Source organism: Bacillus salipaludis (genome assembly GCF_030938565.1).
Taxonomy (GTDB): domain Bacteria; phylum Bacillota; class Bacilli; order Bacillales; family Cytobacillaceae; genus Neobacillus; species Neobacillus salipaludis_A.
Genome location: NZ_JAVGVR010000001.1, coordinates 1,667,844 through 1,725,514, shown reverse-complemented (window position 1 = coordinate 1,725,514; position 57,671 = coordinate 1,667,844). Strand labels below are relative to the sequence as shown.

Below are 57,671 nucleotides of genomic sequence, written 5' to 3'. Positions count from 1 at the left end.
CCTGTCTTATTTAATTTTACAAGTGGAAAGTCATAATAATAATATATAATTGTACTTTCTGAAGTTACATTTAAAGCATAACAATCGTCTATGAAAGGAACCTTTCTCCCTGTTTGTATCACAAAATCATGATAATTAAATGTTTGTAATCCTTCTTTATCAAAACATCTTAAACCTGAATCCATATTTTCATCGAAATAACTTACCCATATATCTGAATTTTTTGTGGTTTGTACATCTTGAATTGCATCATCAAACGAAAAGGTCTTCAATACATTTCCTTGAATGTCAAACAAAGTGGCGTTCCTCAAATACCCTTCTTCTTCGTCGGTTCTTGCACTAACCATTAACCAATTCTCTTCAAGAGGTTGAGCAAAATCAAATGCTTCCTTTACCAAAGGAACATTGATTTCATTTATTTCTTGATTTAAAAAATGATATATCTTATGCAAATACTTACCTTTTGCATCTTTTTCTGTTAATAAAATAAGATTTCCATCGAAATCGACACTAATTCTAAAATCGTCAAATCCACTAGCTATATGTTCTATGTTAATATAATGGCTAGCTTTTATATTATTCATTTTTGTCCCCCCCTAAAAATCATAATCAACACTTGATAACATAAGCACCCGTTCGTATTATAAGGTCAGCCAGATATTTCTGGTTGACCAATTTTTATTTGGTTTTATTATAACGGTAGCCGGGGTAGAACGTAAGCACCCGTGGGACTTAGAACCCGTCAAGTAAACCGTTCGCCCCCTACTTGCTTAAACATGATTTGGCTGGTTGGGACATAGATCTCGTATAACAAGCGAAGCTATGATACTGCAAGAAGGAATTAGGGGTACCGGTGATTTAATTATTGGAGGAGGAGATTTATCGATGAATCCAGTCGTTGGTCTGGATATAGCAAAAGGTGAAAGTCAGGTTCAAGCTTTCTTGGATAAGAAAAAACCATACAAAAGTAGTTTTAAAGTTTCACATAAACTTGAGGGATTAGATACTTTACATCAATTTCTTAGAGAAATTGAGAACTCAACAGGGGTTAAACCTCCAATTGTTCTTGAAGCTACAGGGCATTATCATACACCCGTTGTTCAGTATTTTGAGGACAGAGATTACTTATTAATAATTATAAATCCTCTTGTCTCCTATCGAGCCAAGAGCTCAAGTTTACGAAAAGTAAAGACAGATAAAATCGATGCTAATCATCTCTGTGAGTTGTACTATAAAGAGGATTTAGAGCCCTATAAAAAACGTGGAATACATGTCTTAAACCTTCGTAATCTTACAAGACAACACGAAAACATAACAGGAATATATGTACAAGCCAAACTACAATTTCAAGCAGTTCTTGATCAGGTTTTCCCTGAATATGTAGGTGTTTTTGGGGATTTATATTCTGGTGTTTCTTTACTAACTTTATTAGATTATCCTACATCTAACGATGTCTTAGAAGCAGGAGAAGAAACGATAACAGTTAGAATCAAAGAGCACTGTAAAAGTCGCTCTCGCAAATGGGCAAATACCAAGGCAAAGGAACTTATAGATGCGGCAGCTAGGAATCCTTTTCAGAGGACTTTATATCAAAGCCATATTTTAACCCTAAAAATGTATATCAATATGCTTTTAGAATACCAAAGACACCTATCTTCGTTTCAAGCTGAGATAGATGCTTTAGCAAAAGAACTTATAGAATATAAGATTATCCAATCAATCCCTGGTATCGGAGAAAAAATCGCGGCAATGATTATTTCCGAAATCGGTGAGATTGATCGGTTTAATCACCCTAAAAAACTTGTAGCCTTTGCCGGAATTGACCCTAGTATCTTTGAGTCTGGAAGGTTCAAGGGAACCGTAAACAGAATAACAAAAAGAGGGTCAAGTAGGCTAAGGCGTGCCTTATATTTGGCTGTAAAATGCGCTATTCGTGATTGTCGTAAAAAGAAAACAACCAAAGAAATCATTCCACGCAACAAGAGGTTAAGAGAGTTCTATGATAAGAAACGCGAAGAAGGAAAACTTTATAAAGTAGCTGTAATCGCTTGTGCAAATAAGCTCTTACACTGGATTTACGCACTATTAAAAACCAACACTACTTTCCAAGATATCGCTTAATTTATAAATAAAACCAAACAATACAAAACCCTCCAAAAGTCAAATCTAGGAGGGTTGTTTGTCATGCGCATTTTAGTATAACATAAAAAGTTTTATGTTTTTATTGAAAAATGTTGACAAACTATTAGCTGGTTTACTTTAAGTGAAACACTTCACAAATATGATAAAACACCTACATTCTTCAACAAATTATCGTTATAAAAAGATGAAAAATACAAACTATAATATTAAAGGAGAATGTTCTTAATGACAGACCGAAAAATACTAAAATTCCTATGGTTGTTAGGATTGGTACTTCTTTTCCCTACATTATTAAAAAAACCAATAAAAGAACAGTTAATCATTTTCTTATTAAGTTCTTTTTTCAATACACCTTTAGATAACTACCTTGTTTCAAAAGACCGTTTAGAGTATCCAGTTAGGCTGAAAAATGAACGTAAATTTACGAAAGGGAGCTTTTTATACGATAGTATTTTGTGTCCGTTAATTACTGTTTGGTACTATCAGTCCACTCAAAAAACAAAAAAGTTAAGTGAAATAATATTGAAAACATTTTTATTTACTACACCACAAGTTATTTTGGAAGCTTTAATGGAACGTTTTACAAGAACCATTAATTACAAAAAAGGATGGAAATGGTACCATTCCTTTATTGGAATTTTTTTATTAAAATTATACATTAGAGGGTTTGTTGGTTTAATTAATCTAATTTCATATGCCCAACATTCTTCAGAAAAAGCAAAGGGGACTCATTAACTTCCTTTGTTTTTTTATTTTAGTTGATCTGTAACTAAACTGCCCCCGTTTGTTCAATAAGGAGTTCAATAAAAAGTGCGTTAATCCTAATTGGATTAACGCACCCGTTATATACGTTTAGCGTGACGCTTTTAGCGGTTGGCACACGTCACATTTACGTTGGTTATTATTTTTAAATTTCGTAAATGTTTTTTCAAAGTTGCTACCACACGCACATTTAAACAGTAACTTTTGAGAAAAACCGTGGTATTCCGTCGTTAGCAACTTACTTTCCGAATTGTTCTCAACAAATTCTTTAATTTTACCAATTGTCCATCGTTTATTCATTCTCTTACACCCCCATTTTTTATCGCTAGTCGGAGGCTTTTCTTGGCATCCGTTCAATTATGAGTAAAAGTCGTAATTATCCTAAGTTCCTCATTATAACATGAGCAGGTACACAATTAAACAAATGGAAGGTATCTTATTAACCTGCCCCTTTAGTTGAACAACAAAAAAGCCGCCAATTATGGCAGCCCAATCTTCAAGTAACGCACCCGTTTGTTCAAGAGGGACTTTTATATTATTTAATTATTTTTCTTTAATAATAAGATTTTTTTCTGCTTTACATACCAATTTGTAATACCCTAATAAGATAAACAAAAGTATCGGATCGATTATAGCTGCGTGCCATAATTTCCACCAGCCATAATGGAAGTACCCCCAAGGTTCGGGAAGTAAAGTTACTGATTCATAAATTAAAATACTTATTACAAAAACAAAAATATACATAATTTTTTTCACAATTGAGGAATTAAAAGGAAACCAATTTAAAAACATCATGTTAACAGGAGGAATTAAAACGGTATGAGCAGGCAATGCGTTCCAATCAACATTTTTGGTGAAATACCAGTAACCATGATATTTCATATCTATATACAAATCGAAGATTTGTTGGAAAGCAATAGTAAATGCCTAAATGTGAAAGATTTGATTATTCGTTAGTCGTTTATTTGTCTTGAATGTGATAAAATTAAACGCAATTATTGCAATAGTAAGTCCTATCATATTAAAGTCCTTTTTATTATTTAACATAACCAACAAAAGGGAAGTTATTCCATTAACCTTCCATTTATTGGAACAAGGAAAGGGCTGCCGAAGCAGCCCCCTATTCTTCAACAATAGCACCCGTTACTTTAATAAACCTTTAGTTTCTTCCCCATTTATTTTCAAAAATAAGATGTTCTAAAGAACGTCTTTTTTCCCATTTAGCTAATTCCAAAATAGGTTTTTCTGGGTAGTCATTAGTATAACCAATAGATATAAGAGCAATAGGGTCAATATGTGGTGGTATTTCTAAAATATCTCGAATATCATTCTTTTTATAAAAACTTACCCATCCCATCGCCAATCCTTCAGCACAAGATGCTAACCACATATTTTGAATAGCGCAGGCTGTTGATAAAATATCTGTTTCAGGAATTGAATTTCGTCCTAATACATGGGAGCCTCCTCTTGTAGGGTCGCATGTTACACAAATAGTTATAGGAGCTTCTTTTAAACCCTCAATTTTTAAATCAAGAAATTTCATTTCTTTTTCCCCATCATAATGGATAGCTAATGCCTGTCTTTCTTTTTCTGCAGCCCAAGCTAATTTTTCTTTAACTTCGTCAGAGGAAATTAAAATAAAGTTCCAAGGTTGCATAAATCCCACTGAAGGTGCATGATGGGCTGCGTTTAATATTTTATGTAGCGTGTTTTCGGGGATAGGAGTTGACAAAAAACTTCGAATATCTCTCCTGTTATAAATAACTTTATAAATAGAATCTCTTTCTTCATTAGAAAACATAAAAGTTCTCTCCCTCTACTTTTATTAAAAATATCTATTTTAATATAAATCATTTTTCTCTATCCTGCCCCGTTATTAGCTCAACAAGAAAAAAGATGCTGCCGCTGCAACCCTTTCTTAAACTCTAGCACCCGATAGTTTAAGTACAATTTTTCACAAATAATGGTTAATTAAATTAAATACACTGTATTTTAAACACATCAATTTTTTCGTATTTATCATCAGAAACAGTTTCAAGATAAGTCCATCCTCTACTTCTATAATAGTTTGATGCATCTTCTGTTCTTAAATAAAGTTCATTAAATCCTAATTCTTTGACTACATCTATGGTTTTGGCTACTAACTTTTCCCCTACACCTCTACCACGATGTTCAGGCTTGGTATATAAAGATGCAAGCCAAGGTTTATACATATCTCTTATCGCTAAATCGTTATCAAAAATAGATACTGTTCCTAAACATTTCCCGTTCTCTAATGCAATAAGAGTTATTGGAAACGTATTGTTCTTTGTATTTGAAAAGTGATTAACAACATCTTCAAATTTCTTACGGCTACCAGTTTTTACTACAAACTCCTTAAAAACCATTTCAGAAACTTCATTGATTTTATCGGGATGGTTTGTTAAAAAGTCAATATTAATACTAATCACCCTCTGAATTTATAAGTATATTTTTTATTATAACGAATTGACCTTCTTAAAGTAACCTGCCCCATTAGTGGAATAAGAAAAAATGGGATCGCCACAGCAATCCCAATCTTTAACTCTTGCAACCATTAGCTGAAGAATCATTTTTGAATACCAGAATGTATTTTTCTTTTCCGATAACATGTAACTATTGTTTCAATTTTGACATATTTGTAACAATAATGACATATGATTTATTAATCACATAGGAAGGAGGAGGAAGTAATGGATAATCGGATTTTATTATTCCTTGCTACAATTTTATCTGGTTTTGCACTTATAAAAGTTCCGTTAGCTGATTCATTTCTTGAAAGTGTTTCACCAGTTACAAATATCCTTGGCATTCTAACAGTTCTAGTATTCTCGCTAGTCTTAATTTATAAGGGTGTAAAAGGCTTGTTCAGTAAGTAAATAGGATTAATATGGAAAGCACTCAAATGGGTGCTTTTCTCCTTTTCATTTTTACAACAATTCCACGATAAAAAGGCATATTTTATGAGGAATTTTTTTGTCTTTTTTTCATTTTTGTTCAACTTACCTGCCAGTTAGCGGAACAAGAAAAGCGACTGCCCTTTTTGAACAATCGCACCGTTAGCTAAAGAAGAAATTTAGAATCGGAGGTAACAACATTAATATTATTGAAATGGAAATAAGCACTTTTGATACTTTTGCGGAGAGTTTAACTCGTCCTTTACCTGTATACCATCCACTAAATTGATATTTATTCCTATACAGTACAAAAAATAAAATAAGAATCGCCATTAGCCCCATCCAGCCATAGGTGTCTATGTTCGTTCCAAATTTTGAGTACACAAAATTTATAAAGGCACCTATAATTCCTCCGAAAAATACAAATAAAAACACTATTCGTATTAACTCCAACAGTACCTTCATTAATACCACTCTCCACATTTATCATTCACCATATATTTTACCATACATTTCCAAAGTCTTGTTCAACTATCCTGCCCCGTTAGGACAAAAAGAAAAGCTGTCAAAATGACAGCTCAGATCTTCAACTCTTGCACCCGTTAGTTCAATATCTACCCCAATACTTTTCAATTTCATCTGAAGCCTTCCTTGTTTCGTCACCCATATACTTATATGCAGCTTGTAGCAATTTCTTGGAGTCGCCAAGTCGTGCAAGAATAGCAACACTTAATAATTCTTTAACATCATCATCTCCCTGAGTTGCCATTTGTTCAAAAAAAGCAAACAACTCTTTAATTTTCTGTATTTCCTTCTCTTTACCTATGAGTTCAATAAAATAATCGTTGCATTCACCAAAGAATACGTGATTTAAGATTTCATCGTTGAATTCAATATGTTCCTGTAATATCGTCTTATACTCTTCAAAGTTTTCAGTAAAATGCTTTGCTAAGTCCTTGTATTTCATCTTATTTCTCCCTGTTCTAAAAAGTATTTAACACTTTTCATTCTATAAAGTGGATAGGTTCCCCTTCTTCAACTATCCTGCCACTTTATTTCAATAAAAAAGAAGGCTGCCGCGCAACCCTTTGTTTCACTAAAGAATTACTAACCATTAAAAACCTGTATTGATTTATAAATCGATACAGGTTTTTAATAATGTTTATTGTCAATTTGATTTCCTATTATTTTTTTCTTCCGTTCGAATATATTTTATAAATGGCTTTTTTAAAATATTTCAAAAAATGTAAAAATATTTAACTCGGACGAAAGGTGATGAAATGTTTTCCATTCTTACATTTCCAAACCCAATTTTGTTTCAAAAAGCAATTGATGTTGAACACATTTATAGTGTAACTCCACTTTTGAATGAAATGAAAACGTTCGTGGAAAATTCGCCACATGTATTAGGAATTTCCTTACCGCAAGTCGGCGTATCAAAACGGGCTTTTGTTGCTCGATTTACAACAGGAACAGAAATTTTAATCAATCCAAATTTTTATATACTTGATCCAACACCCAACTCATTACCATCTGGCGAAGGATGTATCTCTCTCCCAGGGATTATAGGGATAGTTCCGCGCTACCTCATAATAAGGATTTCCTATTTATCAATCTTTGGTGAAAGGATATTCCGTGAGATGGGAGGTATGGATTCGATTATATTCCAGCATGAATTTGATCATTTGGAAGGAATTCTTTTTACAAGCAAAACTTTGCAGGCATTTTAAAAAGGCAACGGATTTTGGAGTTGTTGACAAAAATATGGATTTTCTAAAATTCTGGATTTTTCCTCCCAAATTCTTAACACCCTCCATTTTGTTTGGTAAATATTTCTACATTAATGCGTCGATTTCCTTCATCCAATAACCTACCCCGTAGTACAACAAAAAAAGGATCGCCGCAGCAATCCATCCTACTCAAGCACCCGTTAGTTGAAGTGCAACAGTTCACAAGTCTTATTTTTGTTGAAAACACTGTGCAAAATGTTCATAACTAACTAGATTCAAAAAATATTAGACACTTTTTTTTCGCCTGATATTTGGGTCACAGTCTACTTATCAATTTAACTATTTTCTCAAGGTTTTTAAAGCACCACTCCAGGCTAAAACTTGATCAAGCATTAAATTGACATTTTTAAGATGTATTGCGGCTGGTTTAAAGGTCTTAAAGTTTTCAAAATCAGTAAATAAAGATAAAGTTGGGTGAACTTTCACATCCGCTATAAGTAATTCTGCACAGATTCCACGTAAATGTTCAGCTGCACGAGCTCCACCAGTTCCCCCGTAGCTTACGATACCTGCCGCCTTGTTATTCCAAGCTTCACGAGCATAATCAAGTGCATTTTTTAGTGCTCCTGTAATACTGTGATTGTATTCTTGAACAATGAATACGAATCCATCCAAGCTGAAAAGCTTTTTATTCCAAGCAGCAATTCCAGGTTCAGTCCCATCGGTTGTTCCTAAAAACGGTAATTGGAAATCAGAAATATCCACGATTTCATAATTTGCATCTCCACGTTGGTCAGCAATTCCTTTTAGCCATTCTCCTACTTGAGGACTAACTCGACCTTGACGAGTGCTTCCTAAGATAATTCCGATATTTAATTTTTCATTTGTCAATATTTCTTCCTCCTTAATAGATGTCCATTTAATTTGTATGAAAAGGTTTATATACACATTCCACCTAAGGTTAAATATTCAATAACTAAATACGGGAAGGCTTAAGGTCGGTATTTTATTTCCTTCAACTTGTAACGGATTTATTAGTTGTTGAGAAAAACTGTTACAGGTTCAATGTAAGCATTTTAAAAATCAACTGCTTATGAATCTTATTACTAAAGTTTATTGCAATATTTGTTCAGTTTTTATACACCCCCCATATACTAAGGTAACAATATCGAAAGGAAATAAAAGGAAAAATGCTCCTTCAGATTGCACTTCATTGTAATTAATTTACAAAAGAAAGGGGTTTCCAAAATGGACAAAAATTCACCTAAATATGTTGCCTTGACCTTTGATGATGGACCTTCACCTTATACATTTTATATTTTGGATATTCTAAAACGAAATCACATTCTTGCCACATTCTTTGTCGTCGGTTCTGAAGCGAAAAAATTCCCAAACATAATAAACCGCATTCACTCGGAAGGACATGTAATTGGAAATCATACTTGGAGTCATCCTGATATATCGACTCTTTCTGAAAGTCAATTACGGAGTGAAATTCATTCAACAAATGATCAGATAAAAAAGTTAATAGGAATTTCCCCAAATCTGTTTCGTGCTCCCTATGGCGCAATTGATAATGATACCGAGGCTATTATAAAAAAATGGGGAATGACTTCTGTATTATGGAATGTAGATAGTCAGGATTGGTGTGAGGACTCACCTTTTGCCGTACAGTTGCATGTCATTGCTGGATTACAAAAAAATAGTCTTATTGTGATGCATGATGGTGATCTATACGGTTGTGGTCCTCGGGATCATACTGTGGCATCTTTGAATAAACTCATTCAATATCTTCAGAAAAATGATTATCAGTTCATAACAGTTCCTGAGTTTCATAAAATAGCATTTAAAATTTAAAAAAGATTACCACTGGTGTCTTAAGGCGTTTACAAAAACAGGTACGAAAGAACTTCATCGGATATTTCTCTACAAACTAACAGTCTCTTTCCAATATCGGTTTCTTTCGTACTCCCTATCATTAAAAAACAGACCCTAAAAATAGAGCCTGTTAAATGTTTCTAAATTAAGCTTTACGCACGTTAGTTGCTTGTGCTCCACGTTGTCCTTGCTCAACGTCGAAAGTAACTGCTTGACCTGGTATCATTGCTTAAGACTTTTAAAATATCTACGATTGCCGCTGAATTTTCCTTCTGCATTATAAACCCTCCTTATTAAATTATTTGGAATCCCCAAACTAACAAAATGAGTGATTCTATGTGGAATAGTATCATTGAATTAAATAAAACACCGACATCTAAAATTTAGTCGGTGTTTTAAATTAATTATTTGGTTTTTTCCTTTAATTCTTTCAAGGCATCAGTTAATTGATCATTCAAAGTGCCCAACGCCTCTTTATCAAGAGTTTTTGCTTCTGAACCAGCAATCGTCGGATCTAGATATTTTTCTACTTTTGCATAAAGGTCTTTATTATCCTTTTTCACATCGTCTTCAAACGAAGACCACTGATCTTCTAATTTTGGTCCAACTTCTTTTACTTTTGCTTGGTCCCCACTATCGATTGCTTTTGATAACTGTCCTGTTGTATCCAACATTTTATTTACACCATCAGAAACTTTATTATCAGTTGAACTACAACCAGATAATACTAGTGCACTCCCTAGACCAACTGCTAAAACCATTGATGTTAATTTTTTCATGATAGTTTCCTACTTTCATTGTGATTATTGTTCACAGCATTATGTTTTTGATTTTTAAATTTTTTTGATAAAAGTATAATTACTGCACCTAGTACTAGAATTACTTGTGGTATTGTACTTTCCCAAGATGGGTATAGTGCAAAAAAGTCAATACTTGGGATGCTTTGAGAATTCGTTGTTGGGATTAAGCCAGATAATTGTAGGCTGTGAATCCCCATACCTGTAAACTTAATACACAGGTAAAATACAATTAGACTTGATACCATAAAGAATGGACGAAGTGGCAATTTTAATCCGACAAATATCATTAGATAAGCTAAGATTCCCAAAATTGCAGCTCCAATAAGAAAACCCAACAGTAATGCCTGAAGTTTTATCTGGCTCGCCATTCCGATATAAAACAATACTGTTTCTGTTCCTTCTCGGAATACCGCAAGAAAGGCAAGAACCCCTAAAGAAACAAGTTTACCTGTGGTTAATGCTGTTTGGCTTTTTTCACGAATATACCGATTCCAATCAGCGATGTTAGATTGACTATGAAGCCAATAACTCATATACAATAGCATGACTGCTGCAAAAACCCCTGTCCAACCAGCGATTAGAGCATTATTGTTACCAAACGCTCCAGAAGAAATGACGAATTTAACAATGACTGCAAGAATCACACTAACGCCAAGACCCGATAAAACCCCAGTCCAAATCCAGCCTTTTCCCTTTCCCTCACCTGATTTTTTTACAAAAGACATAAGGGCTATAACAACAAGCAATGCTTCTAAACCTTCACGAATTAGAATCATTGATGCATCCCAATAAGTGTACTCTGATTTATCAGCTAAAGGGGTTAAGTATTTTATCATGTTATCGACGGTTTTATTTGCATCTTTAAAATTTGATGGATTTGCAGAAAGCATGGCTTGAATCGTAACCAAATCCCTTTCGGAATCACTATAAACTGAGGCAGATTGTGCAACAACTACTCCTTCTACGCTCAACCAGCTGCTACTTGCCTTTTTTATATCATCTAGTGCTTCAGTTTGATTTTGTTCGTTAATTTCCTTTTTTGTCTCTTGGAGAAGCACGATAAAATCATCTAAAGAAATATCCTCTTTCTTAAAGCCTGCCTCTTTTGGGTAACCCCCACTTGCAAACTTTTCATTTACAGCTTTTAAACCTTTTAAAGCTTGTAAAACTTGATCCTGTTTTTTTAGGGTTAACGCATAAACAACCTGCCCCATATTTGATTCGATGTCTCGGTAGGCAGTCGCGGAATCAGCTTTAATCCCTTCTTCAATTTCTCTCCAGGTTTTATTAAATTGATCATACGCCTTTTGTGCTTCTGAAAGATTCCCTTTAGAAGCATAGTCGATGGCTTTATCAATTGAAACTTCAGCTTTCTTTATATCCTCACTGGAATTTCCAGCCGCTGATACAGAAGTATGTACCCCAAATCCTAATATTAATAGAAGGATAGATAATTTAAGTAATAGATTTTTGCCCATAGAGGATCCCCCTTGTGAAGTCACAATTGATAACGAATTTCAATTTCATCTAAAACTATTGTATTTTCATTGATATTGATTGTCAATTGGAGTTTTATTATTTCCCTCGGGTTTATCAGTCTAAAAAAATAAATAATATGGCTGATAACTAATGCGGTTTCTAACAAGCAGAGAACAATATCCTTAAAAATCATAATCCCCAAAAAATTACGGTTACTTCCTGTTTTAGGCTGCGGAACAACTCCTGCATTTAATTATGTAAATTCAATTTTCACCGCTTGTTAAATCGAAGCTCCCTAGGTATTCGCTAGCACTATTCGTTTCATAATGTGATTCTCCAATCACCAAATTAAGGGAAATCCCACCCAAAAATTGATGGACACAAGGATAAACACACAAAGATGGATATTCTTCATACATATAAAATAAGGCTGAAAATTAGATTTGTGTGGATTATGAGAGGGGAATAATGAAATGTCCGCATGAAATACTTTTGATTATATTGTAATCGGTGCTGGAACAGCGGGAGGTGTGATTGCCAATGAGTTATCAGATGATAAAACCACATCTGTACTTGTTCTTGAACCAGGGACAAATATGACAGAAGAAATGAGCAGTCCTAATGGAGGAACTGCACTTACTTTATCCTCAGATAATAGATTCTCATTTAATATCCTTTCAAAATTAGAACAAACTATCGGTCGTCAACTCCTATTATCAGGTGGAAGACTTATTGGAGGGAGTTCTGAGCACAATGCAATGCTTGCTGTAAGAGGAAGCAGGAACCTTTATGATGAATGGGCTAGCCTAGCAGGAAACCAATGGAGTTACAATAATGTCCGCGAATTATTTATTGAAAATGAAACCTATACGGGTAACACACAAACCCCAGATGAGAGGGGATTCGATGGTCCCATCTTTATAAGACAACAGATCACGCCTAAGGATGGGCTTACTACTATTTTAGCCAAAGCAACATCAGATGTCTTAAAAATTCCGATAGTAGAAGACTATAATACTGGTATAAGAGACTGTACTTTTATTAAATCACAATTTACTCAAGAAGAATTGGAGCCAAGAAAATTTGTACGTTCTTCAACTGCAACTGGATATTTAAACGAATTTATTGTGACACAATGTGACGAATTCGCCCCTGATGAGTTTGGAGTTGGTCAAAGGAAACTTGCAGTAATCGCAAAATCTACCGTAAATAAAATTTTATTTGAACAAGATGGGGAAATACAAAGAGCTGTGGGAGTTGAATTCGTCAGAAACGGCAAATCCCAGAGAGCTTTTGTATCAAAAGGCATTATCGTTTCTGCGGGAAATTTTTCCTCGGTCATTTTGAACCGCTCTGGAATTGGTAAAACGTCCGACTTAGATAGAGCAGGTATAACCACATTAGTTGAAAGTCCCAATGTAGGGTACAATTTTCAAACACATTATGCAGTGGGTATAGGAATAGAAGTGGAAACAACACGCCTTTTAATGGTAATGTCATCTGATCCCGATCAACCAATCCCATTAGGTGCCTTTAAAAGAGATGATAATACAGGACAGAGAGCAGGACGTCGTCTTCAACTATTGGGAAACATATTCCCAAGATTTGTTCCCGTTCAGGATGTCTTGATAAACAACTGGGATTTTAACGAAAATAAACCAAGTAATATCATGAGTATTGGAATTGTAAATCTAAATCCAAGAAGCAAAGGGACCATTTTGGCAGCACATAGCGATCCTGAAGCATATCCATCTGTTGACTTTAATCCATTGGCAAACCAAGAGGATTTAGACTTCATGGTGGACCACTATATTGAAACTTTTAATATCATTAAAAGGGCGCGTAAATTAGACCCAGAAGGGATTTATAAGGTTGTATATCCTTCGGAAGATATTTTCAATTTAAAAGACACAAAAGAAAAGCGAGCTCAACTTGCTAATTTTGCCAAGGCATCCTATAACGTACTCAATCATTACGGTGGACAATGTAGGATGGGAAGAAGCATTGAAGAAGGAGTTGTGGATGGATTTCTGAATGTATTTGGTACTGAAAATCTGAAAGTCGCCGATCTCTCCATTTCGCCAATAATGCCTGATGGAAACACAGCTTTAGCTGCACAGATGATTGGTTTAAATGCTGTTAAATTTATTCGGGACCAAAAATAAGTAAGTGGACTTATCTGTTTTTAAACATCACGTTTCAACCCATTAAAACCTTGATAATAAACCATCAAAAGACCCTTAACGCATTTTTGGTTAAGGGCTTGTTTATTATCTAAAAAAATTATTGTTTCTTTTGAGCTTCTTTATTTACAGTATCTACCAAATCTTGATACAACTACCTTTTAAAAAAGGTAGCAAAAAAGCAGTCAAGGAAGGGATGCATATCTTTATTTTTATATATTCATCTTTTGAATGATAATGATAAATATTTTTTATGTAGGACGTACTTCATTATTAAATACTAAAAGCACCCCTAACAGCAATTCTCCAGGACCATAGTGAAAGGACTTGACAGGATTAGATAAAAGATATGGGATAGTCAATCAACATCATGGAAAGATTTCAATTCAAGTAAAATTCGCAAAGGGACTACCTTTCTTCTCCACCTTCATTGCAAGAAAAGCGCAAAAATCCATAAAATGTATTAGGTAAAGAGACATAACCAAACGACTATTTCGGTTTGTCATAGGCTGGGATAAAAAAATAGCTGCCCATAATAATGTGGCAACTATTTTACTTAATTAATTGAATTTTTGATTAAAAAGTAAACCTACGACCTGTCAATAAACTGAAAAGCGCAACAATTAGAGCGATTCGAATAGCTAATCTTACTCTTCTACCTCTAATTCTAGTTATCAAAATTAAACTGTCGCTGCCAACATATTCAAGTGTTCCTGTATATGTTCCATTGGTAGTGATTACTTCTACCTCTTCACCTACAAGCTCTGAGGCAAAGCGCTTAAATTCCTGGCTACTCATCTTATACTTCATCTCCTTTCCAATTTATTAAATGAATTTTTTAATAATTTGGATTGGATATTTGTAGGACAAGCAACAAATTTTATTTCCTTCTTTCTTTTAAAGTGTTTTTGTTAACTTGGGTTACACATTGGTATTTTTTATTGTTTCGTGGAGATATTTTCTAAACTAATTGCTTTTTTTCTCGCCTTTAAACGCTTATAAAGTGGATAGCCCACCATATAATACCCTGAGAATGAAAGCAGGATTAAGGATAAACCAGTCATTGTTAGGATACTGTATCTATACCAATCACCAAATAAGGTACCATCATGTAAAGTTATAATGAAAGTTGAGTAATCTGGATTTGTAGATAAAACTTTTCCCGTACTTGCATCGATTTGAACATCTTGACTGTTATTGAATCGAACCTGATAAATATTTAAACCAGGTCTATATTCTATTCTAAAGATATCTTCAACCGATTTCACACCTGGGAGCCCTTGAGACGTAGCAATGGAAACAACTTTATCCATAGTTATCGCTTGACTTGGACTAGCCTCCTTTCCCGTTTTTAATTCATCAGCCACTCCTAGTGGGATCATGTAAACCAGCAAGAGTCCTGTGACTGCTATGAACATAAAAAAAATAGATAAAATTAAGCCAGCCCATTTATGTACTTTTCGGCTAAATTGGTACAGTCTTAAAGCTTTTGACACTTATCCACCACACACCTTGTCTTATTTTTAGTAAACATCAAGGATAATGCCCAATCCTTTTTTGATTCTGTAAAAACTCCTTCCATCTAAAAAAATTTCCACGACCACAAACACTTTCTTATAAATCGCTTCTTTTAACATGCTCCCCGTATAAGCTATTAAGTTTTAAAAATATTTTTTGAATATTCTTAACAATATAGCAACTTAATGTGATTTTACGTGGATAAATTAGGTTTGTCAATTGTTTTTTACCAAATTTTACTATATTAGTAAAATAGTATATTAATATGGTAATATGCTAAAATAAGAAAGCGTACCTGATTTTTCAGATACGCACGAGTTATTTTAAGAATAGAATGTTACTTTTTCTATCTTTTTTATAGATTCCACTTAAAATCCATTCCAATCCCCTCTCCTACATCATCAGCGTCATAAACTCGTATACCATTAAGTATTCTCGTCCCTCATTGGTGAAAAGGACATACCTTAGGATCATCTATAATTACAAAACGTTATCCCTTTTACAAATATTCAGAATATGTTGTAAAATTAAAGTAAATAATATTATATAAGAAATATCTAAGTTCTGGGACATACCACTATTTCATAACATGTGACATTAGAATAAAGGAGAGAAGTATTAATTTGTTGCAAAACATCGGACAACGAATTCGAACCATTAGGACACAGAAAGGGATTACATTAAATGAATTTGCAAAACGATTAGATGTTTCTGCGGGTTATCTTAGTAATTTAGAAACGGGCAAAACGGAAACAATTCCCCTATCGTTACTCGAAACATTACAAAAAGAATTAATGCTATTGCCTGTTGAATCAGATGATGAGGTTTTGAGCGAAACCTCACTCCGACTCAACAGAGCAACAAAAGAACTTGCGTTATTAGAAAACCAAAATCCAGAAGCAGCTGAGTATCTGGTTTCTTCCCTTGAGCACGGGATCAATTGGTTTCTAACGAATAAAAATAAGAACTAGTACTAATATGGTATGTCTTAATAAAAATATTATTCACGTAAATGAACAACTATTTATAAAAATGAATAACGAACTGTAATTTGGATAAGATAGGACTACTCCTATCTTATTTTTAATGAAAATTTTCGAAAGGATAATCACATATGAACAATATTACTTTAGCAAATATCATGGATCAAATAGGTGAGACAAACCTCTTAGAATTAAAACGTAAACTTCAATTTTACAAATCTCAAGGTTACTTATTCTATCCTGGAACCATTTTTAACAAAGCTTGGGACGAACCTATTGAACTTTATTATGTTGTAACAAAAGGAACGATTAATGATTGTAAGGCTTTTCCTGTACCAATTAGTTTTTATAATCGAAGAATTAAAAAACGCGAGAAAAAATCTCTACTTCCTTATATTCGTAGCTATTATCAGAGTGACAATGTAGTTGAGGATGTTTTGCCTTTATTAGAGGTCTATTATGGAAAGCATTATATTTGGTTTTACCTTCCATAACGAAAGGTTGCTGTAATCATGCATTGGAAACCAATAGATATCCCTTATGAGAGCCATCCTAAAAGAGGATATTTTTATTACTGTTCACGTATGTTCGATTTAGATCCCCGTCTTATTCATTATCTATGGCTTAATGGATATAAAAAAGAAGAACAAATGATCAACTTCTTGGTACCAAATATAGATAAAATGTACTCCCCCTTTTTGTTAAACGATATGAATTTGGCTGTACAACGGATTATAAAAGCATTGTATCAAAAGGAACATATTTTTATTTTCGGTGACTATGACACTGATGGCATCACAAGCACGACGCTTCTATATAAAATTCTTGTTCATTTAAATGGAAAAGTATCTTTTCGCCTTCCATTAAGGAAAGAAGGATATGGATTAACAGCAAACGCAGTTTTTGAATTACCAACTGATGTAAGTTTACTTATTACTGAGGACAATGGTTCAAGTGCTCATGAAGCAATGAAAGTTGCAAAACAACGGGGAGTTGAAGTAATTGTAACCGATCATCACGAAGTTTTGGGACCACATCCATCCTGTTATGCTTTCATAAACCCAAGACGGGTAGATAATACTTACCCTTTTCCTTCTTTATCAGGAGCAGGTGTAGCTTTAAAGGTTTCACAAGCTTTGTATGAACGAATTGGGCGAAGAACAGATGCAGTTATGAGTGAGGCAATTGAATTAGCTACTCTTGGAACGATTGCGGATTTAATGATGGTGGATGAGAACAGAATTATTTGCTCGCTTGGATTAAGAAAGCTTGAGAATCATCCTATCCCTTTGATTAAGCATCTTAAAGATTTATTGCACATCTCAAAAGTCGATAGTTCAACAGTTGGATTTACATTCGGACCTATTTTTAATGCTTGTGGAAGAATTTCGGATCCAAATATTGCCGTGAAATTGTTGTTAATGAAAAATTTAACAAAGGAAATGGTGAATAAAGTAATTTATCTAAATGAGAAAAGAAAAGAAATGACACAACTTTCCTTTAAAATCGCATTGGATACAATCGAGGAAAACCAATTACATAAGGATCAGGTCATTGTTGTCAATGGTTCATTTCATCATGGAATTATTGGCATATTAGCTGGGAAGATTGTAGAAACATTTCGCAAACCTACCATTGTCATCTCAAAAGATGGAGTGGGCTCTGCAAGAAGTGTGAATGGAACTGATTTTTCCATCGTTTCTGCCATTAAAGAATGTGGTGATCACTTATTAAAATTTGGTGGGCATCAAGCCGCCGCTGGATTTTCCATTACTCCTGATTCAAATAAAATAGGTGAATTTCGGAAAGTTATACAAGAAATCGCGAAGAAACAAGAAATTAGAGATCCACTTATTACCTATTGCTTTGAATTATCTATTAATGACGTAACAGACACCTTCTTAAATGATTTGTATTCATTAGAACCATTTGGAATTAATTTTCCGAAACCAATTTTTTTTACATCCTTAAATGATATTACGCATTATGAAACTTTTGGAAGAAAGCAGAATCACTTAAAACTATTCCATAGTAAAAAAGAAATAATTGGATTCGACATAGCTAATAATTTCGCTCAATGGAAAAAGAGTAGTAAATTGGAAGTTCTATATACTTCCCATTGTATGAAAAGAAAAAATATTTTGCTGAAAAATTTAAGAATTAAAGAATAAATTATTAACAAAGTTATAGTCCTTATAAAAAGGAAATCTTGCAAGTCCACATTTTTGATGAAGCTATTATTATCTTTATTTCGCTAATGGTTTATGTATAGTGGTACTAGCTAAGGAAGGAGAAAGTGTATGAGACTTCCAAGGAAAGTAAACTTCGCAGCCTTGTACCTAAGGAAAAGCCGTCAAGATTTAAAGCTAGAGAAATTAACCAATGAAGATACCCTACAAGCACAACGGATACTCATGCGAAACTTTTTAAAGGATGCTCCCTTTCCATACCATACATTTGAAGAAATTGTTACTGGCTCCAGCCTTGAAAAAAGACATGAAATGAAAAGGATCATAGAGGGGATTAAACAAGAAAAATATGATGCCATTGTGGTAAAAGACATTTCCCGTTTAAGCCGTGGCAGCCAAAAGGATGCTGGTATTTTATATGAACTTTTGACCCAAAATGAGATTCTTATCATTACGCCTGACCGCGTTATCAATTGCACAGATGAAAATGACCTTCGAATGTTACGGATGGAACTCTTTTTATTCCATGAAGAATGGCAAATCATCCGTGGAAGGATGTTATCTGGAAGAAAGGCTGCAGCTGAAAGAGGTTTTTTTATAGGTGGGCCTATTCCCTATGGATTTCAATTGGATGCCAAAACTAAAACACTTATTCCAAAAGAAGGCGAAAAAGAGATCGTTGAACAAATTTTCAAATGGTATACAGAAGATGGTTTTGGTTATCAGCGAATAGCTGATTTGCTAAATCAACAGCAAATTCCTTCTCCTGGAGGAAAACAATGGCTGAAAACAACCGTCAAAAGACTTTTAACTAATGAAAAGTATGCAGGATTTTCGATCTTCGGCAAAACTAAATTAAAGGGAAATAAAGTAAAGCTGCAACCTAAAGAGCAGTGGACGGTTGCTGAAATGGATGACCATTTGATTGATGAGGAACTATTCAAAAGCGCTCAGGAACGGATCCAATCCATTAAAGTAAAACATGACCCCTATCTCTATAAAAGAATTCATCCTTTAAGCAAATTGGTAAAGTGTTCTGTCTGTGGAAAGAATATGACTAAAAAACATACGAAAAGTTATTATACCAATGTCAAGGGTGAAAAAAAATCCTACGCCCTTTATATGCTCTCCTGTTGCCAAGGAAATATTTCTTATGAACGTGTTCTGAAACGAATAATCGATATTTTAGAAAACTTTGAAGAATTAGATGAAAAACTTCTTTTGGAAAAAATCCAGGAAAATGTTTCTGTTCCGAAACAGGAAGATCATTCATTATTAGCAGTTGAAGAACTCCAAAAGCGATTAGAAAAACTAAAAAAACTTCGTCTTCGCCTTTATGATGACTATGCGGAGAGAGGCATTATCGACCAAGATATATACCAGAGCAAAAACAATCAATATGTCCAGCAAATGGAGGATATCCAAGTCAAGATAGTCGGGATACAAAAACAATCTGAGGCAAAAGATATCCCTTTTTCGATTAATGTTGCCGAATTCCAAAGTAAAATCGGAAGTGTGTTGGAAACGCTTGAATCATTAGAACCTCCATTCCAGAATGAACTCTTACATTTTATTTTCGATTGTGTGGAATTAACCATTACCCATAGAACAAAAGGTACAAGGTCGGATTTTGAATTGAACGTTGTATTAAACCTCCCCTTTTTCCAATAAAAATTTCCATAGTTAAAAGTTGCAAAAGCTCATCTGTTTGCAATCGCAATTGGCAAAGGTGCAGCAACGCTTACTGCTCTTGGGCAAATTGCGGCCATTTGGGTAGGGGGCGGAACCCTTGTCCCGTGGGCGCTAATCCCTGCTGCTGCCATTTGTAATGTTGACCCGTTTGAACTGGCAAGACGAAACCTTATCCCTGTGTTAGTAGGTTTAGTTGTCACAACAATAGTAGCAATGTTTTTAATTTAAGAATGAAAGAGGCCCGGCTGAACCGGCCTCTTTTTCAATTATGCTACATTTGTGAATTAATTTCATATTTTCAATCCCTTTTCGCTCAAGCTTTTCAGAGCATAAAAATATTTGATAGATTTATTGCTACAAGTTACAATCGTTTGAGCAAAAAACCTTGCCATTACATGGCAAGGTTAAATTAATTTTATTATTATGGTACAAGAACTACATAGGGTACAACCACCACACGTAAGCCATAACGGATTGACAAACTCCCCCGTTTCTTTTTATCAACTTGTAAATTTAATAAAAGCACGACTGCATATGAAAGCTGAAAGATAGGATGACTTGACTCAAAATAAGGAGTTGACATGTTAGGTATAATAGTCTCTTCTCACCTATAAAAAACAGCAATTCCCTAATAGAATTCGCCTTTTTGTCTAGTAATTAAATCGTTCTTAATGTTGGTGTTCATGTTGATGTCCAGTAGTAGAGCAAACCGCAGATTCATCATGAGGGTGCTCCTCGTTTTCCATTTGGATTGTAGCGTGAGAATGATTAAGGTAAGGAAAAAAGCAAGTTTCATTTTTCCAATCGGTGCATGAGTATAGAATACATCTCCGTGGTCATGATCATGACCGTGATGATGACTATGTGAAATGTAAAACTCTCCTTTTAAAAAAACACTAATCGTGACAAGCATGATCAATCGCTTGTTGTAAGAGGTTAATAATGTGCTGGTCGTCATTTGAATAGAAAACCGTTGTCCCTTCTCTTCTAAACTTTACAAGCCGTAAATTTTTCAAAAAACTCAATTGATGGGAAACAGTAGATTGGTGAAGTTCTAAAACCTCAGCAATTTCATTTACTGAACATTCCTTTTGAGACAGCAAATAAAGAATTTTAATTCTTGTGTTATCCGATAGTGCTTTGAACGTCTGAGAAACAATAAAAAGTGTTTCTTCATTTAAGCAGCTAATCTTCTTTTTCCCCTCTTCTTCCGGATTCATTTACAACCCTTCCTTATTTTTAATGTAATATGCCAACCTCAATATATGTCCATATGTACATATTGTCAAATCCAAAAATGGTTGTAAAACGAAAACAGTCCAACTATATAAAAATTTGGACTGTTTTCGTTTCTATCTATTGTTGTTCATGCGTCCATGTAACTGATTCCCCTGTGGAAGGACAACGTGGAAATTTTTCACCTTGTTTAAGGGCTACATGTTCTCCGTCTGCATCTATATAATGTCCTGATTCCATAACCGTTTCTCCAGTTCTATGAGTATGACTTGCATGAGTCCAGGTTGTAGAGCCTCCCGTGGATGGGCATTCTGGAAATGTATTCCCCTGATGAAGTTCTTTTTTTTCACCAGTAGAACAAATGTAAGTTCCTGTTTCAGATACTGTCTCTCCCGTATGATGATGGTCTGTGAAGTGAGTCAAAAAAATTCCTCCTTGTAATTTTCCTACCCTCCTAGTTTTTCACAGTACCATTCGTTTATTCTAATCACTACTCGCTTCCACTGGTTCAAGTATAATTAGTGGTGAGAAGGAAGAAAACGCAAGAAAAAATGCATACCTACCATTCCTATGACAACAAATAGAACTACTTTCCCTTTGGGGAGATTTTTCGATTTTTTCCAAAGCAATTCATAGAACGCGACATACCCAATTGTTCCGATGGATATCCCCATTATGACTGTATTCCACTTTATTGAATCCATTCTCATATTTAAACCCATAAAAATATTGATTCCGATCATAATGGAAAGAGCGATACAAAAAATGATGAATAATTTATTTTTATCTTTAGTAAAGGGAATTGATGCCATAATTATCATACCTTCTGGGATATTGTGGAGGATAAAAGCAAGCAATAAACCATAATTTATCGCTTGTCCTGCGTGTAAGCTCATGCCAAAAGTCATTCCCGTCGGTATACTATGGATGAGTAAAGCAAGGAATAACAAATACATCGTATCTTCATGGAACTTATGAAGAAATCGATTTTTATGCAAGAGAACTTCCATTAAAATCATAATAAAAATACCTATTGAAATTCCTGTTAAAATACCTATTATATTAAAACGGCTAAATGCCTCTGGAAGTAATTCAAATGTAAATAATCCTAATAAGAATCCTCCACAAAGAATCTGTAAAGACATAGTATTTCTTTTAAAGAAAAGGAACATGAATTGGATTGAACTTCCACCAAGATACAGCGCAGCAAAAATAAGCAATGCTACATATGAACTTACCTTTATTTCTTCAATCATTCAGTTCCCCCTCTTTAAAACCTTTACATTTCAACATATGCTAATAGCTGTATGCTTAGACGAGGGCATTGATTTCAAAGCTTGCTAAAATAAAAAAGATTCGGTGAAAACCGAATCTTTAAAGAAGGGGTTGGTTGAAAAGTTTGCAAATTGTCCTAGTTGCATGATTTATTTTACCCATTAATTATTAATAACCTATGAACAAAGTTTTACAATATAATTAACCTTCCATAAAACTTAGTTTAAAATCAGCCCTTTTCTATGCTTTACTGCTTATTAAAATGGTTCATACTAAGAAATTCTGCCCTTCGTACTTTTTTCATTCCTAACAACCATAAGAAAATCATAAATGGAATCATCGTCATTACCCATGAATCTTCATTTAATAATAAATAATTAAATACTCCATGCAATACGGAAGGAACCATTAACGATATAAAGATCCAGAATAGTTTCTTTCCTTTTGTAAATTTTGCTTTACTCATGTAAAACCCCATCATAACCCCAAATAATGCATGGCTAGGTACAGGTAACAAAGCTCGGTTAAGAGCGATTTCTACCCCATTTGTCATTAAATATACAATATTCTCAGCAGTTGCAAACCCCAAAGCGACGGATGTCCCATAAACAATCCCATCAAAAGGTTCATCAAATTCTGCGTTCCGATAGGCAATAAAATAAAGAACCAACCATTTTAAAACTTCCTCAAGTATTCCAGAAGAAAACAAAACGGTATCAGTTTTGGCTGTGATAAGGTTTTCTGTTTCTATTACATATTCAAAAAATGAAATTGGAAAGATTAGTAAGGCACCGTATAAAAAGGTACGGATTACCAATGACAATGGCTCAGGTTCATACTTGTCCCTTAAATAAAAATAACTTAATAATGCTAAGCCTGGAGCAATCCCAGCTAGTATTATGGCTAACATATCTAACTCCTTCCATTACATATTATCAATATCTCATACTAATTATATATTAGTTTCTTTCTGATTCTAAAACTTACATAATGAACTTTCCTGAAGCGGTATGTTTAATTAGTCCCAATTCACCCCTTAGGACCGCTATAAAAACTCCATTAGCTTGCAAAAAACAGCAATATCCTAATGGAAATCGCTGCTCTGCATAAGAAGTCATATCGTACCCTCAGGTTGTAAGGAACAGTTATAGGTGCCATTTTCAATTTGGATAGTCGCATGTTCAATGCCAAATTGGTCATGCAATTCCTTTGTTAATTTTTGAAGCAGTTCATCGTTATCATCAATTTCAGACCGAATTAAATGAACCGTTAAGGCAGCTTCTGTCGTGCTCATTCCCCAAACATGCAGGTCATGAACTTCTAAAATTGTAGGTAATCCACTTAGATATTCTTTAATCTTATGAATATCTATTCCTTCTGGTACCGCATCCAATGATAAGTTAATAGACTCTTTTAACAAACCCCATGTGCCAAAGAAAATGACGATGGAAATTACAAGGCTTACGAGAGGGTCAATCCATTGCCATCCCTTCCAAAGGATAACAACCCCTGCAACGACTACCCCAAGTGAAACTAAGGCATCAGCAGCCATATGCAAGAAAGCTCCACGGATATTTAGATCGTTTTTTCTTCCAGCCATAAAAAGTAATGCTGTTAAGCCATTAATCACGATTCCTACGATTGCTACGATAATCACTGTTTTTCCTGCAACTGGTGCTGGTGAAGAAAAACGTTGTATGGCTTCCCATGCAATAGCACCGATGGCTACCAGTAAGAAAACTGCATTGAATAAAGCGGCTAGTATGGAACTTCTTTTAAATCCATATGTCCGCTTTTTAGTAGGAGCTTTTTTCCCTAGCCAAACGGCGATCCAGGCAATTATTAACCCCAGGACATCACTTATGTTGTGCCCTGCATCAGCTAGTAATGCTAATGAATCCCCTATGATACCGTAGATAATTTCAACAATAATAAATATCGTGTTCAAGATAATTCCAAAACCAAATGCAAATCCATAATTTGCAGGGGCATGCGAATGCCCGTGACCGTGGTGATGTCCATGATCGTGCCCATGACTGTGATGATGTCCCATCTCTATCTCTCCTCATTTAAATTTATTATGACAAGCATGTTCGTTCTATATTTTAAGTTGCTGTATCATTCAATACCCTTTCTGATTGTTTTATAAATATGATAAATTCAATATATGCACATATGAGCATATTGTCAATAAAGTAACATAAAAAAAGACTGAAAGAATCAGTCTTTACTTCAACTTTGTTTCCACATGTCCAACATCTTTCCTCGACATGAAAATGGTCAGTATGCCTGATAAGAGTACCCCTCCAGCCGTAATCAGCATACGCGTTTGAAATGGAACTTCGGAATGATATTTTCCTAGTACCCATGTCGCCAATACTGATACAATTATCATAGTGATGATCACATAAATAGCTCGTTTCACCTTGCCACATCCTAAATTGTTTATTTCTTTCGTCCATCTAACTTCTAAAATTTAAATGGACAGTGATAGCATCAGGCCCATATAGATAGCAATGATAAAAATCACTCCAAATGTTACTGCTATAATAGGTCTCCTCTGTTTGAAGCTGAACAAAATCAGTAACAAAAATAGTATCGAAAGAACGATTAATAATACCGATTGAAATGATGGTGAAAATTGCATTTGTAAGGTTGAAAGGATATTTTTCCCTAAAAGCCATTCCACCCACTTGGATGCACCTTCCGACTTGACGGTAAATTCATCACAGCAGTAATATAAAAAACAATGAAGATGATCATGCTCTCCCCTCTAATCTAAGGGCGTGGATTAAAGGAAGGTAATTTTATAGATTTTCTTGAAAGAACGCCATTAATAAAGGCAAATATGAGAACAGGAATAATGCTAATGTGCTTTAAAAGGAGCATTTGTCCATACTGATTGCTTTGTTTCAGCCTTTGCTCTGCTTTAACTTCCTTTTGTACTTTAGAGGGAATTTCGCCTTTTATTGGATGACCGTGTGCACCCGCAATACTCCATTGGATCGTATAAGATCCATTTTCAAGTGGTGCTGATAATGTGCCAATCATTTGATTATCTTTTGGCGTGACACTAACGAAAAAAATTTTTTGCCCGTCTTTAATTAAATCCATTGTACTTAAAGATTCTATCTTTCCTTCATATGTAAGGACAATTGTTTTTAGGTCCTCTTTCACCACTTGATTCGCAGCAGGAGTAGGGGAAGTTAACTCAGTATGTGCACTGGCGATGGTAGGAATCATCACCAATAGAGTGATTAATAAGAATAATAATTTTTTCAATTCCCTTTTCCTTTCTTAACCCCAATGATTTTTCTATACATTCCATTCATCATAACATTTTTATCCTGTATTAATTTGTATTGATTTTCAAAAATTTTGTGAACCTCATAGAAGTCTAATCCTATATCCGTCCCAAGTAATTTAACCACTGGACGTAAGAGAATTTGTTTCAGAGTTATTTTTTTGGTCTTAGGGGCAAATTTATCAAATATTAGGAACGTACCGTTCTTCTTTAATACCCTTATAATTTCGTTCAATGATTCTTCTGGATGGGGTACTACACTAAGAATTAAACTGGCGACAACAAAATTGAAGGAGTCATCAGGAAAATCCATCTTCTGTGCGTCCATTTCAAGGAAAGTAACGGAAGAGTCAGGAAACTTTTCTTTTGCCACTTTTAACATATCAGCAGAATAATCAATCGCTGTTATATCGTAACCTTTGCCCCAGAAGAATGGAATATCGGCACCTGTACCGACCCCTACAAAAAGAACTTTACTGCCCTTTTCAAGAGAAATATCTTTAAATATTTCTTTTCTAGCCTTCAGGAACAACCCTGAATTAAAAAAGCGATCATAAATCGGCGACCAACATTTATAAATAAATCGATTCCAACCATTATTCACATTTATCTCCTCCCACAAAAAAATGCTTCCCATTTACATAATGGGAAGCCACTGCTATTTGTCTTTCACTCGGAGAAGTCTTAACCCATTTAACGTGACTATAAGCGTTGCACCCATATCGGCAAAAATCGCGATCCAAAGGGTTAACCAACCAGGAATCACTAACAATAGGGCCAAAATTTTAATCCCTAAAGAGAAAGTAATATTTTGTTTGATAATAAATAAGGCTTTCCTGCTTAGTTTTAACGTAAATGGAAGTTTACTTAAATCATCCGCCATTAAAGCAATATCAGCCGTCTCTAATGCCGTATCCGTTCCAGCTCCACCCATGGCAATACCAACAGTGGATGCAGCCAAAGCGGGTGCATCATTCACACCATCCCCAACCATTGCCACTCGGTCGTATTGATTTCGCAGTTCTTTAATATAGGTTAATTTATCTTGAGGTAACAAATCTGCCTTTATATCAGATACTCCTACTTGTTTCCCAATCGCATCTGCTGTTCCTCTGTTATCACCCGTTAACATAATGGTTTTTTGAATCTCTAATGAGTGAAGTTTCTGAATTACGGTCTTACTATTTCCTCTGACTTCATCAGCCACTGCAAAAAGTCCCAATATTTCATTTGGAGTTCCTGCCACCATGACTGTTTTTCCCTGATTTTGCATCCCAGAAATCATTTCTTTGTGGTGAGATGGAATTCCATTTGTTAAAATTTCCTCGAATAAATTCGGGCTGCCCACATAATACATTTTTTCCTTGATTCTTCCTTTGATCCCTTTGCCTGTAATGGAGGTGAATTCCTCAACAGAAGGATTCTGATAAGGGAGTTTTTCTTCTTCCGCCTTTTTCATGATGGCTGAAGCAAGCGGATGTTGCGAACCATTTTCAAGGGCTGCAATAATGGTAAGCAATTCCTTAGCATCTATATTCGGCAATGAAATGTAGTCCGTTACAACAGGAGTTCCGTATGTTAAGGTTCCAGTCTTATCAAAGGCAATGGCTTTTATTGCACCCATTTCTTCTAAATGAATTCCACCTTTAATAAGGACACCATTTCGAGCAGCATTTCCGATGGCAGTAACAATCGATACTGGAGTAGAAATAACAAGTGCACATGGACATCCAACGACTAGCACTGCCAACCCCTGATAAATCCACTTACTCCAATCTGCATCAAATAACAATGGTGGTAATACAGCAACCAACAATGAAATCAACATGATAACTGGTGTGTAATACTTGGCAAAACGATCTACAAATGCTTGAGATGGAGCCCTTTCTGCTTGTGCTTCCTCAACCAAATGTATGATCTTTGCAATGGTAGTATCGTCCACATGCTTCGTGACCTTGACTTCTAGTAGTCCATCCACATTTAACGTTCCAGCATATATTTCTCCATCGATCTTTTTAGAAACATAGGCGGATTCCCCCGTAATCGCAGCTTGATTTACAGAAGATTCCCCTTTAACTACGATTCCATCCATGGCTATTTTCTGTCCTGGCTTGACGATCATAATATCGCCAATTCGAATATCTTCCACTTCTACGGCAAACTCTTGATTACCTCTTCTGATTAAGGCTTCTTTTGGAGCAATATCCATTAACGAACGAATCGATTCTCTTGCTTTATCCATAGAGTAAGTCTCTAAAACCTCACTGATGGCAAACAAAATGACTACTGTTGCCCCCTCGCCCCATTCACCAATGATTGAAGCACCGATAACAGCGATAGTCATTAGCGTTCTCATATCAAATTCTAAACGGAATAAGTTTTTGAATCCCGTGATAAATAGACGATAACCACCCACTAAAATTGCAGCGGCATACGCTAGTATCGATGAGATGCTCTCTTCACCATTGATTTGCCCTGAAAACCATCCAATGAACAGAAAAACAAATGAAGTAATAACCATTGAATGTCTTTTCAAGAAAGGTTCTTTTTTCTCTTCAAATCTTTGTTTTTCAGGAATGACCTTTATATTCTCAAAAGCCCCTGCTTTTTCTAATTCCTCTATAGTTGTTTCACCATAAACCGTAAGTTTTGATGCTCCAAAATTAACACTCGCATTCACAACACCATCCAGGTGTTGTACGTTCTTTTCGAACTTTGTCGCACAGCCTGCTCAGGTGAATCCCTGCACTCGGTAAACAGCTTTTTCTTGTGTTTTTTCTAAAGCGTCACTCATGTGTTTTTCACCTCCTTTTGATGCTCAAAAGCGATTTGAATCAATTGTTTGACATGATCATCATCTAAGGAATAAAAAACTAATTTTCCCTCTTTACGATATTTCGCTAACCCTAAATTACGAAGCAGTCGTAAATGGTGAGATGCAGTAGCCGTCGTGCTGCCAACGATGTTGGCAACATCGCATACACATAATTCGTCTTCTACACTTAAGGCATAGGCGATTTTAATCCTGGTGTCATCGGATAATGCTTTAAATATTTGTGATACTGCCGATGTATTTTGGTTGGAAACTGATTCCTTAACTCGTTTCACCTTATCTTCATCGACACAGGTTACCTCACATATATCTTCGTGTTTCATCATTTCACCACCTATATTCAAATATCTGTTTGATTATTAGTATATGCAATTAATTCCAGTTGGTCAAACGATTATTTGAATGTTATTTGAAAATATGGAAAATTTTCACACGTAGCCCGTGCTCCCTTTCCCCACCATACATTTGAAAAAATTGTAACAGGGTAGAGCCTTGAGAAAAGACATGAAATGAAAAGGATCATAGAAGGGATTAAACATGAAAAATATGATGCCATTGTCGTAATGGCAAATCACCCGTGGAAGGATGGTATCTGGAAGAAAATCGGCTACTTAAAAAGGCCGGCTGAACCGGCCTCTTTTTCAATTATTCTACATATTTATGAAAGAGTGGTAAAATAGTATAAAAATAGTTACTATTTTAAAAATTAAAAATCTTGGAGGGGTTTCATGCTTAATAAGCTTTTTGCTAAATTGGAAGGTTACTATGATGATATGGTTACAGTTCGCCGTTATTTGCATCAGCATCCAGAATTATCTTTTAAAGAGTATCAAACAGCAAAATTCATTCAAGATTTTTATGAAAAACTGGGAATTGAGGTAAAAGGAAAGATCGGCAGCAATGGAGTGGTCGCCAAGGTTTATGGAAAAAATCCAGGAAAGACCGTTGCATTAAGGGCAGATTTTGATGCCTTGCCAATCCAGGATGAAAAGGATGTTCCATATAAATCAACCGTTCCCGGAGTTATGCATGCATGCGGACATGATGGTCATACAGCAACACTGTTATTTCTCGCAAAAGCTTTAAATGAACTTCGGGATGAATTAGCCGGTAATTATGTATTCATTCATCAGTATGCAGAAGAATACGCACCGGGCGGGGCTATTTCGATGATTGAAGATGGCTGCTTAGAGGGTGTAGATGTTATTTTTGGCACACATTTATGGGCTAGTGAGCCTACTGGTAAAATTCAATATCGAACAGGCCCAATCATGGCTGCAGCCGATCGGTTTGAAATTGATATCCAAGGTCAGGGCGGGCATGGTGCCCAGCCGCACAAAACAAAAGATGCAATTGTTACCGCATCCCAGCTCGTCATAAATCTCCAGCAAATTGTCAGCAGAAAAGTAAATCCGGTAGATTCTGCTGTTGTGACGGTTGGTTCTTTTACTGCCCAAAACGCCTTTAATGTCATAGCGGATAAAGTAAAGCTTGTCGGTACGGTGAGGACATTTAACGAAGATGTTCGATCGTTTATTGAAAAAGAAATGGATCGAATCATTCATGGAACGTGTTACCTGGCTGATAGCAGTTACGAATTCTTATACGAAAGAGGCTATCCGGCTGTTGTGAATCATGCAAAGGAAACAGATTTTCTTATTACCTGTGCTGAAGAGGTTCCGGAGGTCCAAATGATTGAGGAAACGGAACCGCAAATGGGTGGTGAAGATTTTGCCTATTATTTGGAAAGGGTACCGGGTACGTTCTTTTTCACCGGGGCAAAACCGGAAGGAGTCGAAAAACCGGCTCCGCACCATCATCCTAAATTTGATATTGATGAAAAAGCAATGCTCATTGCTGCTAAAACACTAGGTACAGCGGCTATTCGAATTCATAACCAAGAGTAATAGTTAACCCCTGAACCTTTTTTATAGTTCAGGGGCTTTTTTTAATACCCGCAACCTATAGGCATTCATTGCTGTTTCACCTAAATGCTTGAGGAGATTGTTATTGGCATAGGCACCGACAAAAGCACCGATTCCCGGTACGAGCTGCAGCATTTTGGCAAAATCGATGTAATCACGATACTCCTGCTGAAACTTGCGCCAATCCATTTCGATAAGAACCTGCTTTCGCTCCTCCCAATTTTCGATATTCTTAAGGGTTTCCCTTCGGACCTCATCACTTGAAAATGCCAGTTGAAAAACATGAAGAATAAACAGCCTTTCTTCATACTCATTTGTGTTAAAGCCATAAATTGAAGCTGCCTCAAAAAGAAATTTCATTTTGATTGTAAGCAGCAATGGAAAGTCAGCAAGTCCTAGTAGGATTCCGCCCGCACCAGTTCCCGCTCCCTCAATAAGTGCTGTTTTTTGAAAGGCTGCTGTTTTCTTGCCCATTAATTCATCCCGTTCTTTTAGGGAAAGACCGTTTGCTTGAAGTTTATTCGTAGTCATTTGTGAACCAAATAATGTGGTTTTCACCATTGCTTTGATGCTCTCAGTGACGACCTGATGAACTTTTTCAGGGATCAATCCGTTAATTTTCCCCTGCGCTTTTTTCGAAAATCTACTGACCATACCCGAGCGTTTCGTGATTTTAAATTTCCAATCCGCTACCTCATCATAAACCTTTAATTCGTAATCATTCATGAAAACACAACCTTTAATGAGCCTTTAAAGTATTTTACGAAATTCTCATTAAAAAGGTTTCATTTCTTGGGTTGACGGTAGACACGATCCTTAAATTTTCCTGTAAAGAGCAATTTCGAGTTAGTAAGGATTTTATTTGCAATTTTAATGGATTTATTTTCCATTTTTACTGAAATACTTTTCAATGAGTCTTTTTTACTTTCCACGTTGCCAGATACTTTCCACTACATCCCATCACCTATCAAGCCTTTACCCGCTTCCTACTATAAAGGTAAACAAACAAGTATGAAAACACTAGTCCTGCTGCGAGTTCAAGCATTGCGATTACAATTTCCCCTTTTAGTAAAATAAATAAAGCAAACAGGAAGGCCTGTAGCACCAGAATAACCATCAATAACGACTGAAAAGCATTTGTCTTGTCTTGCGCTGCAACCGGATAAAGATCCACCCAGAGTTTGTTTTGATGATGATTCCAAAGCGGCAGCAGCTGAAAACCGGTTAAATATAGGAATAAAACGGCCAAGCCAATTTGCCCAAAACCAAACGAAATAAAATACAAGGCGAGAGCTCCAATGACTGTTAAGCGAATAAACAGACCTAAGTAATCTGAGGAACGCAAAAACGTCCGTGAAAATAGAAATAAATAAGTATTTTTTTGAATAAAACTGATTCTCTTCAAGAAAAGATCGAGCCATCTCCTTCTTTTTACCGTATCCTTTAACTTCGGAACATCTGTGAACAGATTTGCAAGCCGGTAAAAAGCAGCCATTCTTTTCTCTTCCTGTTCAATCAGCAAGTCCCATTTCAACCCGAGCTTTCTTGTCCGAGCCCGAAACGACCAATAGTAGAATCCCATCACCAACACCATAACTAATAGGATCACGAAATTAGCTTGTTTAAATAGCAGGAAGGTAAAAACAGCATTGATAAAATAGCGCACAACCATGTCCCAACGGTAAATCGAGGGCTGAACAAAATAGTGAATTTTCCAGCTTACCACTAAGTTCCATGCTTTAATAATCAATAGCACTGCATAAAACAGTAAAAAAGAATGAAAACCATTAGTACTTACATGGGCATACATGGGCATCAGAACAGCTTGAACCATTAGGAGAATATATCCTTGGAAAACAAGGCTGACAATCCCCGACCGCAAAAAATAATCCCGAAGACGCGTTTCAAGAGGCAGCAGGAAAACCCGGTCTGCTTCCAGCAAAAAATTATAAACAGGACTATAGGTTAAAAAAAGCCCAATTATTACAGCGATAATCAGCTCGGCGGGGAAACCGGCCGACAGCTTCTCAATCCATTTCTGATAATAAAAAGCGGCCCCCCCTGTTAAAAATACCAAGACAATTACAAGATGACCATTAAAAATATAGCGCAGATAACTTCCTAAATCCTTAAGCCGGTGTCCAAAACGCTGATTCCAAAGACTTTTTTCATCAAACATATTTTTCTTCCTTTGTTAATTGAATATACAAATCATCTAAAGACGCATCCGGCATGGAAAATTCCTTACGTAAATCAGCCAAGGTCCCCTTTGCCCTGATTTTCCCCTCATGGAGGATGACAAACCGGTCGCAATATTTCTCAGCGGTGGCAAGGATATGGGTCGACATGAGAATTCCTGCCCCGTTTTCTTTCATTTTTTTCATCATATCTAGTAGTGATTGGATACCAAGCGGATCCAATCCCACAAATGGTTCATCGACAATATAAAGTGCGGGCTGAACTAAAAAGGCACACATAATCATAACCTTCTGCTTCATTCCTTTTGAAAAATGGGCTGGAAACCAATTTAGACGTTTTTCCATTCGGTATTCAGAAAGCAATGGTGCCACCCTCGACTTATACTCTTTTTCATTAAGACCATAAGCCATAGCGGTTAACCGCAAATGTTCATCCAATGTAAGTTCTTCATATAATATGGGGGTTTCCGGAACAAAGGTAAACAATTTTCGATATGCTTCTTTATTTTCCGTAAAAATTTGACCCTTAATTTTTATTTCACCGCTTCTCGGTTCCATTAATCCAATAATATGTTTAATCGTGGTACTTTTTCCGGCACCGTTTAAGCCAATAAGTCCAACGATTTCTTTTTCCTTTACTTCAAATGAAACATCTTTTAGAACGGGGTTTTTTGTATATCCCCCGACAAGGTGTTCAATCGTTAATAAAGACATGTACAACGCCCTTCCATTGAATGATATTTCCTTTCATTTTAACAAATTGACCACGATAAAAATAGAAATTCAATTTTTTTATCTTTTTTTGTATAGAAGCCATCAAACTGGTTATCATAATATTCGAAGGGGAAATAACTTACTTCGATGAAGAAATTCATCAAAACTTGAAATGAGGTGTCTGTTAAAGACAATTTCCTTTCAAACAAGTGAGCTTCTATTCGTTTCAAATAAGGGGATGGTTGTTTTGTACAATGTGCATGTAACCATTTTGAGTTCATAACACCAAGGTTTATTCACAAATAAACTAACAAATGAGGTGTTTACCGCAGATCGCTTCCTGTTTTTATAAGTTGGGAAAACATATAAAAACAACATAGGGGATGGTCAGCTTGAACAATGATGATTCTTTATAAAAACACTCTAAGGTCAAATGAGGTGTTTATCAAAGAACACTCCTAAATGAACGTTCCAATTGAAGCAATTCCCCTTCGAGAGGGCGGAATCCTATACGGATTCTGCTCTTTTCTTTTGTATTGCTCCCCCACCATGGTAAAATAAGACAAACATATTGGAAAGGTTGTGCGAAAAATGAGCGATTGTATTTTTTGCAAAATTGTTAATGGTGAAATCCCGTCCGCGAAAGTATTTGAGAACGAACATGTACTGGCTTTTTTAGATATTAGCCAAGTCACAAAGGGTCATACTCTCATAATACCGAAAATACATAAAGAAAATTTATTCGAGTTAACACCTGAAATTGCACGAAACCTCTTTGAAGTTGTCCCGGAAATTGCTAGGGCCTTAAAGCAGGAATTTGAACCTGTTGGGTTAAATACGGTGAATAATAATGGCGAACAAGCAGGACAAACAGTATTCCACTATCATATGCATTTAATTCCGCGCTATGGCAAAGGTGATGGTTTTGGTGCGGTATGGAAAAATAACCAGAGTGATTACACACCTGCGATCCTGCAGGAAATGGCGTCTGGAATCAAAAATCACCTTTGATTTTTTAATTCTCTGAAAATTATTTCTTTATCATTTTAATGATAATGTGGTATAATGATTTCAAGTTTTTCGCTGCAGGCAATGAGTGCACTGCAGGAGAAACCAATAGCAGAGATTAGAAGAGGAGAGTTGAGAAATGAATACAAAGAATCTGGTTGCTTTAGCTTTACTAGTAGGGATAGGGGCTGTTTTACACGCGGTGATTCCGCCAATATTTTTAGGCATGAAGCCGGACATGATGTTATTAATGATGTTTTTAGGAATTATTCTATTTCCTGAGTTTAAGAATGTATTTCTTTTAGCCATTGTTACTGGAATTATTTCTGCATTAACGACTGGTTTCCCAGGAGGTCAAATTCCAAATATTATTGACAAACTTGTCACTGCTTCTGTGTTCTTTGGCTTATTTACAGCTTTAAAGCAATTCCGGAATTCCGTTATTAGTGCTGCTGTTTTAACAGCCCTTGGTACATTAGTATCTGGAACTGTCTTTTTATCGTCTGCTTTAGTAATTGTTGGATTGCCTGGGCCTTTTGTTGGACTTTTTGCTGCAGTTGTTTTACCTGCAACTGTTGTAAATACTGTTGCTATGGTGATTTTATTCCCAATTGCTCAATCAGTTGTAAAAAGAACAAAATTGGCATCACCGTCTGTTATTCAAAAATAATTTTTTGATTGCGATTTAGAAAAGAACCCAAAGGGTTCTTTTCTTTATATAATATTTATGGTTCTCGCTATAATCTGTCAATTGTATTGTGCTTTCTATCTACATAGTAATCAACTTACTGGAAAAACTTTTTAAGAAATAGAATATTCAAAAGGTTGGAATTAATCCACAAAACACGTAAAATAGGGATAAGAATTATTTCGTACCCTTTTTTTAAAAAAAATTATCAAAAAATTAGAAACATTGTTGTAATTTCTAAAGATTTTGTAAATTTATATCTTTATTAATTTTTATTTTATTGGCATAATGATAATAGAGAAATATAAAAGTAGGTGAAATTGGGGATGTCAGAGAAACAATATTCTATGAAAGAAGCGATGCTTTTTAGCCAGCGGATTGCTCAATTAAGTAAAGCTTTGTGGAAGTCAATTGAGAAGGATTGGCAACAGTGGATAAAACCTTTTGATTTAAATATTAATGAACATCATATTCTTTGGATTGCCTATCATCTAAACGGTGCCTCCATTTCCGATGTGGCAAAATTCGGAGTTATGCATGTCTCCACAGCGTTTAATTTTTCAAAGAAGTTAGAAGAAAGAGGATTACTCAAATTCTCGAAAAAGGAAAACGACAAACGGAATACCTATATCCAGCTAACGGTCGAAGGGGAAAAGATCTTGCTTCAATTGATGGAGACATATGAACCGAACAGCAATGCCGTATATACAGGTGCCCTACCGCTACGCGATTTGTATGGGAAATTTCCCGATATTATTGAAATGATGGCAATTGTTCGAAATATTTACGGGGATGATTTCATGGAAATTTTCGAACGTTCTTTCCATAATATTGAAAGTGAATTTACGGAGCAAGACGGCAAACTAAGAAAAGCAAAATCAGAACAAGAACTAGTCTAATCAGCGTATATGTATTTATTCAATTCCTTCATAAGCGGTAAATAAAGTCCCTGGGAAGAGCAAGCCCGAATTACATCTTTACTATCTAATTTTTCAGGTAATAAATATAAAAACTCGGTAAAAAGCGGTTGAAAATAAATAAATCCTTCCGCTTTTTGTTCTTCCATTTTTATGCTCAATTCGTCACAAATTTGCATGAATTCCCTTACTTCTTGCTCTGAAAGGCCTTTTTCAATGATCATCCTGTAAAAATCCTGTTTAGGATTGTTGATTAATGTTAGAAGAAGTCTTTGATGATATTCAAGCAACTGAATTTTATTTAGTAATTCGTGATTCTCCACTGGATTTACCTCATTCCAAATCAATACTTTTAAGTTCATTATTTACCTTTTCTGCCAGAAGGTAAACAATTTTTTATTTTATGGCTTTACAGCATTTTAGCTTAATTATGTTTCAAATATCAAAGGCTTTTTTTCTTTCACTCTTTTAGACTATCTTTTTCTAACTTTTTTTGATATTGTAATAAGAGTATACTGATGAACAACAAGGAGGGAATCGTTGATGATCTCCATTTTTATTGTCTTTGCTATCTTTATCCTGTTTTATGTAAATAAAATGACTAATTCCCTTTGTATTCAAAAGGAAATTCCAGAAGATCGGCAGCATAAGGTATTCCGGACCATAAATGTCCTCATTACCATTTTACTTGTATCGTCATACGTGGAGATTTTGTATACATAGTACTCTTTTATCTCCAGCATGACGAGTAAGTAAATTCGTCATAAACAGTAAAGCGATGAGACATCTCATCGCTTTTAATTTTGGCTTTTAATAAACCCAAGCCGCTCCAATGATAATTAATAAGATGAAAAGGACAACGATTAACGCAAATCCTCCACCGTATCCACCAGCTGCACCTGTCATATGTTTCCCTCCTTCATGCCGATTACGATATCCTATTCAGGCTATGCTCATTTCGACTAGGCTCGATGAAAATTTCTGATAAAAGCCCAACTTCCATGGCTTAAATTTTTGCTGTTATTCCCTTTTATGTTATAGTATAGGTTGTGGTCAAGTTATGTGTGCCACAAGAATTTACTGTTTAGGAGAGGTTCATCGTGAAAAAATGGTTATTAGCCCTTACGTTAGCCGGCGGGGTTATTGCATTAAGTGCATGTAATCAATCGGGGTCATCTGATACCGTAGCAAAAAGCAAGGTCGGAGACGTAACAAAAGAAGAGCTTTATCAAGCCATGAAAGACAAGATTGGGAATCAAGCTCTGCAGCAGTTAGTTTATGAAAAAGTTCTTGCAAAGAAATACAACGTTACAAACAAAGAATTGGACGCCAAAGTTGCACAATTAAAAGAACAGCTTGGGTCTAATTTTGAGGCTGCACTTGCACAATATGGATATAAAAGTGAAGCTGACTTAAAGAAAACCATGAAGGTTGGCATGATGCAGGAAAAGGCGGCCATGAAAGATGTCAAAGTCACTGACAAAGAATTAAAAGATGCCTACGCTAAATATCAGCCTGAAATTAAGGCACGTCATATCCTTGTGAACGATGAAAAAACCGCAAAAGAGGTTAAGAAAAAATTAGATGCCGGCGAAAAATTCGAAGACCTGGCTAAGAAATACTCACAAGACCCAGGTTCCGCTCAAAACGGCGGCGATTTAGGCTGGTTTGGCACCGGAAAAATGGATCCTGCCTTTGAAAAAGCAGCATATGCCCTAAAGATTAATGAAATTAGTGACCCGGTTAAATCACAGTTTGGCTATCATATTATCCAAGTTACAGACAAGAAAAAGAAAAAATCATTTGATCAAATGAAGAAAGAACTTGAATATCAAGTAAAATCCTCAAAATTAACAAATGATGACATTAATAAAGCAATGCAGAATGAATTAAAAGCTGCAGATGTAACTGTTAGTGATAAAGACCTTAAAGACGCTCTTAAACCGGAAACAACAACTGCTGCACCACAGCAATAATATTAAATGATACAAAAGAAGAGTGACCACTTTTGTGAGTCACTCTTTCTTTTTCTTATACTCCTGCCGCTTTTTCTCCTTCACGCCGTTCCTTTTCTTTTTCCAGGCGCTCTAGATAGATTTCCCCTTCCTTTTCAATACTCTCCATTTCCAGCTGGTGTTCCTCCCTGCCGGTCTTAATAGCCATTAAAGCACTGATTACGATTCCTGCTACCACTGCAAATACCCAAATAGGAATAGACATATTTAATACTCCCTCCACGATTGGTTGTCCATGTTTTTAATACAATGTATTCGGATTTCCAGAATTTATTCTTATCCAAATAAAAAAGATAACCCAATTGGGCTATCTTTTATTTATGAAACACTGGCTTATAAAAAGAGCGGTTATCCAAGGCAAAAATTCGCTCTGTAAATTCCCCCGGCTTTACTCTTTCAAGCGCACGGTCAAGCATGTTCATTTTTGCGTCCAAATTATCTATATAATGAAGAATCTCTGCTTCTTTAATGAGCGGAGGTTTCGGGCTGCCCCATTCAGCTTTTCCATGATGACTAAGAACAAGATGCTGAAGGATTAATACTTCCTCCCCGGAAATTCCTAATTCTTCGGCAGCTTTGCCAATTTCATTCACCATGATGGTAATATGGCCAAGGAGATTTCCTTCAATCGTATACTTCGTTGAGATTGGTCCAGAAAGTTCTAAAACTTTCCCCATATCGTGTAAAATAACCCCTGCATAAAGAAGGTCCCGATCAAGACTAGGATACAAGGAGGATATAGCCTTGGCCAAATCGAGCATACTGACAACATGGTAGGCCAGACCGGAAACAAACTCGTGATGATTTTTTGTTGCCGCCGGATAGACTAAAAAAGCGTCTTGGTGCTTTTTAATTAAATGTCTGGTGATTCTTTGGATATTAGGATTTTTCATATCAAAAATATATTGAGTCAGTTTGCTAGACATTTCATCTTGACTTAGTGGTGCAGCCTCAAGAAAGTCATCAAGCTTAACATGATCATTTGGTCCTGATTTGCGAATTTGTCTAATTTTCAACTGACTTTTACCACGATAATTTTGAAGTTCCCCAAGTATTTTTACGATATTTTGAGGTGCATAGTTTTTCTCATCTTCTTCACCAGCATCCCAAAGTTTAGCCTCAATTTCCCCGCTTTGGTCTTGCAAAATAAGCGTCAAAAAAGGCTTGCCATTACTAGCCGTCCCTTTCGTGGCGCTTTTAATCAGTAAAAACAATTCAACCTGGTCACCGACATTATAATATAGAATTCCTTTACCCATTGTATTCCAACGCCCCTTCCTATGAAACCTAGTATAACATATTGGTCTATCACCCTATGAAGGAATTTCTACAATCCCTTTATTTAGCAAGAGAATATTTTCATGTGAGAAATTCGAAAGCAAATGGGTATGGCAGGTAAAAAATAAAATTTGATTTTGTTTTAAACTCTTTAATAGTTCGATGATTTTTTGTGTTCTTCTTGCATCAAAATTTACAAAGCTATCATCAATGATGATCGGAAAACGATATTTTTCATAAAGTGTGGTGGCCAAGGCAAGCCTTATCGAAACATAGACTTGTTCGGTAGTCGCTTGGCTAAGTTCATTTGCCTCAAAAATCGTGTAGTCCTGCCTTTCAATTAAAAAGCCAGTCCCCGACTTTTGAAGATGAATTCGATGGTATCTCCCCTCTGTTAAAAAAAACAAATACTCCTCCGCTTTAGACAGCATTCTTGGCAGGTATGTATTTTTATACTTTTCAACCGTCTTAGCCAGAATATCTTGAGCAAGGCAATAAACAGACCATTCCTTTGCCAATTCTTCCAGTTCATATTTTTTCTGTTTAAATTGATGAAGAAGCTCAGAATAAATACCACCCTCTTCGAGGACCTGAATCTCATATTTTATAGAGGCATCTTCCTCTTGCAGTGCTGTCAGTCTTTCTTTTAAACGGATGGCTTCTTTTTGCTGTTCCACTACCATTTCTTCAATATTATGAAGGTGTAAAAAGCTCTCACGCTCGGGTTCAGTAATTATTGAAAACTGAAGCTGCTTTTGAATATCCTTTAATCTTTCTTTAAACTTCGCTTGTTTTTCAGCTTTTACCCCCAGTTCGTAGTATTGCTGTTCATTGCTGGCGTCAGCTTCATCAAAAAGCTTTGTAATTTCTTCTTTTAAGTGCAACTGTTCCCGTTTCTTTTGTGTTAATTCATTCTCTAAATCCAGGAGTTTTGCTAGTCTCTCTTGACTCATTATCTTTTTCTCATTTTCAACCTTTAATTTCTCTCTGAGTGCATAGCCTTTTTTATGCAGATCCATATGAACTTCCGATAAATAACGATTTGCAAATAATTCAAGACTATTCTCTATGGATAATTGTTTTGCCTTGATTTGTGAAACACGCTCTTGCAGATGGCTCTTTTCTCTCCATAGCGTTTTATATTGTTCAATAAGCCCGAAAGTCTCGCGTAAATGCGCCATGGCGATATATTCAGGAATCTTCAGTTGGCTGGCAAGGGTAAAAAGATTTTCCTTATATTTTGCCGATTCAATTTCCCAGGCTTCAAATTTGGAGATTACCTTATCATATTGGTCATTCTGCTGCTCAAGTCGCATTTGCAACCCTTGTAACTGTTCCTTCCGCCGATTATCCAGAAGTAATTGCTCCTGAAGTTTCATAAAGTTTGCATATTCTGCTGAACCTAGCTTTTGGATTACTTGTTTCTCTTTTTCCTTCAAAGAATCTAAAGTTGGATTGGAATCTTGTCCTTTTGGTCGATTGAAGCTTTTTACCATTAAAACTCCTGTTAATAAGGCGGCAAAAATACCGAAAAATATTAATCCGGATTGCTTCGTAAAAATTCCGTAGAATACTAGTCCAAGTAAAATGAATTCAAACAGAAGAAATTGAAGCTTCTTTTGCTTCTGGAGTCTTTTCCATTCATTTTGTTCACGTTCATTGGCAAGACGATAAAATTCAATTTTGTCTTTAATTGAATTTAGTTCATTTTCTAAACTTTTTTTGTCCTCCCCATTTAGTTTTTCCTCAAGCAGGACTCTTTCTTTATGGGGAAGAACCTGGCTTTCCGCTGATTCTACCTCTATCTCAAGCTTTTCAAGAGCAGCTTTTTCTTCCTGAAACCGCTCTTCCAATTCCAGTTTCATTTCATTAAGCTTTTTGCCACGGCTCGCTACTACTTCCACTTCATTCTTTACGTAGATATTTGTATTAAAGGAAAGAATTTCCTCTCCCTTTACCGGCAAATGAAGGCGGTCAAGTGTTTCAGAAAGTCTACCTTGATAATCTTGAAGCTTTGAAAGATACTGCTGTTTCTCCAGTTCTAACTGGTCAAATAGAGGGATTTGATCCAATATTGTCATTAACGTGGATTCGTGTTCAAGGAATAAATCGTCTGGCCGAATAGCTGCCAATTCCTTTTTCAAGCCTTCAATTCTCTCAAGCAGGCTTTTGATTTGAGCATTATACGGGTAAAGCAACTGATTTAATCTCTCAAACCTCTCGATCCCTTGGGCAGGGAATTGAATTTCTCCTAGATCAGCGAGCTCATTTTTCGTCCATAATTCTTCTTTGACAAGTGAATGTATTTTCTTCCACTCATTCAATTTTTCATTGCTTTCTTGCATTTCTGACAGCTGGTGGTGAATTCCTGCCATTTCCTCTTGAATGGATTCCTGTTTTTTAATGAAAGAATCATATTCATCATTTTTAGCTAAAGCCTTTTTCAACTCTCCATTTAGTGCATGAAGCTCTTGTAATTTTTCATTTAGCAATGGCTTTTTCCCGCTTGGCTTAAAGCGTGTTTCCAGTTCTTTTTGCAGGACTGCTTCCGCTTCTGATAGGCGTTCTGTTCCTAATGTACCAGCGGAAAATAAAAACTTTCCAATCTCTTCGCCTTTCATTTGATGAATGTTCTGTAACCCATTTAGGTTAAATGAAAAAATCGCTTGAAATAAACCTTTGTCAAAATTTCCTAATAATTCCTTAAGAAGCTCTTCTTCACCTAATCTGCCGTCTTCCAATGATACCTTTACATCTCCAGTGGATTTCCCTTTGACCCGTTCAATGACAGCAAAACCAAAATCATCATGAAAGATTCTAATTTTTCCGCCATATTTGTTATTATGTTTGGGCTCATAGCGCAGTTCAGAAGATTGCTTAGTGGGAAAACCAAATAAAATTCCATGAACAAAGGCCATGATGGTGGATTTACCCGCTTCATTTTCCCCAAAGAATACTTGAAAATCAGCTAGGTCTTTGATTTGCATATTCTCCAATTGACCATACCCATATATATGAATCTCAATAATTTTCAAATCAACTCACTCCTTTCTCTATGCTTGATAAAGTAAGCTAATTAAAAGCTTTTCTGCTTGTTCAACTATTTCTTTCTGGTTGAGATTCGTCAAATTCTCGAGATATTTTCTCCCTAAACGATGGTCATACAAGGGTGCTAATGTTTCCTCAATGTCTGTATGGTCATCTAAGGTTTTAAACATTTCCTCATAAAAATTCGCTTCGGCCATTAAATGCTCCCGGTCCACTTGAACATTTTCAGCAATGCCCAGTTCTACGATCCATACAAACTCCTTCTCCTCTCTTTCGTCCTCAAGAAGGAGTTCTAGAAGTTCGTTGTTTACACTCTTTTTTTCCTTTGCATTTTCTAAATGGACATTTTCTAAATATAACGTTAAAAGAGTTCCTATTTTTTCTTTTCTTAGACTATTTATAGTCATTTGGCATAAGTGTAAAATTTGATGAAAGTTCTCTGCTGAAGAAGCATCGACGGTTGCTTCCTGCCAAACAATATCGGATGTCTCTACGAATTCAAGATTAGCATCTGTATCCTTTAAGGTTACATGGTAAAAGCCTTTGGGCCCCTTTTCTTTTTTATTTCGCCCCTGCAGATTCCCGGGATAAATAATTGGCGGATTTTCAGATAAGACCGCCCGTTTATGGATATGCCCCAACGCCCAGTAATCAAAGTTTTTCTCAAATAGATCCTTAATGGAAAAGGGTGCATAGTTACCATGCTCCTCACGGCCGCTTTCATTTCCATGAAGAATACCGATATGAAAATCAGCCCCGTCAATTTTTTGATAATCATCAATTTTCTTTTCAAATACATGGCGTTCGGGGTAACTAAAGCCGTAAAGATGACTCCGGGTTCCGCTCTTGGTTTCGAGCGGCTTCATTTCAACCTCATGGCTAAATATATGTACATTTTCAGGCATGTCTAGATGTACCCAAGTTCCGTTTAAATGATCGTGATTGCCGTGGACTACAAAAACAGGAATATCATGTTCAGCAAGCTTTAGCATTTCTGTTCGAAAACGGGATTGCGCTCGCAGGCTGCGGTCTTCTCCATCAAATAAATCTCCGGCAAAAATGACAAAATCGACTTTACGAAGAATTGCTTCGGCAGTTAGTCTTTTTAGAGCTGTGAACGTACTTTCCTTAACTCTAGTTAAAATGTCAGCGGGCAAATATTTCAAGCCGACCATCGGACTATCTAAGTGAAGATCAGCAGCATGAATAAAGGATAGTTGTTTCATAAAATTTTCCTTTCACGGTCTTTTCTTTATTTTAACATCTCCAAAAACCGAATGCACGTTCTGTGTTAAATTTTTTAAAAAAGAGTACCCTCCAATAATAAATGGCTGATACTCTTTTTTGGGATTATTTATTTTTTGTTAATTGCAGTGCTTTTTTAATATCTTTATAGGAATTGGATTTCCCATACATTAAAACGCCGCCTTTATAAACACGTGCACCGAAGATTGCTAATATAATGATGGTTGCAATAAGGAGGCCGATTCCAATCAACGACTCCCATGCCGGAATATTTAGCATCCCAACCCGTAAAAACATGATCATTGGGGTGAAGAACGGAATATAAGAAGTAGCCGTAATAAAGGTTGAATCCGGCTTCCCGAGCCCAAACATGGAAATCATAAAACCTCCAACCACCAATAGGGTCATCGGCGTAATCATCTGCTGCACATCCTCAATCCGGCTGACCAGTGACCCTAAAAAAGCCGCAAGTGTAGCATAAAGAAAATAGCCAAGAATGAAGAAAATAACCGCATAGGTAATCGTTCCAACCGGGATGTCTCCAAAACCATAAACACCGAAAAATCCTTCCTTCAAGGATTCCATATTTTGTTTTAATGAGACATAACCGACAGATAGAAAAATAGCGAGCTGAGTTAAGCTTAAAAGACCAATCCCGATAATTTTTGCAAACATCTGCTTGATTGGCGAAACACTTGAGATTAAAATTTCCATTACCCTTGAAGATTTTTCGATGGCCACTTCCATGGCAATCATATTCGCATACATAATGACCGAGAAATAAATAATGAAAAGCAAAACATATACTAGTCCTCTTGCCTGATTTAGTTCCTCTTCTGTTTTCGCATTTTTCTCCAACGCCACCTTATTAAACGATACAGGTTCATACAGCTTTTGCAGCTGAGCAGGTGTTAACTGAATCTTCGCAGCCGCGAGCATGGTTTTAACCTGCTGAAGGCTTGTTTGCAGATCGGTAAAAAGGGCGGAGTCCGCAATACTCATTGCCTTAAAGGAGGCTTCCGGCAATTTTTCATCATTATAACGCAGCTGAATAATTGCGCTGTAATCGCCTTTTTCAACCTTTTTTTCTGCTTTTTCTAAACTGCCTTTATAAAGGGTAAGTGTAATGTCTTTATTAATTGTGCTGAGTTGCTTCTTTAAAGGATTATAAAGCTGACCAGTTTCATCTAATACAGCAACCTTTTCTTTTCCATCATTTTTATCAAATGTATGAATGATATTTTGAATGTTTGTTAAGGCGAGAACTATTACTACCGTTAACAATGTGGTGAAAAAAAAGGATTTTGTTTTTAATTTATTTACATAGGTATGGAATAAAATAATCCAAAAACTATTCATAGGAATCCCCTACCTTCTCTATAAAAATATCATTTAAGGAAGGCTCCTCAAGTTCAAATTTACGAATGAATCCTTTTCCGACAATTTCCTTCAAAATCTGTTCCGCTATCATTTCACCTTCAATCTGCAGATGAATTCCTTGGGCAGTCGCTTTTGCCTTTAACACCCCGAAATGATTTTTTAAAAAATCTAGTGAAAAATCGGCATGAATGACCAGATTCTTTTTGCCAAAAGTGCGTTTAATCTCCTTCAATTCTCCATGAACAACCGGACTTCCCTTGTGCAAAATACATAAATGTTCACACATTTCCTCAACGTGCTCCATCCGATGACTGGAAAACACAATGGTTGCACCGTTTTCCTTTAAGGAGACAACCGCCTCCTTTAAAAGTTCTACATTTACAGGATCAAGACCGCTAAAGGGCTCATCGAGAATTAATAGCTTTGGTTTATGTATAACAGCAGCGATAAATTGAATTTTTTGCTGATTACCTTTTGAAAGCTCCTCAATTTTTTTATTTTCATATTCCGGTATTTTAAAACGTTCTAGCCAAGCATGTAATGCCTTTACGGCTTCTGCCTTTTGCATTCCTCTAAGACGTGCTAAATAAACAATTTGCTCCCGAACCTTTAGTTTTGGGTATAAGCCTCTTTCTTCTGGAAGATAGCCGACTAAGTGGCTTGTTGAATAATCAATCAGTTTACCATCCCAGGTTATTTTCCCGCCAGTTGGCTCAAGCAATCCTAATATCATTCGGAAAGTGGTTGTTTTGCCGGCACCATTGGCCCCTAAAAAGCCAAACATCTCTTTTTCGGGTATCAATAGCGACAGTTCATTTACAGCAGTAAATTGCCCAAACCGCTTTGACACATTCTCAAGTTGAAGTACCAATTTTCCATCACTCCTTTATTATTATTACGAGAAAACGGTTGAAAAGTTTCCTTTTTTATTTTGCTAAATTTCAAGAATTATGCAAAAATAATAGTAGCAATCTATTAAATAGGGGGATTTCAGGATGAAAACGTATAAACTAACTGCATTTGAACCAAATGGAGAAAAGATTTTAGATGAAGCCTTCCAGGCTGACCATGATGATGCAGCAAAAGAATTAGGTACGAAACTATTATCAGAAAAAAACTTACTGGAAAAAACCCATCGTGTCATTTCTCCAAGTGGTAAACTCTTACTATTTCATTCTTAAATCATATCAAAAAAAGAAGCTCAAGGGCTTCTTTTTTACATTATTTTCCGATAAAGTTTGGTTGTCTTTTTTCGATAAATGCTTGAATACCTTCTTGGTGGTCGTGTGTTTGCCGCATTTTTATTTGCCCGTATTTTTCCAATTCTAAAATTTTAAGCAACTGCGGGCGGTTTTTTTCTGCTAAAATCTTTTTCGTTTTAATCATCGCCTGTACAGGGCGGCTTAACCAATCCGAAATTCTCGCTTCCAATGCATTGTCGATATTACCTTCTGCCACCTCTTGAATTAAACCGAGTGCTAAGGCCTCGTCTGGTTTCATAATTTTACCATCCCAAATAATCTGCTTAGCCTTTACTTCTCCTACTCTTTTCTCTAAAAAGAAGTGAGCTCCACCATCAGGGATTAAGCCAATTCCGATGAAATTCATCGCTAATTTGCTAGACTGATCAGCAATAATATAGTCTGTGGCTAATGCCAAACTAAATCCTAAGCCTGCTGCTGCTCCGGAGACAGCACTAATGGTTAGTTTTGGCATACTGTACAAGGTTACAATCAGTTCGCTAATTGAATCCATGAAAGAGAAAAATTCATTCTCATAGATATTCGACTGCATCATTTTAATATCTCCGCCTGCCGAGAAAGCTCTACCTTTCCCAGTTAACACGACAATATCGATGTCATCAGAATCACTGATTTCTTTTAATTTAAAGACTAATCCCTTAATTAAATCGATATCCATTGCATTTAATGTTTCCGGTCGATTTAACTCGACAGTTGCTACACGGCCATTGACAATTACATTTACCTTTTCAGTTAAAAATTGATTCGACAACCTAAAAGCGCCCCCCCATTAATTTTCTCCTTCTATTATAAATGGAAATGGTAGGAATAAAAATAAATTTTCGCAATATAAGCAATTTTTCCGGAGATAGAAAAATCCCCCTACTTGCTTAAGCAGGGGAACCTTTCTCAGAGAATAGCTCATTTAAGATTTTAATCTTATCTTCTGTATAGGCTTCAAAACTGTCATTATAGGTCTTCGGATCTTTTGGATTAGCAAAGTGAGTGATTTTCCCTGTAACAGGATCCACAAATTTACTAGCAGCACCGCAGCCAAGCCCGATAATCGTCTGCTGCTCCTCCATGATCATAATGTTGTAGATGCTTTCCTGATTAGGGAATGAATATCCTACGTTTTCGAGATTGCCGAGAATATTCTTCTGACGGTATAAATAATACGGGACATAGCCATGATCCTCTGTCCAAACTTGCGCAAGCTCCATCATTTTCTCGACTTCAGCACGTTCGGCAACCTTGTATTTTTCCCGATTCTGAGTCATTTCAGAAGCACGTTTAAAAGACAGAGTATGAACCGTTAAAGATTCCGGCATCAATTTTTCTGTTTCAGCGAGTGAATGGGTAAATTCCGGCAGACCCTCCCCAGGTAGGCCGATAATCAAATCCATGTTAATATTATTCATTCCCATTTCACGCGCTAAATGAAATTTATCGATTGTTTCTGTGACAGTGTGGTGCCGGCCAATTGCTTTTAAGGTTTCCTGAGTGTATGACTGAGGATTAATGCTAATTCTGTCAATCTTCCACTTTTTCAATACCTCTAACTTCTCCGACGTTATCGTATCAGGGCGTCCCGCTTCGACCGTGATCTCACGAATTTTTTCAACATCAGGGAATGAATCATACATTTCTTCATAAAGCATGTCCATTTCTTCTGCTGTTATACTCGTCGGCGTCCCTCCACCATAATATACGGTCGTAATTCGAATTCCTTTATCCTTTAGCCATTGGCCGATTTTTTTCATTTCATAATGAAGCCCACCCAGGAAGGAATCTACTGACCCCTGGCGGCCATTGATGGCATAGGCCGGGAAGGTACAGTAAGCACATTTTGTCGGACAAAACGGTATCCCAATATAAATACTGACTTCCTTTTGCAGAGTATATAAATCTGGTACGACTGACAGCTGCCTATCAACAATCTGTTGCATTAAGTTTATCTTTTCATCGGTAATCAGATAATCATCCTTTAACTGCTGATGGGCAAGCTCCTTTGGAATCCCCTCTTGAACTTTACGATGGAGCAGCTTTGTTGGCCTGACACCGGTCAAAATTCCCCATTTTTGAATCATTCCGGTAAAATCCTGCAGCACTGTTAAATATACATGGGCAACAGCATTCTTTATTTGTTTAAAGGTTTCTTTATCTGAAACACCCAGTAGCAGTTCTTTTTCGTATTCTGCCGTCACCTTTTTTCCGGAAAGGCTGATTAATTCAGCCGAGACTGTCACAAATTCGTTTATTTGCATCGAAAACTTTATGCTTATATCTGCTTTTTCATCATATTGTTTTAGAATCAATGATTCTTCAAAAAACAAATTGGCAATCAACTGGAGCGGCCGATCAAATCTTGTATCCTCTAACCCAATAATAGATATTTTCAAAAACAATCACCTCAAATTAAACTTCCTTAAGTGTACAAAATCACTAATTCAAGGTCAATATAATGGAAATCATTGCAAACAGAAGATACCAAAGTTATAACCTTGGTACCTTCAAAAATTATTTTTTGATAATATTCATTTTCCTTAAAAATTCAATTGGCTGCTGCTTTCTGAAATGCTCTTTGACCATGTAGGCTACCCCATTCTCATTTTGAGAACGTGTTACCCAGTCCGCAGCTCTTTTCACTTCGTATCTTGCATTCCACATTGCTACTCCGAGACCCACTTCTTCAATGAGTGGAATATCATCCATTCCTTCGCCGATCACAACCATTTCCTTTTTACTAATCCCTAGTTGTTGACCAAGATAAGTCAATCCACTTAATTTCGAAACTCCTGCAGGAACGATATCTAAACGAAGGGAATCCAGTTCAATCATATCAATTTCTGTGTACATTTTCTCCAGTGCTATTTTTGCATCCTTCAAGTCACTTTCGGTTTCAAAATAAACTTCAATTTTTGGCGGTGTTACTGGTTGATCATGCAAATATTCGCTTAATGACGGCACAAATTGCTGAGAATAGAAAACAGGATCACCAGAAGTAAAAACAGTTTTTGCTAATAAATTATTGTGCAGCTTTAATTTATTGGCTAATGAAAATTGTTCATGGACAAGCCGAATCTGACATGGGACCGTTTCTAGCAAACGTACAGTGTCATAGGTAATTTCTTCGGTGATTCTTTTCACGTAAATAGGCTTTTCTAGTACACTAGATATATAGGCACCTTGATGGGTAATTAATGGTGTTTTTATTTTTAAAGCCCTGGCAACTTTACGTGCCGAGGGAAAGCTTCTTGAGGTCATAAGTGTTACATAGATCCCTTTTTGCCCGACATATTCAATGGCTTCCTTTGTTGATTTTTGAATCTTCCCATTTGATTGAAGAAGTGTGCCATCAATATTTAACGCAAGCAAGCGATAAATCATTATGTTGCCCCCTGTTCTTTGGTGAAATTACCCTTATATCACATTTATGTTTTTTTACCAATTTATAGAACAAGGGGGGAAGTGAACATTTGTTTTTTTCAATAAAGCTCTGCTCGTTAAACTTTGTTGTTGATTTCCGCTCCAGGATGCTCGCTTTCCGCGGGGCGGGCGGTGAGCCTCCTCGGCGCTTAAGCGCCTGTGGGGTCTCACCTGTCCCGCTGCTCCCGCAGGAGTCTCGCACCTTCCGCTCCAATCAACGTTTTTCAAAATCAATATTGTCCATTAACACAGCCTTTTTAATAAAAAAAGCGTTCAGTTTTAATCACTGAATGCTTTTTTTAAACATTTTACATTTTGCCGTAGAGTTCTTCTAACGGTTTCATAATTAATTGGTTTAATTCCCCGATAATCATACTCATTCTTTGTTCAGCCTGCATGAGACGGGCGATTTTTTCATTTTGTTGTACATGAGCGACGGTTGCTTGGGCCTGTTGTACCTCAGCTTCAGAAATATTTTGTCCCATCATTTGCTTTTGCTGAAGATTCATTTGAATCTCCCGAAATTGATTAAACATTTGTTTTGCTGCCGGGTCAGCATTTACTTCATTATACATTTGTTTTAATTGTACAAATTCATCACTTTGACGAATGGATGTTTCTAATGCATAAGCTGCATCATATAAATTAACTGCCACTTCTTTCCACTCCTTTACCATTCAACAATTACATTCAACTATACCAAATTATGACGGGTAAAGCGAGAATGTCACTAACCCCCATGTCCTTTCTTAGTAAAATCACAATTTGGATTGTATTTACATAGGATACTATGTCAGCTAATGCCTATTTACCTCGTGAAGTTTTACTTTAACCGATTCTTCAGTAAATGAGGAGTGATCATGTCCCTAATCCTAACCAAAATCACCATTACCCCCAGGAAACCCGCCTGCGAGGACGACAATCATATCTATTTGTCGAATCAATTATTTAAAAAATTACATTTACAAAGAGAGCGGGAATTAATTTTATCATTAGGGAAACAAACCATTAAGACAAAAATTCAAATGACCGAAATGGCGGCAAATGAAATCTCTCTTTCGGAAGTTTTCATACAAGATTTTTGCCTACCTGTAAAACATTATAACTTCCAAGCAAAATTTGATGTAGAGACTCACACTTTGTTCCTTGGACCAATTATTGGGCTTTTAACCGATTTTAATTTTATAAACCAGGAAGAACCTAATTTTCGTTCAATCCATACATTTTGTGAGGAGCTTCATCATGGTATTTCTGAAGCGGGCGGATTTTTTTATGTTTTTTCCGATGAGGAATTCTCGAATAAAGGATATTACCTAGAAGAAGGAAAATGGGTTCCAACCAAGCTTCCCTTACCGGATGTGGTCTACAATCGAATTCACTCACGCAAGCGAGAAAAATCAAGCCAATTTGGACGTTTTCGTGAAAAAATTGACCAATTAAAGATCCCCATCTTTAACGACCGATTTCTTTCCAAATGGGATGTACATGAGCAATTAATCCAGGAAAATTCCCTACACTCCTATATACCGGAGACAAAAATCTTCACGAAGGAAAATCTTGAAGAATTCACACAAAAATATGATATGGTCTTTATCAAGCCCATCCATGGGAGTCAAGGAAAAAATATTTTCAGATTAACACACGGTGAAAACGGATATAGTTTGAAAACTTCTATAAAGGCAGTGTCAAATAAAATTTTAGCCAATGACTCCATCGAAAATATTTATAAACAAATAAAAATGATTCAAGGTAATAGAATTTATATTATCCAGCAAGGAATTCATCTTATGATGAGAGAATCCTGTCCCATGGACTTTAGAGCCTTATGCCATAAAAATATTGAGAATAATTGGTCTGTTACGTCCCTTGTAGCACGAATTTCTCATGAAGAAGAGTTCGTATCCAATATTGCCAAAGGCGGAAGAATTATGAAGCCACTTCAGGCCTTAAGTACCGGAAGTGAAAAGGAAAAGGCCGCTAAGATTATTTTGCAAATGAAAAAACTTTCGATTGATACAGCCACAACCATCTGCCAGTATTCCCCTGGAATTACAGGTGAACTAGGAATCGATATAGGAGTGGACAATGACGGGAAGCTTTGGCTTATTGAAGTGAATTCCAAGCCGTCGAAAAACTTTGAGGATGGGAACAGGAAAATTCGCCCGTCTGCAAAAGCAATTATCCGTTTTTGCACTAAACTTACCTTTGAGCCCCCGCTTAAAAAGGAGGAATAATCTTTGATTGCATTAGGTATTATGACATTAAATATAGATAGTGAGACTTCCTATCTTGATGGAATTGCAGCAAAAGCACACTCTTGCGGTATAGAATGTTTCCGCTTTATCCCTTCCCAAATCCATCCCCATAGCCTTCAAGTAAAAGGAAAAAAATTCGATTCAGAGATAAACCGTTGGGTAGAATGTGAATTTCCAATCCCAACCATATTATATGATCGCTGCTTTTACGGGGAGGATGAGCATTCGAAGCAATGTTTGCCCATTGTATCCTGGTTAAAGAGCAGGGATGATATTACCTTTTTAGGATATGGTCTGCCTAATAAATTAGACCTTTACGAAGCATTACGCAGTTCAATTTTATCCGCTTATTTACCGAAATCATACCCAGTGAATGAAATTACAGGATTGTTAAAAGAACTGGATAAAACAAAGAAAATCATTTTAAAGCCAATTAATGGCTCACAAGGCTATGGCATTTATTATTTAAAAAAGAATGACAAAACCTTCCATGTCAAAACAGAAAAAAACAAAAAAATCATTTCCCACATTTTTCCAAATGAGGCCAAATTAATGGCCTGGTTAAAGACCCTATTGAAGCAGCACAAATACCTATATCAACCATATTTAGAGCTATATAATGACGATTTTCAGCCCTTTGATATCCGCATTTTTATCCAAAAAGACGAAAATGGCGTATGGGTTGAACGAGGGAAAGGAGTTCGAGTCGGAACAACCGGTGGAATCCTATCAAACTTAAGTGCTGGCGGTTCAGCCCAAGACTTTCCTACATGGCTCTCCACCTTACCAGCACACAATAAAGACTTTATTTGCAGTGAGTTGGAATATATTATTACACATCTTCCCCCATTACTTGAAAAAGAGTTTTTACCTTTATTTGAAATTGGTGTCGATATTGGACTTGCGAAAAACGGTTCACTATGGATTCTGGATATGAATTCAAAACCCGGAAGAAAGGTCCTCTTACAGACCCGGAAAGACTTAAAAGAAACTCTTGACCTTGCGCCGCTTCTCTATGGAAAATACCTTTCTCAGTCTGATTTACAAGAAAGGAAGAACTTATATGAGAAAACACTATCGAATTGAGATTGCTCCAAACAACCAACAGATTGTTTTCTGTCCCTCCTCCATCTTGAAGGGAGAAGCAATTAATAAAATCGCATTCGGTTCCAAATCAACCGAGGTTCATTTTTTCCCGCATCCTGATAAGAGTGATCGGATTGTTCTTAGTAAGGCTATCCAGGAAGCTTTGTCTTTACCTGACCTGGCTGTTCCAATGCATGTCTTTTTAGATAAGCAAACTCTCCATATCGGTCCACTGATTGGGATTTTCACCGCTGGCTTCACGCCTTTTCCTGCACAGCCGATGGGAGAGAGAACACAGCTATTTACCAAGCTTCTATCGGTTAAAAATTCAGGGGCCTTGCCTTTTGTGTTTGGTGAACAACATATAGATTGGGAGCAGGGACTCATTAACGGGTTTTTTTACCACAAAAATACATGGCAGACCTTTGATGTTCCATTCCCTAATGTCATTTATGACCGTCTTCCCAATCGCAAAAGCGAAAGGAACCCTAAATTAATTAAAGTGAAAGAAAAGCTTCAAAAGGATTATCTAATTCCCTGGTATAATCCGGGTTTTTTCAATAAACTTGATGTGTATGAAAGACTCCAGCAGGATGGTTTAGCAGCAAACTTTTTACCCGAAACCATCCCGTTTACATCCTTTTCCTTAATTGAAACGATGCTGGCCAAATATGGGCATGTTTATATCAAACCGAAAAATGGGAGTCTTGGATTGGGTGTCCATCAAATTATTTACGATAAACATACGGGCGAGTATTTTTGCCGCTATCAGGATGAGGACTTCGTAAATCGACTACGGAAATTCTCAAGTCTTGAAAAATTATTTCCTAATGTTTTTGCCACTCAACGTTTAGATAAAATGCTTGTACAACAGGGAATTCATTTGCTTCGTCACGAGAAACGGCCGGTTGATTTTCGAGTCCACACTAATAAGGATGAGGAAGGAAAATGGCAGGTAACAGCAATTGCTGCAAAAATTGCTGGCCTCGGCAGTGTAACAACCCATAAGAGGAGCGGTGGGGATATTAAAACACTCGAGGAAATTTTCCTTGGGGAAGAAAATGCACTCTATACCGAAAAACTCTCCCATGCAGCCCTATTGTTAAGTGAAGCCCTCGAACATAATATCGAAGGTATTATTGGAGAAATTGGCTTCGATTTAGGAATTGACCGGAATGGGGACGTTTGGCTTTTTGAAGCCAATTCGAAACCAGGAAGATCAATCTTCAATCATCCCGATTTAGAGGAATTTGACTTATTAACCCGGAAACTTACCCTTGCATTCGCCATCTTTATTACCGAACAATCCATTTTACATCCTGAGGAATTATTCAAATGAAAATTTACTTTGACCCAGTTGCGACACAGTGGTATCAAAGTGAGATGGAAGGGACCTTAACTCTTGGCGGAGAGAAGCAGCCGATTTGCTTCAAACAAGCCGTTCCGGATTATTTGAGCTTTGAATTGGGGATAAAAAATAATCATCTTGGGCCGCTCATTGGAATCATGACAGCTCAAAAAAGAAATGGGGCAATTACCGGTAATGGGCCCCTCTTTATAGAACTCCAAAAAAAGCTTATTTCACACGGTGGAATAAGCTTTATCTTTACATCCGAAGGAGTTCACGATGATTCTATTGAAGGATTTACATTCCTTCCTGCACAAGAGAATTGGATTAAAATTACTGTCCCCTTTCCTGACCTTGTCTATAATCGAATACCTTTTCGAAACTATGAACAGGCTGAGCAGAGTCAACATGTTTTCCAAATCTTGAAGGAAAAGAATATCCCATTCTTCAACCCATGTTTTATCGACAAAGCTGAACTTCATTTCCTCTTTAAAAATCATCCGATTCTCCAAAATTTTTTGCCTGAAACGATTTTGGCATTTCCAAAAAAAGACCTGTTTTTATTTCTCCAAAAACATGGAAATATTTATTTAAAACCTGCTCAATCAGCCAAAGGAAAAGGAATTTACCGATTAAAACTAATTGAAAATAATGAAATCTTTCTTCAGGGCCTTAAAAGAAATGAAAACTTCCCCACTTTTCAAGCCTTTTGGGAGCACTGGGAGCAGGAACTAACCTCAAAGCATTATTTGGCACAAGAAGAGATTGACTCCGCCGAATTTGAAGGGAATCGCTTTGATTTTCGAATTCTCGTCCATGCAGTGCAAAATGATTATCAAATTACAGGGATTGGAATTCGCCAATCGTATCATCAAGATCTCACTACCCATGTTCCGCTAGGAGGCAGACTTCTCCCTTATCAGCTCCTTCAAACGAATGAACACGATGAATTTATTCAGACAATCGTCAAGCATGCTGGAAAGGTTCTATCGGATGAGCTTGGGTTTTTTGGCGAATTTTCCATTGATGCGTGCGTCAGCGATTCCGGGAATTATTATCTTTATGAAATTAATTCAAAACCAATGAGTTTTGACGAAACAGAAATAGAAACTAGGAAAATTGAAAAGCTTTGCAGCTTATTTTACCAAATCACTAATTTTTAACTTTTTTAATATTTCCATAAATTCAGTATTTCCTTCCTCCCATGAACAAGGTAAGCTAAAAGGGACAACTTACCTGAGGGGATGATTACCTTGCTCATGCATTTTCAGTTTAAGCCGCTCTTTAAAAACCAAAATATTCCCGGCTGGAGTTTTTCCTTTTACTATAAGAAACAAAGATATACGGGCATCTATAATCAAACAGGAAAAATCGAATGGACTCTTGTACCCCCATTACAAGAAGAGGTTGAATGGTTAACTAGTCAGGTTCACGAGCTTATGCTTTACCATGTTTATGATCACTAATCTTTTCTTTTACGTATGAAAATGAGACCTTTCCACAAACTAATTAGGAGAAAATGGGAAAGGGAGCGATAATCTTGAAAAAGGAAAAAGATAATTCAACTCAGCAAGATTTGGAATACGAAGGCCGTGACCAGGTTTTCCTTGATATCGACCGAATGATGAATGAGGGAATGTCCGGCGGATCTGTTCATGCTCGTTATGATTCCACCAATATTGAAGAAGCCCGTGACCTAAAAGAAGAAGAGCCCCCATATGAGGTTGAATAATCTTGGCTGAGCCGTTTTTCGGTTCAGCCTTTTTTCAGCTTTAAACTGTTATAATAAAAAAGGAACTGACAAAAATTTGATATGGGGAAAATGAACAATGTTAAATAAATTATTAGCTTTGTATGATGGAGCAGTTTTATTTCCTAAAAAACCTGATCGTCCATCAGAATCATTTCATGTCTTCTATAACCAGCATGAAAATGAATGGATTGGTATTCCAAAAGGATGCATAACGGATCAAGAATTCATGCTGCTAAAAACTCTTTATGAATGGATTGAATTCCCTATTATCCCGTCAAGTGATCTTTCAAAACGATGGTATGAATTTTTATTTACAAATGGACAACCTCCTTCTTGTGATCATGATATCCAAATTAGATTCATCCATTTCTACTTTAAAGGAAATGACTTGGACCAAACCGAGATTGAATCTGCATTAAAGGGATTTTTTTCGGAAGATGTAATCATCATTTGGGAAAATGGTAATAGTGGCATTTTGGTAGAAGAAAAGAACCAAATGTCCCTCCCGGAGAAAGATTTATTTACGATGTCCGAAACCCTTGAAAGTGACTTTTACGCAAAATCATTCTTTTATATTGGGAAATTCACCCCATTTACGAAAGGGCTTTCTTCGCAATTTTTGCGAGAAAAAGAATACTTTACATTCGGGCAAAATCATCTGACAGAAAGCAGCTTTTTTACCTTTCAACGTGTTTTTCCAGCCTTTCTAACCGTTCAGCTGCCAGATACACTCCGGGAGATGATTCATCAAGAATTGTCAGGAGTGTTTAATGAAGATCCTGATATGTATTTTACGATTAAAACCTTTCTAGAAAATAACTTAAATGCCAGCCTGACTGCAAAAAAATTATATATTCATCGAAACACGCTTCAATATCGAATCGATAAATTTATCGAAAAAACAGGGATTCAATTAAAGGATTTTTTCGGTGCCTTTACTGTCTTTCTAGCCTGTTTACTCTTCGAACATCGATCAAAGTAACATACTGCCCAAAAAAGCGTTTTCATTTTTTGTGCAACCTGTCTATATCGAATTTTCCCCTTTCTTTGTAAACTGAGAATAGAATAAATTGATTAGGGGAGGCAGTTAAATGGCTGAGTTAAAATTAGACCATATTTATAAAATTTATGATAATAAGGTTACTGCAGTTGAAGACTTTAACCTTCATATTGATGATAAAGAGTTTATCGTTTTTGTAGGTCCTTCCGGCTGTGGGAAATCAA

At 36.2% G+C, this 57,671-nt stretch carries 62 protein-coding genes and 1 pseudogene (2 of these 63 cut by a window edge); 27 read left to right on the top strand and 36 right to left on the bottom strand.

Going from position 1 to position 57,671, the window contains the following annotated elements; genetic code table 11:
• On the bottom strand, positions 1–584 hold the 5' portion of the coding sequence (locus tag RCG21_RS08425) for a YxiH-YxzG fusion protein (protein WP_133340603.1). 280 nt of this gene lie to the left of the window's left edge; the window shows 584 of its 864 coding nt (coding positions 1–584); it begins with the start codon at positions 582–584; its stop codon lies off the left edge, out of view.
• A 301-nt stretch (positions 585–885) separates the two neighbouring features.
• Here RCG21_RS08425 and RCG21_RS08420 point away from each other — a divergent pair, with 301 nt between their 5' ends.
• Positions 886–2,121 (top strand): IS110 family RNA-guided transposase, encoded by a 1,236-nt coding sequence (locus RCG21_RS08420; protein ID WP_308913067.1) that lies wholly within the window; start codon positions 886–888, stop codon positions 2,119–2,121.
• Between the two features lie 246 nt (positions 2,122–2,367).
• On the top strand, positions 2,368–2,877 hold the full coding sequence (locus RCG21_RS08415) for a CBO0543 family protein (protein WP_133340559.1): 510 nt from the start codon (positions 2,368–2,370) through the stop codon (positions 2,875–2,877).
• A 117-nt stretch (positions 2,878–2,994) separates the two neighbouring features.
• Here the strand turns inward: RCG21_RS08415 and RCG21_RS08410 are convergent, their stop codons facing one another.
• The 3 genes from RCG21_RS08410 to RCG21_RS08400 form a co-directional block, all read right to left on the bottom strand.
• On the bottom strand, positions 2,995–3,204 hold the full coding sequence (locus RCG21_RS08410) for a hypothetical protein (RefSeq protein ID WP_133340561.1): 210 nt from the start codon (positions 3,202–3,204) through the stop codon (positions 2,995–2,997).
• A gap of 859 nt (positions 3,205–4,063) precedes the next feature.
• Positions 4,064–4,705 carry a 5,6-dimethylbenzimidazole synthase gene (gene bluB / locus RCG21_RS08405; protein ID WP_133340563.1) on the bottom strand — a complete coding sequence of 214 codons (642 nt, stop codon included), beginning with the start codon at positions 4,703–4,705 and terminating at the stop codon, positions 4,064–4,066.
• A 175-nt stretch (positions 4,706–4,880) separates the two neighbouring features.
• Entirely contained in the window at positions 4,881–5,354 is a 474-nt protein-coding gene (locus RCG21_RS08400) for a GNAT family N-acetyltransferase (protein WP_235824982.1), read from the bottom strand.
• A gap of 261 nt (positions 5,355–5,615) precedes the next feature.
• Here RCG21_RS08400 and RCG21_RS08395 point away from each other — a divergent pair, with 261 nt between their 5' ends.
• Entirely contained in the window at positions 5,616–5,801 is a 186-nt protein-coding gene (locus RCG21_RS08395) for a hypothetical protein (protein ID WP_133340565.1), read from the top strand.
• A 625-nt stretch (positions 5,802–6,426) separates the two neighbouring features.
• Here the strand turns inward: RCG21_RS08395 and RCG21_RS08390 are convergent.
• Positions 6,427–6,786 carry a DUF7674 family protein gene (locus RCG21_RS08390; RefSeq protein WP_133340569.1) on the bottom strand — a complete coding sequence of 120 codons (360 nt, stop codon included), beginning with the start codon at positions 6,784–6,786 and terminating at the stop codon, positions 6,427–6,429.
• 313 nt (positions 6,787–7,099) lie between these two features.
• Here RCG21_RS08390 and RCG21_RS08385 point away from each other — a divergent pair, with 313 nt between their 5' ends.
• Entirely contained in the window at positions 7,100–7,549 is a 450-nt protein-coding gene (locus RCG21_RS08385; RefSeq protein WP_133340571.1) for a peptide deformylase, read from the top strand.
• Positions 7,550–7,888: 339 nt separating this feature from the next.
• On the opposite strand, the gene RCG21_RS08380 is transcribed toward RCG21_RS08385, so the two are convergent.
• A complete protein-coding gene (locus tag RCG21_RS08380; RefSeq protein ID WP_133332703.1) occupies positions 7,889–8,440 on the bottom strand; it encodes an NADPH-dependent FMN reductase in 552 nt (183 codons plus the stop codon).
• A gap of 357 nt (positions 8,441–8,797) precedes the next feature.
• Between RCG21_RS08380 and RCG21_RS08375 the strand changes: the two genes are divergently transcribed.
• Positions 8,798–9,406: a polysaccharide deacetylase family protein gene (locus tag RCG21_RS08375; protein ID WP_133332704.1), complete on the top strand. Its 609-nt coding sequence runs from the start codon at positions 8,798–8,800 to the stop codon at positions 9,404–9,406.
• Positions 9,407–9,572: 166 nt separating this feature from the next.
• Here RCG21_RS08375 and RCG21_RS33495 read toward each other — a convergent pair whose 3' ends face one another.
• The 3 genes from RCG21_RS33495 to RCG21_RS08365 form a co-directional block, all read right to left on the bottom strand.
• A complete protein-coding gene (locus RCG21_RS33495) occupies positions 9,573–9,653 on the bottom strand; it encodes a cold-shock protein (protein WP_133332781.1) in 81 nt (26 codons plus the stop codon).
• A gap of 178 nt (positions 9,654–9,831) precedes the next feature.
• Positions 9,832–10,206 (bottom strand): hypothetical protein, encoded by a 375-nt coding sequence (locus RCG21_RS08370; protein ID WP_308913066.1) that lies wholly within the window; start codon positions 10,204–10,206, stop codon positions 9,832–9,834.
• Positions 10,203–11,705 carry an FTR1 family iron permease gene (locus tag RCG21_RS08365; protein WP_308913065.1) on the bottom strand — a complete coding sequence of 501 codons (1,503 nt, stop codon included), beginning with the start codon at positions 11,703–11,705 and terminating at the stop codon, positions 10,203–10,205. Before RCG21_RS08365 ends, RCG21_RS08370 begins: the two co-directional genes overlap by 4 nt.
• A gap of 501 nt (positions 11,706–12,206) precedes the next feature.
• Between RCG21_RS08365 and RCG21_RS08360 the strand changes: the two genes are divergently transcribed.
• Positions 12,207–13,871, top strand: a complete 1,665-nt coding sequence (locus RCG21_RS08360; protein ID WP_308914254.1) for a GMC family oxidoreductase — start codon at positions 12,207–12,209, stop codon at positions 13,869–13,871.
• A gap of 594 nt (positions 13,872–14,465) precedes the next feature.
• Here RCG21_RS08360 and RCG21_RS08355 read toward each other — a convergent pair.
• Positions 14,466–14,687, bottom strand: coding sequence for a hypothetical protein (locus RCG21_RS08355; protein WP_133332708.1), 222 nt, complete (start codon positions 14,685–14,687; stop codon positions 14,466–14,468).
• 140 nt (positions 14,688–14,827) lie between these two features.
• The gene (locus RCG21_RS08350; protein ID WP_133332709.1) at positions 14,828–15,385 is read right to left on the bottom strand and encodes a PepSY domain-containing protein; all 558 of its coding nucleotides are present in this window, start codon (positions 15,383–15,385) and stop codon (positions 14,828–14,830) included.
• Positions 15,386–16,030: 645 nt separating this feature from the next.
• Between RCG21_RS08350 and RCG21_RS08345 the strand changes: the two genes are divergently transcribed.
• From RCG21_RS08345 to RCG21_RS08325, 5 genes and pseudogenes are all read left to right on the top strand, one after another.
• Positions 16,031–16,378 (top strand): helix-turn-helix domain-containing protein, encoded by a 348-nt coding sequence (locus RCG21_RS08345; RefSeq protein ID WP_133332710.1) that lies wholly within the window; start codon positions 16,031–16,033, stop codon positions 16,376–16,378.
• A gap of 143 nt (positions 16,379–16,521) precedes the next feature.
• Positions 16,522–16,884: a hypothetical protein gene (locus tag RCG21_RS08340; RefSeq protein WP_133332711.1), complete on the top strand. Its 363-nt coding sequence runs from the start codon at positions 16,522–16,524 to the stop codon at positions 16,882–16,884.
• A gap of 18 nt (positions 16,885–16,902) precedes the next feature.
• The gene (gene recJ, locus RCG21_RS08335; RefSeq protein ID WP_308913064.1) at positions 16,903–18,561 is read left to right on the top strand and encodes a single-stranded-DNA-specific exonuclease RecJ; all 1,659 of its coding nucleotides are present in this window, start codon (positions 16,903–16,905) and stop codon (positions 18,559–18,561) included.
• A 129-nt stretch (positions 18,562–18,690) separates the two neighbouring features.
• Positions 18,691–20,250 (top strand): recombinase family protein, encoded by a 1,560-nt coding sequence (locus RCG21_RS08330; protein ID WP_133332713.1) that lies wholly within the window; start codon positions 18,691–18,693, stop codon positions 20,248–20,250.
• A 27-nt stretch (positions 20,251–20,277) separates the two neighbouring features.
• Positions 20,278–20,499, top strand: a pseudogene (locus RCG21_RS08325) (hypothetical protein); the annotation flags it as partial.
• 668 nt (positions 20,500–21,167) lie between these two features.
• Here RCG21_RS08325 and RCG21_RS08320 read toward each other — a convergent pair.
• The 10 genes from RCG21_RS08320 to RCG21_RS08275 all read right to left on the bottom strand — a co-directional run bounded on the left by RCG21_RS08320 (position 21,168) and on the right by RCG21_RS08275 (position 29,242).
• Positions 21,168–21,491, bottom strand: a complete 324-nt coding sequence (locus tag RCG21_RS08320; RefSeq protein WP_133332714.1) for an ArsR/SmtB family transcription factor — start codon at positions 21,489–21,491, stop codon at positions 21,168–21,170.
• Between the two features lie 136 nt (positions 21,492–21,627).
• Positions 21,628–21,930, bottom strand: a complete 303-nt coding sequence (locus tag RCG21_RS08315) for a hypothetical protein (RefSeq protein ID WP_133332715.1) — start codon at positions 21,928–21,930, stop codon at positions 21,628–21,630.
• Positions 21,931–22,025: 95 nt separating this feature from the next.
• Positions 22,026–22,763 carry a ZIP family metal transporter gene (locus RCG21_RS08310; RefSeq protein ID WP_133332716.1) on the bottom strand — a complete coding sequence of 246 codons (738 nt, stop codon included), beginning with the start codon at positions 22,761–22,763 and terminating at the stop codon, positions 22,026–22,028.
• Between the two features lie 266 nt (positions 22,764–23,029).
• Positions 23,030–23,692 carry a glutamic-type intramembrane protease PrsW gene (prsW, locus tag RCG21_RS08305; RefSeq protein ID WP_133332717.1) on the bottom strand — a complete coding sequence of 221 codons (663 nt, stop codon included), beginning with the start codon at positions 23,690–23,692 and terminating at the stop codon, positions 23,030–23,032.
• Positions 23,693–23,896: 204 nt separating this feature from the next.
• Positions 23,897–24,835 carry a cation diffusion facilitator family transporter gene (locus tag RCG21_RS08300; RefSeq protein WP_133332718.1) on the bottom strand — a complete coding sequence of 313 codons (939 nt, stop codon included), beginning with the start codon at positions 24,833–24,835 and terminating at the stop codon, positions 23,897–23,899.
• A gap of 174 nt (positions 24,836–25,009) precedes the next feature.
• The gene (locus tag RCG21_RS08295; protein ID WP_133332719.1) at positions 25,010–25,207 is read right to left on the bottom strand and encodes a hypothetical protein; all 198 of its coding nucleotides are present in this window, start codon (positions 25,205–25,207) and stop codon (positions 25,010–25,012) included.
• 353 nt (positions 25,208–25,560) lie between these two features.
• Positions 25,561–26,064: a copper resistance CopC family protein gene (locus tag RCG21_RS08290; RefSeq protein ID WP_133332720.1), complete on the bottom strand. Its 504-nt coding sequence runs from the start codon at positions 26,062–26,064 to the stop codon at positions 25,561–25,563.
• Positions 26,061–26,690, bottom strand: a complete 630-nt coding sequence (locus RCG21_RS08285; RefSeq protein WP_133332721.1) for a class I SAM-dependent methyltransferase — start codon at positions 26,688–26,690, stop codon at positions 26,061–26,063. The genes RCG21_RS08290 and RCG21_RS08285 overlap by 4 nt, the downstream gene beginning before the upstream one ends.
• Before the next feature lie 54 nt (positions 26,691–26,744).
• Positions 26,745–28,880, bottom strand: a complete 2,136-nt coding sequence (locus RCG21_RS08280) for a heavy metal translocating P-type ATPase (protein ID WP_133332722.1) — start codon at positions 28,878–28,880, stop codon at positions 26,745–26,747.
• Positions 28,877–29,242, bottom strand: a complete 366-nt coding sequence (locus RCG21_RS08275) for an ArsR/SmtB family transcription factor (protein WP_133332723.1) — start codon at positions 29,240–29,242, stop codon at positions 28,877–28,879. Before RCG21_RS08275 ends, RCG21_RS08280 begins: the two co-directional genes overlap by 4 nt.
• A 186-nt stretch (positions 29,243–29,428) precedes the next feature.
• Between RCG21_RS08275 and RCG21_RS08270 the strand changes: the two genes are divergently transcribed.
• Complete coding sequence (locus tag RCG21_RS08270) at positions 29,429–29,599, top strand: hypothetical protein (RefSeq protein WP_165976149.1); 171 nt, start codon at positions 29,429–29,431, stop codon at positions 29,597–29,599.
• Between the two features lie 48 nt (positions 29,600–29,647).
• Positions 29,648–30,826: a M20 family metallopeptidase gene (locus RCG21_RS08265; protein WP_308913063.1), complete on the top strand. Its 1,179-nt coding sequence runs from the start codon at positions 29,648–29,650 to the stop codon at positions 30,824–30,826.
• Between the two features lie 21 nt (positions 30,827–30,847).
• Here the strand turns inward: RCG21_RS08265 and RCG21_RS08260 are convergent, their stop codons facing one another.
• The 3 genes from RCG21_RS08260 to RCG21_RS08250 form a co-directional block, all read right to left on the bottom strand.
• The gene (locus RCG21_RS08260; protein WP_133332725.1) at positions 30,848–31,570 is read right to left on the bottom strand and encodes an EcsC family protein; all 723 of its coding nucleotides are present in this window, start codon (positions 31,568–31,570) and stop codon (positions 30,848–30,850) included.
• Positions 31,571–31,811: 241 nt separating this feature from the next.
• Positions 31,812–33,023 (bottom strand): ABC transporter permease, encoded by a 1,212-nt coding sequence (locus RCG21_RS08255; RefSeq protein WP_133332726.1) that lies wholly within the window; start codon positions 33,021–33,023, stop codon positions 31,812–31,814.
• Positions 33,016–33,756 (bottom strand): ABC transporter ATP-binding protein, encoded by a 741-nt coding sequence (locus tag RCG21_RS08250; protein WP_133332727.1) that lies wholly within the window; start codon positions 33,754–33,756, stop codon positions 33,016–33,018. Before RCG21_RS08250 ends, RCG21_RS08255 begins: the two co-directional genes overlap by 8 nt.
• A gap of 591 nt (positions 33,757–34,347) precedes the next feature.
• Between RCG21_RS08250 and RCG21_RS08245 the strand changes: the two genes are divergently transcribed.
• The 3 genes from RCG21_RS08245 to RCG21_RS08235 all read left to right on the top strand — a co-directional run bounded on the left by RCG21_RS08245 (position 34,348) and on the right by RCG21_RS08235 (position 36,351).
• A complete protein-coding gene (locus RCG21_RS08245; RefSeq protein WP_133332728.1) occupies positions 34,348–34,767 on the top strand; it encodes an HIT family protein in 420 nt (139 codons plus the stop codon).
• Positions 34,768–34,903: 136 nt separating this feature from the next.
• On the top strand, positions 34,904–35,434 hold the full coding sequence (locus RCG21_RS08240; protein ID WP_133332729.1) for a tryptophan transporter: 531 nt from the start codon (positions 34,904–34,906) through the stop codon (positions 35,432–35,434).
• A 344-nt stretch (positions 35,435–35,778) separates the two neighbouring features.
• Positions 35,779–36,351 carry an HTH-type transcriptional regulator Hpr gene (locus tag RCG21_RS08235; protein WP_133332730.1) on the top strand — a complete coding sequence of 191 codons (573 nt, stop codon included), beginning with the start codon at positions 35,779–35,781 and terminating at the stop codon, positions 36,349–36,351.
• On the opposite strand, the gene RCG21_RS08230 is transcribed toward RCG21_RS08235, so the two are convergent.
• Positions 36,348–36,731 carry a DUF1878 family protein gene (locus RCG21_RS08230; protein WP_235824690.1) on the bottom strand — a complete coding sequence of 128 codons (384 nt, stop codon included), beginning with the start codon at positions 36,729–36,731 and terminating at the stop codon, positions 36,348–36,350. The two genes, RCG21_RS08235 and RCG21_RS08230, sit on opposite strands and share 4 nt — an antisense overlap.
• Positions 36,732–36,912: 181 nt before the next feature.
• Here RCG21_RS08230 and RCG21_RS08225 point away from each other — a divergent pair, with 181 nt between their 5' ends.
• Positions 36,913–37,092 carry a hypothetical protein gene (locus RCG21_RS08225; RefSeq protein WP_026574454.1) on the top strand — a complete coding sequence of 60 codons (180 nt, stop codon included), beginning with the start codon at positions 36,913–36,915 and terminating at the stop codon, positions 37,090–37,092.
• Positions 37,093–37,179: 87 nt separating this feature from the next.
• Here the strand turns inward: RCG21_RS08225 and RCG21_RS08220 are convergent, their stop codons facing one another.
• Positions 37,180–37,275: a YjcZ family sporulation protein gene (locus tag RCG21_RS08220; protein WP_081810749.1), complete on the bottom strand. Its 96-nt coding sequence runs from the start codon at positions 37,273–37,275 to the stop codon at positions 37,180–37,182.
• A 194-nt stretch (positions 37,276–37,469) separates the two neighbouring features.
• Between RCG21_RS08220 and RCG21_RS08215 the strand changes: the two genes are divergently transcribed.
• Positions 37,470–38,345 carry a peptidylprolyl isomerase gene (locus RCG21_RS08215; protein ID WP_133332731.1) on the top strand — a complete coding sequence of 292 codons (876 nt, stop codon included), beginning with the start codon at positions 37,470–37,472 and terminating at the stop codon, positions 38,343–38,345.
• Between the two features lie 55 nt (positions 38,346–38,400).
• Here the strand turns inward: RCG21_RS08215 and RCG21_RS08210 are convergent, their stop codons facing one another.
• The 6 genes from RCG21_RS08210 to RCG21_RS08185 all read right to left on the bottom strand — a co-directional run bounded on the left by RCG21_RS08210 (position 38,401) and on the right by RCG21_RS08185 (position 46,206).
• The gene (locus RCG21_RS08210) at positions 38,401–38,589 is read right to left on the bottom strand and encodes a sporulation YhaL family protein (RefSeq protein WP_133332732.1); all 189 of its coding nucleotides are present in this window, start codon (positions 38,587–38,589) and stop codon (positions 38,401–38,403) included.
• Positions 38,590–38,698: 109 nt separating this feature from the next.
• Positions 38,699–39,643 (bottom strand): 3'-5' exoribonuclease YhaM, encoded by a 945-nt coding sequence (gene yhaM, locus RCG21_RS08205; protein ID WP_133332733.1) that lies wholly within the window; start codon positions 39,641–39,643, stop codon positions 38,699–38,701.
• Positions 39,644–39,697: 54 nt separating this feature from the next.
• Complete coding sequence (locus RCG21_RS08200) at positions 39,698–42,697, bottom strand: ATP-binding protein (protein ID WP_308913062.1); 3,000 nt, start codon at positions 42,695–42,697, stop codon at positions 39,698–39,700.
• Positions 42,698–42,715: 18 nt separating this feature from the next.
• Positions 42,716–43,936 (bottom strand): metallophosphoesterase family protein, encoded by a 1,221-nt coding sequence (locus tag RCG21_RS08195; protein ID WP_308913061.1) that lies wholly within the window; start codon positions 43,934–43,936, stop codon positions 42,716–42,718.
• A 124-nt stretch (positions 43,937–44,060) separates the two neighbouring features.
• Positions 44,061–45,314, bottom strand: a complete 1,254-nt coding sequence (locus RCG21_RS08190; RefSeq protein ID WP_133332736.1) for an ABC transporter permease — start codon at positions 45,312–45,314, stop codon at positions 44,061–44,063.
• Positions 45,307–46,206, bottom strand: coding sequence for an ABC transporter ATP-binding protein (locus tag RCG21_RS08185; RefSeq protein ID WP_133332737.1), 900 nt, complete (start codon positions 46,204–46,206; stop codon positions 45,307–45,309). Before RCG21_RS08185 ends, RCG21_RS08190 begins: the two co-directional genes overlap by 8 nt.
• A 124-nt stretch (positions 46,207–46,330) precedes the next feature.
• Between RCG21_RS08185 and RCG21_RS08180 the strand changes: the two genes are divergently transcribed.
• Positions 46,331–46,516 carry a YhzD family protein gene (locus RCG21_RS08180; protein ID WP_133332738.1) on the top strand — a complete coding sequence of 62 codons (186 nt, stop codon included), beginning with the start codon at positions 46,331–46,333 and terminating at the stop codon, positions 46,514–46,516.
• Positions 46,517–46,556: 40 nt separating this feature from the next.
• Here the strand turns inward: RCG21_RS08180 and RCG21_RS08175 are convergent, their stop codons facing one another.
• The 4 genes from RCG21_RS08175 to RCG21_RS08160 form a co-directional block, all read right to left on the bottom strand.
• Complete coding sequence (locus tag RCG21_RS08175; protein WP_133332739.1) at positions 46,557–47,348, bottom strand: enoyl-CoA hydratase; 792 nt, start codon at positions 47,346–47,348, stop codon at positions 46,557–46,559.
• A 118-nt stretch (positions 47,349–47,466) separates the two neighbouring features.
• Positions 47,467–48,978 (bottom strand): coproporphyrinogen III oxidase, encoded by a 1,512-nt coding sequence (locus RCG21_RS08170; RefSeq protein ID WP_133332740.1) that lies wholly within the window; start codon positions 48,976–48,978, stop codon positions 47,467–47,469.
• Between the two features lie 118 nt (positions 48,979–49,096).
• Entirely contained in the window at positions 49,097–49,966 is an 870-nt protein-coding gene (locus tag RCG21_RS08165) for a Cof-type HAD-IIB family hydrolase (protein ID WP_308913060.1), read from the bottom strand.
• Positions 49,967–50,313: 347 nt separating this feature from the next.
• Positions 50,314–50,661 (bottom strand): YlbF/YmcA family competence regulator, encoded by a 348-nt coding sequence (locus RCG21_RS08160; RefSeq protein WP_133332743.1) that lies wholly within the window; start codon positions 50,659–50,661, stop codon positions 50,314–50,316.
• 204 nt (positions 50,662–50,865) lie between these two features.
• Here RCG21_RS08160 and RCG21_RS08155 point away from each other — a divergent pair, with 204 nt between their 5' ends.
• The 8 genes from RCG21_RS08155 to RCG21_RS08120 form a co-directional block, all read left to right on the top strand.
• A complete protein-coding gene (locus tag RCG21_RS08155) occupies positions 50,866–52,239 on the top strand; it encodes a YheC/YheD family endospore coat-associated protein (RefSeq protein WP_133332744.1) in 1,374 nt (457 codons plus the stop codon).
• A 3-nt stretch (positions 52,240–52,242) separates the two neighbouring features.
• Entirely contained in the window at positions 52,243–53,346 is a 1,104-nt protein-coding gene (locus RCG21_RS08150) for a YheC/YheD family endospore coat-associated protein (protein WP_133332745.1), read from the top strand.
• Entirely contained in the window at positions 53,324–54,685 is a 1,362-nt protein-coding gene (locus RCG21_RS08145) for a YheC/YheD family endospore coat-associated protein (protein WP_133332746.1), read from the top strand. Before RCG21_RS08150 ends, RCG21_RS08145 begins: the two co-directional genes overlap by 23 nt.
• Positions 54,682–55,857 (top strand): YheC/YheD family endospore coat-associated protein, encoded by a 1,176-nt coding sequence (locus RCG21_RS08140; protein WP_235824691.1) that lies wholly within the window; start codon positions 54,682–54,684, stop codon positions 55,855–55,857. Before RCG21_RS08145 ends, RCG21_RS08140 begins: the two co-directional genes overlap by 4 nt.
• Before the next feature lie 90 nt (positions 55,858–55,947).
• Positions 55,948–56,160: a YheE family protein gene (locus RCG21_RS08135; protein ID WP_133332747.1), complete on the top strand. Its 213-nt coding sequence runs from the start codon at positions 55,948–55,950 to the stop codon at positions 56,158–56,160.
• A gap of 74 nt (positions 56,161–56,234) precedes the next feature.
• A complete protein-coding gene (locus tag RCG21_RS08130; protein ID WP_372512604.1) occupies positions 56,235–56,426 on the top strand; it encodes a hypothetical protein in 192 nt (63 codons plus the stop codon).
• Between the two features lie 97 nt (positions 56,427–56,523).
• Positions 56,524–57,429: a PucR family transcriptional regulator gene (locus RCG21_RS08125; protein ID WP_133332749.1), complete on the top strand. Its 906-nt coding sequence runs from the start codon at positions 56,524–56,526 to the stop codon at positions 57,427–57,429.
• Positions 57,430–57,538: 109 nt separating this feature from the next.
• A protein-coding gene (locus RCG21_RS08120; protein ID WP_026574434.1) for an ABC transporter ATP-binding protein crosses the window boundary here: on the top strand, positions 57,539–57,671 show its 5' portion. It continues 980 nt past the right edge of the window; only the first 133 of its 1,113 coding nucleotides appear in the window; it begins with the start codon at positions 57,539–57,541; its stop codon lies beyond the right edge, outside the window.

Excerpts from the sequence above, each read along its gene's own strand:
- RCG21_RS08375 (WP_133332704.1), top strand. The coding sequence starts at position 8,798 with ATGGACAAAAATTCACCTAAATATGTTGCCTTGACCTTTGATGATGGA.
- RCG21_RS33495 (WP_133332781.1), bottom strand. The coding sequence starts at position 9,653 with ATGATACCAGGTCAAGCAGTTACTTTCGACGTTGAGCAAGGACAACGT.
- RCG21_RS08155 (WP_133332744.1), top strand. The coding sequence starts at position 50,866 with ATGTCCCTAATCCTAACCAAAATCACCATTACCCCCAGGAAACCCGCC.
- RCG21_RS08245 (WP_133332728.1), top strand. The coding sequence starts at position 34,348 with ATGAGCGATTGTATTTTTTGCAAAATTGTTAATGGTGAAATCCCGTCC.
- RCG21_RS08140 (WP_235824691.1), top strand. The coding sequence starts at position 54,682 with ATGAAAATTTACTTTGACCCAGTTGCGACACAGTGGTATCAAAGTGAG.
- RCG21_RS08250 (WP_133332727.1), bottom strand. The coding sequence starts at position 33,756 with ATGTCTTTATTAACGATTGAACACCTTGTCGGGGGATATACAAAAAAC.
- yhaM (WP_133332733.1), bottom strand. The coding sequence starts at position 39,643 with ATGGGTAAAGGAATTCTATATTATAATGTCGGTGACCAGGTTGAATTG.
- RCG21_RS08340 (WP_133332711.1), top strand. The coding sequence starts at position 16,522 with ATGAACAATATTACTTTAGCAAATATCATGGATCAAATAGGTGAGACA.
- RCG21_RS08365 (WP_308913065.1), bottom strand. The coding sequence starts at position 11,705 with ATGGGCAAAAATCTATTACTTAAATTATCTATCCTTCTATTAATATTA.
- RCG21_RS08165 (WP_308913060.1), bottom strand. The coding sequence starts at position 49,966 with ATGATTTATCGCTTGCTTGCGTTAAATATTGATGGCACACTTCTTCAA.
- prsW (WP_133332717.1), bottom strand. The coding sequence starts at position 23,692 with ATGTTAGCCATAATACTAGCTGGGATTGCTCCAGGCTTAGCATTATTA.
- RCG21_RS08270 (WP_165976149.1), top strand. The coding sequence starts at position 29,429 with ATGAAAAGGATCATAGAAGGGATTAAACATGAAAAATATGATGCCATT.
- RCG21_RS08190 (WP_133332736.1), bottom strand. The coding sequence starts at position 45,314 with ATGAATAGTTTTTGGATTATTTTATTCCATACCTATGTAAATAAATTA.
- RCG21_RS08260 (WP_133332725.1), bottom strand. The coding sequence starts at position 31,570 with ATGAATGATTACGAATTAAAGGTTTATGATGAGGTAGCGGATTGGAAA.
- RCG21_RS08125 (WP_133332749.1), top strand. The coding sequence starts at position 56,524 with ATGTTAAATAAATTATTAGCTTTGTATGATGGAGCAGTTTTATTTCCT.
- RCG21_RS08275 (WP_133332723.1), bottom strand. The coding sequence starts at position 29,242 with ATGAAACACGAAGATATATGTGAGGTAACCTGTGTCGATGAAGATAAG.
- RCG21_RS08330 (WP_133332713.1), top strand. The coding sequence starts at position 18,691 with ATGAGACTTCCAAGGAAAGTAAACTTCGCAGCCTTGTACCTAAGGAAA.
- RCG21_RS08395 (WP_133340565.1), top strand. The coding sequence starts at position 5,616 with ATGGATAATCGGATTTTATTATTCCTTGCTACAATTTTATCTGGTTTT.
- RCG21_RS08310 (WP_133332716.1), bottom strand. The coding sequence starts at position 22,763 with ATGATTGAAGAAATAAAGGTAAGTTCATATGTAGCATTGCTTATTTTT.
- RCG21_RS08410 (WP_133340561.1), bottom strand. The coding sequence starts at position 3,204 with ATGAATAAACGATGGACAATTGGTAAAATTAAAGAATTTGTTGAGAAC.
- RCG21_RS08300 (WP_133332718.1), bottom strand. The coding sequence starts at position 24,835 with ATGGGACATCATCACAGTCATGGGCACGATCATGGACATCACCACGGT.
- RCG21_RS08180 (WP_133332738.1), top strand. The coding sequence starts at position 46,331 with ATGAAAACGTATAAACTAACTGCATTTGAACCAAATGGAGAAAAGATT.
- RCG21_RS08145 (WP_133332746.1), top strand. The coding sequence starts at position 53,324 with ATGAGAAAACACTATCGAATTGAGATTGCTCCAAACAACCAACAGATT.
- RCG21_RS08240 (WP_133332729.1), top strand. The coding sequence starts at position 34,904 with ATGAATACAAAGAATCTGGTTGCTTTAGCTTTACTAGTAGGGATAGGG.
- RCG21_RS08390 (WP_133340569.1), bottom strand. The coding sequence starts at position 6,786 with ATGAAATACAAGGACTTAGCAAAGCATTTTACTGAAAACTTTGAAGAG.
- RCG21_RS08210 (WP_133332732.1), bottom strand. The coding sequence starts at position 38,589 with ATGTCTATTCCTATTTGGGTATTTGCAGTGGTAGCAGGAATCGTAATC.
- RCG21_RS08415 (WP_133340559.1), top strand. The coding sequence starts at position 2,368 with ATGACAGACCGAAAAATACTAAAATTCCTATGGTTGTTAGGATTGGTA.
- RCG21_RS08320 (WP_133332714.1), bottom strand. The coding sequence starts at position 21,491 with ATGAATCCGGAAGAAGAGGGGAAAAAGAAGATTAGCTGCTTAAATGAA.
- RCG21_RS08420 (WP_308913067.1), top strand. The coding sequence starts at position 886 with ATGAATCCAGTCGTTGGTCTGGATATAGCAAAAGGTGAAAGTCAGGTT.
- RCG21_RS08225 (WP_026574454.1), top strand. The coding sequence starts at position 36,913 with ATGATCTCCATTTTTATTGTCTTTGCTATCTTTATCCTGTTTTATGTA.
- RCG21_RS08265 (WP_308913063.1), top strand. The coding sequence starts at position 29,648 with ATGCTTAATAAGCTTTTTGCTAAATTGGAAGGTTACTATGATGATATG.
- RCG21_RS08385 (WP_133340571.1), top strand. The coding sequence starts at position 7,100 with ATGTTTTCCATTCTTACATTTCCAAACCCAATTTTGTTTCAAAAAGCA.
- RCG21_RS08370 (WP_308913066.1), bottom strand. The coding sequence starts at position 10,206 with ATGAAAAAATTAACATCAATGGTTTTAGCAGTTGGTCTAGGGAGTGCA.
- RCG21_RS08255 (WP_133332726.1), bottom strand. The coding sequence starts at position 33,023 with ATGTTTGATGAAAAAAGTCTTTGGAATCAGCGTTTTGGACACCGGCTT.
- RCG21_RS08195 (WP_308913061.1), bottom strand. The coding sequence starts at position 43,936 with ATGAAACAACTATCCTTTATTCATGCTGCTGATCTTCACTTAGATAGT.
- RCG21_RS08355 (WP_133332708.1), bottom strand. The coding sequence starts at position 14,687 with ATGAGTAGCCAGGAATTTAAGCGCTTTGCCTCAGAGCTTGTAGGTGAA.
- bluB (WP_133340563.1), bottom strand. The coding sequence starts at position 4,705 with ATGTTTTCTAATGAAGAAAGAGATTCTATTTATAAAGTTATTTATAAC.
- recJ (WP_308913064.1), top strand. The coding sequence starts at position 16,903 with ATGCATTGGAAACCAATAGATATCCCTTATGAGAGCCATCCTAAAAGA.
- RCG21_RS08220 (WP_081810749.1), bottom strand. The coding sequence starts at position 37,275 with ATGACAGGTGCAGCTGGTGGATACGGTGGAGGATTTGCGTTAATCGTT.
- RCG21_RS08235 (WP_133332730.1), top strand. The coding sequence starts at position 35,779 with ATGTCAGAGAAACAATATTCTATGAAAGAAGCGATGCTTTTTAGCCAG.
- RCG21_RS08230 (WP_235824690.1), bottom strand. The coding sequence starts at position 36,731 with ATGAACTTAAAAGTATTGATTTGGAATGAGGTAAATCCAGTGGAGAAT.